The 41,906-nt window shown below is 57.9% G+C and carries 32 protein-coding genes and 3 pseudogenes; 25 read left to right on the top strand and 10 right to left on the bottom strand.

All coding sequences use genetic code 11. From position 1 onward, the window contains the following. The 3 genes and pseudogenes from BSF44_RS25185 to gabP form a co-directional block, all read right to left on the bottom strand. Positions 1 to 577, bottom strand: a pseudogene (locus tag BSF44_RS25185) (NAD(P)(+) transhydrogenase (Re/Si-specific) subunit alpha); the annotation flags it as partial. Positions 578 to 650: 73 nt separating this feature from the next. After that, positions 651 to 1,766, bottom strand: a complete 1,116-nt coding sequence (locus BSF44_RS25180; protein ID WP_095945814.1) for a GlxA family transcriptional regulator — start codon at positions 1,764 to 1,766, stop codon at positions 651 to 653. Positions 1,767 to 1,877: 111 nt separating this feature from the next. Then, positions 1,878 to 3,278 carry a GABA permease gene (gene gabP, locus BSF44_RS25175; RefSeq protein ID WP_095945813.1) on the bottom strand — a complete coding sequence of 467 codons (1,401 nt, stop codon included), beginning with the start codon at positions 3,276 to 3,278 and terminating at the stop codon, positions 1,878 to 1,880. A 499-nt stretch (positions 3,279 to 3,777) separates the two neighbouring features. Here gabP and BSF44_RS25170 point away from each other — a divergent pair, with 499 nt between their 5' ends. The 8 genes and pseudogenes from BSF44_RS25170 to BSF44_RS25135 all read left to right on the top strand — a co-directional run bounded on the left by BSF44_RS25170 (position 3,778) and on the right by BSF44_RS25135 (position 12,360). Further along, positions 3,778 to 5,055 carry a cystathionine gamma-synthase family protein gene (locus BSF44_RS25170; protein WP_095945812.1) on the top strand — a complete coding sequence of 426 codons (1,278 nt, stop codon included), beginning with the start codon at positions 3,778 to 3,780 and terminating at the stop codon, positions 5,053 to 5,055. A gap of 150 nt (positions 5,056 to 5,205) precedes the next feature. Beyond that, entirely contained in the window at positions 5,206 to 6,636 is a 1,431-nt protein-coding gene (locus tag BSF44_RS25165) for an amino acid permease (RefSeq protein ID WP_095945811.1), read from the top strand. 60 nt (positions 6,637 to 6,696) lie between these two features. Continuing rightward, complete coding sequence (locus tag BSF44_RS25160) at positions 6,697 to 7,587, top strand: LysR substrate-binding domain-containing protein (RefSeq protein ID WP_095945810.1); 891 nt, start codon at positions 6,697 to 6,699, stop codon at positions 7,585 to 7,587. Positions 7,588 to 7,603: 16 nt separating this feature from the next. Next, the gene (gene thrC / locus BSF44_RS25155) at positions 7,604 to 8,983 is read left to right on the top strand and encodes a threonine synthase (RefSeq protein WP_095945809.1); all 1,380 of its coding nucleotides are present in this window, start codon (positions 7,604 to 7,606) and stop codon (positions 8,981 to 8,983) included. Between the two features lie 22 nt (positions 8,984 to 9,005). After that, positions 9,006 to 9,443 carry an Lrp/AsnC family transcriptional regulator gene (locus BSF44_RS25150; RefSeq protein ID WP_008003746.1) on the top strand — a complete coding sequence of 146 codons (438 nt, stop codon included), beginning with the start codon at positions 9,006 to 9,008 and terminating at the stop codon, positions 9,441 to 9,443. A 201-nt stretch (positions 9,444 to 9,644) separates the two neighbouring features. After that, positions 9,645 to 9,722: pseudogene (locus tag BSF44_RS30850) on the top strand (outer membrane lipoprotein carrier protein LolA); the annotation flags it as partial. A gap of 170 nt (positions 9,723 to 9,892) precedes the next feature. Continuing rightward, positions 9,893 to 10,942, top strand: coding sequence for a homoserine dehydrogenase (locus tag BSF44_RS25140; protein WP_095945807.1), 1,050 nt, complete (start codon positions 9,893 to 9,895; stop codon positions 10,940 to 10,942). 5 nt (positions 10,943 to 10,947) lie between these two features. Then, complete coding sequence (locus BSF44_RS25135) at positions 10,948 to 12,360, top strand: aldehyde dehydrogenase family protein (RefSeq protein WP_095945806.1); 1,413 nt, start codon at positions 10,948 to 10,950, stop codon at positions 12,358 to 12,360. A gap of 147 nt (positions 12,361 to 12,507) precedes the next feature. Here the strand turns inward: BSF44_RS25135 and BSF44_RS25130 are convergent, their stop codons facing one another. Further along, on the bottom strand, positions 12,508 to 13,383 hold the full coding sequence (locus BSF44_RS25130) for a LysR family transcriptional regulator (protein WP_095945805.1): 876 nt from the start codon (positions 13,381 to 13,383) through the stop codon (positions 12,508 to 12,510). Positions 13,384 to 13,483: 100 nt separating this feature from the next. Between BSF44_RS25130 and BSF44_RS25125 the strand changes: the two genes are divergently transcribed. From BSF44_RS25125 to BSF44_RS31190, 4 genes and pseudogenes are all read left to right on the top strand, one after another. Next, positions 13,484 to 14,653, top strand: coding sequence for a mandelate racemase/muconate lactonizing enzyme family protein (locus BSF44_RS25125; RefSeq protein ID WP_095945804.1), 1,170 nt, complete (start codon positions 13,484 to 13,486; stop codon positions 14,651 to 14,653). A gap of 102 nt (positions 14,654 to 14,755) precedes the next feature. Then, positions 14,756 to 16,063 carry a C4-dicarboxylate transporter DctA gene (gene dctA, locus BSF44_RS25120; RefSeq protein ID WP_095945803.1) on the top strand — a complete coding sequence of 436 codons (1,308 nt, stop codon included), beginning with the start codon at positions 14,756 to 14,758 and terminating at the stop codon, positions 16,061 to 16,063. Positions 16,064 to 16,187: 124 nt separating this feature from the next. Further along, complete coding sequence (locus BSF44_RS25115; protein WP_095945802.1) at positions 16,188 to 17,060, top strand: oxaloacetate decarboxylase; 873 nt, start codon at positions 16,188 to 16,190, stop codon at positions 17,058 to 17,060. A gap of 125 nt (positions 17,061 to 17,185) precedes the next feature. Further along, positions 17,186 to 17,302, top strand: a pseudogene (locus BSF44_RS31190) (transposase); the annotation flags it as partial. A gap of 57 nt (positions 17,303 to 17,359) precedes the next feature. On the opposite strand, the gene BSF44_RS25110 reads toward BSF44_RS31190, so the two are convergent. The 3 genes from BSF44_RS25110 to BSF44_RS25100 form a co-directional block, all read right to left on the bottom strand. Next, the gene (locus tag BSF44_RS25110; protein ID WP_095945801.1) at positions 17,360 to 17,902 is read right to left on the bottom strand and encodes a histidine phosphatase family protein; all 543 of its coding nucleotides are present in this window, start codon (positions 17,900 to 17,902) and stop codon (positions 17,360 to 17,362) included. Between the two features lie 79 nt (positions 17,903 to 17,981). After that, positions 17,982 to 19,025, bottom strand: a complete 1,044-nt coding sequence (locus BSF44_RS25105) for an SDR family oxidoreductase (protein ID WP_095945800.1) — start codon at positions 19,023 to 19,025, stop codon at positions 17,982 to 17,984. A 3-nt stretch (positions 19,026 to 19,028) separates the two neighbouring features. Next, the gene (locus BSF44_RS25100; RefSeq protein ID WP_095945799.1) at positions 19,029 to 19,448 is read right to left on the bottom strand and encodes a nuclear transport factor 2 family protein; all 420 of its coding nucleotides are present in this window, start codon (positions 19,446 to 19,448) and stop codon (positions 19,029 to 19,031) included. A gap of 117 nt (positions 19,449 to 19,565) precedes the next feature. Here BSF44_RS25100 and BSF44_RS25095 point away from each other — a divergent pair, with 117 nt between their 5' ends. The 10 genes from BSF44_RS25095 (at position 19,566) to BSF44_RS25050 (ending at position 34,899) form a co-directional block, all read left to right on the top strand. Beyond that, on the top strand, positions 19,566 to 20,453 hold the full coding sequence (locus tag BSF44_RS25095; RefSeq protein ID WP_095945798.1) for a LysR family transcriptional regulator: 888 nt from the start codon (positions 19,566 to 19,568) through the stop codon (positions 20,451 to 20,453). Between the two features lie 629 nt (positions 20,454 to 21,082). Further along, positions 21,083 to 22,540: a serralysin family metalloprotease gene (locus BSF44_RS25090; protein ID WP_095945797.1), complete on the top strand. Its 1,458-nt coding sequence runs from the start codon at positions 21,083 to 21,085 to the stop codon at positions 22,538 to 22,540. Between the two features lie 86 nt (positions 22,541 to 22,626). After that, a complete protein-coding gene (locus BSF44_RS25085) occupies positions 22,627 to 23,031 on the top strand; it encodes an AprI/Inh family metalloprotease inhibitor (protein WP_095945796.1) in 405 nt (134 codons plus the stop codon). A gap of 111 nt (positions 23,032 to 23,142) precedes the next feature. Then, a complete protein-coding gene (locus BSF44_RS25080; protein WP_095945795.1) occupies positions 23,143 to 24,918 on the top strand; it encodes a type I secretion system permease/ATPase in 1,776 nt (591 codons plus the stop codon). 11 nt (positions 24,919 to 24,929) lie between these two features. Continuing rightward, a complete protein-coding gene (locus BSF44_RS25075; RefSeq protein ID WP_371918296.1) occupies positions 24,930 to 26,264 on the top strand; it encodes an HlyD family type I secretion periplasmic adaptor subunit in 1,335 nt (444 codons plus the stop codon). 2 nt (positions 26,265 to 26,266) lie between these two features. Next, complete coding sequence (locus BSF44_RS25070; RefSeq protein WP_095945793.1) at positions 26,267 to 27,634, top strand: TolC family outer membrane protein; 1,368 nt, start codon at positions 26,267 to 26,269, stop codon at positions 27,632 to 27,634. A gap of 42 nt (positions 27,635 to 27,676) precedes the next feature. Continuing rightward, positions 27,677 to 30,658 (top strand): autotransporter serine protease, encoded by a 2,982-nt coding sequence (locus BSF44_RS25065; protein ID WP_095945792.1) that lies wholly within the window; start codon positions 27,677 to 27,679, stop codon positions 30,656 to 30,658. Between the two features lie 23 nt (positions 30,659 to 30,681). After that, positions 30,682 to 32,379 carry a polyurethanase gene (locus BSF44_RS25060; protein ID WP_095945791.1) on the top strand — a complete coding sequence of 566 codons (1,698 nt, stop codon included), beginning with the start codon at positions 30,682 to 30,684 and terminating at the stop codon, positions 32,377 to 32,379. Positions 32,380 to 32,484: 105 nt separating this feature from the next. Beyond that, a complete protein-coding gene (locus BSF44_RS25055; protein WP_095945790.1) occupies positions 32,485 to 34,338 on the top strand; it encodes a polyurethanase in 1,854 nt (617 codons plus the stop codon). A 279-nt stretch (positions 34,339 to 34,617) separates the two neighbouring features. Next, positions 34,618 to 34,899 carry an excalibur calcium-binding domain-containing protein gene (locus tag BSF44_RS25050; protein WP_095945789.1) on the top strand — a complete coding sequence of 94 codons (282 nt, stop codon included), beginning with the start codon at positions 34,618 to 34,620 and terminating at the stop codon, positions 34,897 to 34,899. A 67-nt stretch (positions 34,900 to 34,966) separates the two neighbouring features. On the opposite strand, the gene BSF44_RS25045 is transcribed toward BSF44_RS25050, so the two are convergent. Further along, positions 34,967 to 35,308, bottom strand: a complete 342-nt coding sequence (locus BSF44_RS25045) for a hypothetical protein (protein WP_095945788.1) — start codon at positions 35,306 to 35,308, stop codon at positions 34,967 to 34,969. 106 nt (positions 35,309 to 35,414) lie between these two features. Here BSF44_RS25045 and BSF44_RS25040 point away from each other — a divergent pair, with 106 nt between their 5' ends. After that, entirely contained in the window at positions 35,415 to 35,720 is a 306-nt protein-coding gene (locus tag BSF44_RS25040) for a hypothetical protein (protein WP_095945787.1), read from the top strand. Here BSF44_RS25040 and BSF44_RS25035 read toward each other — a convergent pair. Continuing rightward, the gene (locus BSF44_RS25035; protein WP_095945786.1) at positions 35,707 to 35,913 is read right to left on the bottom strand and encodes a hypothetical protein; all 207 of its coding nucleotides are present in this window, start codon (positions 35,911 to 35,913) and stop codon (positions 35,707 to 35,709) included. The two genes, BSF44_RS25040 and BSF44_RS25035, sit on opposite strands and share 14 nt — an antisense overlap. A 744-nt stretch (positions 35,914 to 36,657) precedes the next feature. Next, positions 36,658 to 38,049, bottom strand: coding sequence for an aldehyde dehydrogenase family protein (locus BSF44_RS25030; protein ID WP_095945785.1), 1,392 nt, complete (start codon positions 38,047 to 38,049; stop codon positions 36,658 to 36,660). 100 nt (positions 38,050 to 38,149) lie between these two features. On the opposite strand from BSF44_RS25030, the gene BSF44_RS25025 reads away from it, so the two are divergent. Then, positions 38,150 to 39,028, top strand: coding sequence for a LysR family transcriptional regulator (locus BSF44_RS25025; RefSeq protein WP_008047600.1), 879 nt, complete (start codon positions 38,150 to 38,152; stop codon positions 39,026 to 39,028). A 77-nt stretch (positions 39,029 to 39,105) separates the two neighbouring features. After that, positions 39,106 to 41,310 carry an OsmC domain/YcaO domain-containing protein gene (locus BSF44_RS25020; protein WP_095945784.1) on the top strand — a complete coding sequence of 735 codons (2,205 nt, stop codon included), beginning with the start codon at positions 39,106 to 39,108 and terminating at the stop codon, positions 41,308 to 41,310. The last annotated feature ends 596 nt before the right edge of the window (positions 41,311 to 41,906 follow it).

Raw genomic sequence — 41,906 nt, 5'->3', positions numbered from 1 at the left:
ACGCTTCGATCACTGCACCCAGGCGTTTCGCCGTAGCGATCGCCTGCAAGCCGGCCACACCGGCACCAAGGATCAGCACGCGCGCCGCTTTCACGGTGCCCGCAGCGGTCATCAGCATCGGCATGAAACGCGGATAGTGGTGAGCGGCCAGCAACACGGCTTTATAGCCGGCGATGTTGGCTTGCGAGGACAGCACATCGAGGCTCTGAGCGCGGGAGGTGCGAGGCGCGGCTTCCAGGGCAAAGGCGGTAATGCCGCATTCGGCCATTTTGGCGATGGTTTCATTGCTGAACGGATTGAGCATGCCCACCACAACGGTGCCGCTCTTGATCAGCGCCAGCTCGCTGTCGCTGGGCGCGACCACCTTCAAAATCAGCTCTGCACCAAACGCATCGTTGGCGCTGCCAATGCTTGCGCCGGCCGCTTCATAGGCACTGTCGACAACGCTGGCATTAATGCCGGCGCCGCTTTGTACAGTGACCTTATGGCCCTGGCCGATCAGCTTCTTGATGGTTTCCGGGGTTGCAGCAACCCGTGTTTCACCGGTCTGGGTTTCGAGAGGAACACCAATGTGCACGTCAAATCTCCTGCGTGATCTTGTTGAGTAAACCCAGGCACTACGGATGAATGGGGGTGGCAAGGACGGCCGATCAGCACGATTGCGCCAAATCGGAACGATCAATCATTCGAACACTGGCAAAAGTCGATTCGTTTCGAGCCTGGTCGAGCGCTGTCAGCGGTCTGGTCGATGACTGCTGCGCAGTCGCGAGCGTTGCCGGTTTGCGACTCATTTCAGAGCCGGAACGCTCGTCGCTCGGTGGAACACCAAAGTACTCGCGGTAGCATTTGGAAAAGTGGGGTGTGGACACGAAACCGCAGACATACGCCAACTCAATGATCGACAGTGATGTTTGCTTGAGCAGTTGTCGCGCTCGAACAAGACGTAACCTCAAGTAGTAGCGTGACGGCGTACAGTGAAGGTATTTCTGAAATAGCCGCTCTAGTTGTCGACGTGACAGATCAACGTATTGTGCAAGGTTATCCAGGTCGAGCGGTTCCTCGAGGTTGGCCTCCATCAACGCAACGATCTCCTGCAGCTTGGGCTGGTGAGTTCCCAACACGTGCTTGAGCGGAACGCGCTGATGGTCCTGTTCGTTGCGTATGCGCTCGTAGACAAACATTTCCGAAATGGCAGCCGATAATTCACGACCATGGTCGCGACCGATCAGGTGCAACATCATGTCCATAGGGGCCGTTCCGCCGGAACTGGTGAAGCGGTTTCGGTCAAGGGTGAACAGACTCGAACTGACGCTGACTCGCGGAAAAGCTTCCTGCATGGCGGCCAGAAACTCCCAATGCACACTGCATTCATAACCGTCGAGCAGCCCGGCCTTGGCCAGTGCCCAACTGCCCGTGCACACGCCTCCCAGCCGCCTGGATTTACGCGCAAGGGCTTGCAGCCAGGTAATGTGCTCGCGGGTAATCACGTTCTGGATTCCAACGCCACCGCACACGATTACAGTGTCCGCCACCAACGGATTGTTCCACGAAGCATCCGGAGTGATCGGTACGCCATCACTGGCCCAGACCGCCTCTCCACCGGGGCTGAACGTATGCCAGCGATACAGTTCTTGTCCCGACAACTGATTGGCCATGCGCAGAGGCTCTACGGCTGACGCCAGGGAAATCAACGTGAATTTATCCAGCAGCAGAAAACCAACTGATTTTGTAGGGGTACCGTCGGAAACGGTGGAGTTCGATGACATCGGGGGTCATGCCCTCACAAAGAGCAATTACGGACTGAGACACAGGAGCTTGCAATACCCCCAGCCTTGGCGCGTGGGGGTATCAGGTTCGGCGCAACTACCGCCCTGTTTTTATCCCACCGACGTCGCCCTTGCATCCCGCGCAGGTTGACGCGATGTCACCAGACCGATAAAGGAAATTGCCAGCGCCAGGCCAATGGTCGAGCTCACTTCGCTACGGTGTTCCGGGGTGATCATCATCACCGCCAACGCTGCGCAAATGAACGCGATCACCAGCCAGGTGAGCCACGGGAACAGCCACATGCGAAAGGCCAGTTCGACATTCCGCCGACGTAGCATCCGGCGCATCCGCAGCTGCGACACCGCAATGGCCAGGTACACCAGCAAGGCAATCGCACCGGAGCTGGCCAGCAGGAAGTCAAACAGCCCGGCGGGCATGAAATAGCTCCACACGGTGATCGCTGCTCCCAGCACGGTGCTGGCGATGACGGCTGCCCGCGGCACGCCTTCAGAGGAGGTCGCCTTCAGCGCCTTCGGCGCATCGCCCCGACGGCCCAGCGAGTACAGCATGCGCGAGGCAATGTAGATCGAGGAGTTCATGCAACTGGCCACGGCGATCAGTACTACGACGTCCACCATGAACTTGGCGTGGGGAATGTTCATGATTTCCAGGGCCCGTTGATAGGAACCTACCGAGGCCAACAGAGGATCATTCCAGGGCACCACGGAGATGACCACGAAAATCGACAACAGGTAGAACACGCCGATGCGCCAGATCACCGAACGCGTGGCCTTGGCAATGTTCTGCGACGGGTTGTCGGATTCGGCGGCGGCGATGGTGACCGCTTCGGTACCAATGAAGCTGAACATGATGGTGATGAACGCGCCGACTACCGCCGACAGGCCGTTGGGGGCGAACCCGCCGTGTTCGGCCATCAGTCCGCTCAGTCCGCTGACCTCCCGATCGGGTATCCAGCCCATCAGCACGGCAAAACCCACGCCGATGAAACCGATGATCGCCACCACCTTGGCCATGGCGAACCAGAACTCGAATTCACCGTACTTGGAGACACTGAACAGATTGGTGATCACCAACGCAATGATCGACACCAGGGCGAACAGCCAGGCATCGATCTGGGGAAACCACTGGTTCAACACATGGCCGGCGGCCAGTGCTTCGATAGGAATCACCAGCACCCAGAACCACCAGTACAGCCAACCGATGGTAAAGCCCGCCCAACGTCCGATGGCCTGATCGGCATAGGTGGAGAACGAACCGGTGTCCGGGTTGGCCACCGCCATTTCACCGAGCATGCGCATGACCAGAACGACGAGCAGGCCGGAGAAGAGATAGGCCAGCAGGACGGCCGGCCCGGCAGCTGCAATGGCATGTCCTGAGCCAACGAACAAACCGGCGCCGATGATACCGGCGATTGACAGCATTGTGACGTGACGAGGCTTGAAGCCCTGCGCCAATTGGCCACTCGAATCCTTGGAGCTCGGGCTGATCATTTTTTTTACTCTTTGGCGATCGACATTCAAGCGTTCTGAGTGAGGGGTAGGCGATCATGGGGGCTTGCTGTTGCCCCTCCTGAAAGCGACAGTCCTCAACGCTACTGTTCTAGAAGCTCTGTCACCGCGATGTGGCCACCGCAGTGAAAAGTTGCGCCACCTTACCCGGCTTGTCCGACAATCCAGATACCTGATCGCGCCACCTCCGTGCCTGATATCGACACGGGAAACTTTGCACTCGCCGTTGAGGCCGGGGGGGCGGCAGGCGCGCGCGACCAGGGAAAAATTCACGTTATCGGAGTATTGAATGCCGATGTCGCTCCTGAAAGAGATCGTTTCGCTGCCGCGACTGACCTGAATCCGCGCCATCACAGCCATTAAAAAAAGCGCCCCTTTGGCACCGATAACATCGTTTCTCGGCGGCGCTGCATTTCACTATATTGGCCACCAGATCCGGTGAGTGACTCAACATTCGCCACCCTCAGTGCGAGTAGTCTTTATGAATAAAAAACCAGACAACGCAGGGTTTGTTAATGCAGGTGCGGGAACCCGTGCCGTGTGGGGCGGGGAGCAGGTCAGGCATCCCTACAACGCCACTCAAACCCCCATCGTGGTCAGTGCCGCCTATGGTTATGACGACATCGATGTCTGGTACGACGTTGCGTTGGGCAAGGCGCCCGGCTTTATTTACAGCCGCATGAGCAACCCGACAGTCGAGACCCTCGAGGCAAAGATTCGCGAGTTGGAACTGGCCGAATCGGCCGTGGCTTTCAGCAGCGGGATGGCGGCGATCAGCAGCGTGCTCTACACCTTCCTGGCCCATGGCGATCGGGTGGTCTCGACCAGGGACAGCTATGGCGGCACCAACAAGATTTTCGAAGAGTTTCTGCCTCGCACCGGTGTGAACGTGACGTTGTGCGAGACGTTCGATCACGAAGAAATCGAATGCGAAATCGCCAAGGGTTGCCAATTGGTGTATCTGGAAACGCCAACCAACCCGACGCTGAAAATACTCGATATCGAGCGTCTGGTGGCTGCAGCCAAGCGCGTCGGCGCCATTGTGGTGGCGGATAACACCTTCGCCACGCCATTGAATCAGAACCCGCTGGCGCTGGGTGTGGACGTGGTCATTCACAGTGCCACCAAGTTTCTCAGCGGCCACGGCGATGTGCTTGGCGGCCTGGTGTGCGGTAGTGAATCACTGATGGCCAAGGTGCGTCATTACCGGGAAATCAACGGTGCGACGCTCGACCCGTTCTCCGCCTACATGATCATTCGCGGCATGAAAACCCTGGTGCTGCGCATGCGTCAGCAGCAACGCAGTGCCCGCGCGCTGGCCGAGTACCTCTGCGTCGAACCCTTGGTGGAGTCGGTCAATTATCCCGGTTTACCCGGCCATCCGAATCATGCGGTGGCGTGCGCGCAAATGTCCGGCTTCGGTGCCATCGTCAGCTTTGTCGTGGCGGGCGGCATGGACACGGTCAAAGTGCTCTTGCCACGACTGCGATTCGCCCACTGCGCGGGCAATCTCGGTGCGGTGGAAACCATCTACGGTCCGGCCCGCACCACCAGCCATGTCGAGAACACGCTGGAGGAACGCCTGGCTCTGGGTATTTCAGAGGGGCTGGTGCGGATCTCTGTCGGCATCGAAGACACCGACGATCTGCTCGACGACCTGAAACAGGCGTTCGCATTTGTCAGGGAGACGGGCAACGCACCCGCACCATCAAACACGCAATTTTCAATCGATGAAAGTTGCGCCGAAGCTGCAAACTGAAGCGTTAGCGTTAAACCTCACTGCAAGGATGTGAGTGGGGCGTTCATGAAGTGGAATAATAATAAAACTTAGTGGCGATCTGTTTTTTCTCTGCCCAGTCAGTCATCGCAGACGTTAATTCGCGCCCTAATAACTTTCATGAGAACAACCATGTCCATAAAAGAAGAACAACTTCATTCGCGTTCCGGTTTTAAACAGGAAATGCAAACACGGCATATTGTCATGTTGGCATTAGGTGGCGTCATCGGTACCGGGCTGTTTCTCACGTCTGGATATACGGTTAACCAAGCCGGTCCTCTGGGAGCGGTGATCGCTTACATCATTGGCGCGCTCATGGTTTACATGGTCATGATGTGCCTGGGCGAACTGGCGGTACAGATGCCGGAAACCGGTTCGTTCAGTACCTATGCCACCCGCTTTCTGGGGCCTGGTACCGGGTATACCGTCGCCTGGCTGTATTGGCTGACCTGGACGGTGGCCATCGGTTCTGAATTCACCGCCGCCGGTATCTTGATGGTGCGTTGGTTCCCGGAAACACCGGTATGGATCTGGAGTGCGTTATTTGCCGGCCTGGTGTTTGTGACCAATGTGATTTCGGTGCGCTTGTTCGCTGAAACCGAGTTCTGGTTGTCTCTGGTTAAAGTGGTGACCGTCATCGTGTTTTTGATGATTGGCGGTGGCGCGATTCTCGGTTTGCTGCACATCGATCAGAGCCACAGTATCGGATTGAGCAACTTCACTCGCGAAGGACTTTTTCCTACCGGCGTCATGCCGATCGCCATGACGTTATTGGCGGTGTCTTTTGCGTTCTCCGGCACTGAGTTGATCGGTATTGCCGCGGGGGAAACCAAGGACCCGCAGCGCAACGTGCCGCGTGCCATCCGCACGACGGTGCTGCGCCTGGCGATCTTTTTCGTGGGGACCATTTTTGTCCTGGCAACACTATTGCCTCGAGAGCAGGCCGGCCTGGTAGAGAGTCCATTCGTGACTGTGTTTACCTACATCGGAATTCCCTATTCGGCAGACATCATGAATTTCGTGATCATCAGTGCCTTGCTGTCGGCCGCCAACTCCGGTCTGTATGCCGCGTCACGGATGATCTGGACGCTGAGTGACCAGGGTCACCTGCCCAAGCGATTCTCGGTACTGACGCGTATGGGCACGCCGCTCAACGCGATTATCATCAGCATGGCGGGCGGGGCTGCCTCGTTGCTCAGCAGTGTATTTGCCGCCGACACCATCTATCTGGCGCTGGTGTCGATCTCCGGATTGGCGGTGGTGGTGGTCTGGATGAGCATCGCCGCAAGCCAGATTGCTTTCCGCCGTCACTATGTGGCCAACGGCGGTGACATCCGCGACTTGAAATTCCGTGTCCGGGGTTATCCATGGGTGCCGTTGGGAGCGCTGGTCTGCTGCAGTCTGGCGTGTATCGGGATTGCGTTCGATCCGGAGCAGCGAGTGGCGTTGTACTTCGGTTTGCCCTTCATCGCCTGGTGCTATTTCGTGTATTACATTACCCGCAAAAGCCGCGAGCGACGCTTGTCGGTTGCCCCCTTGGCACAACCGTCCGATGCGTTCTAGTCAGCGTCGACGGGATGGGCAAGCGTGCTCGGTGGAGGGGGCGTCCAAGAGGTTCAAGTCATGAAGCAAAAGACGCTACCCCCATTGAACTGGCTACGGGCATTCGAGGTGTCTGCCCGCTGCTTGAACTTCACCCATGCCGCCGAAGAACTGTTTTTGACCCAGGGCGCCGTCAGTCAACAGATCCGCCAACTGGAAAGCCACCTTGGAGTGGCACTGTTCAAGCGCTTGCCCCGTGGCTTGGGACTGACCGAGGAAGGCCAGGCTTATCTGCCGGTGGTGCAGGATGCGATCACGCGACTGGCCGTGGGGACCAACGAGATTTTTGGTCAGCACAAACGTCGACCGATCAAGGTGCGTGGCAGCCTGGCGTTCTTCGTGCACTGGCTGGCACCCAAGCTGGCGGGGTTCAGCCAGGCGCATCCGCATGTCGATATTCGCTACATCAGCAATATCTGGGTCAAGGAGCTGGACGGTGAAGATGACATGGAGATTCGCTGGGGCCACGGTCAATGGCCCGGCCTGGTGTCGCAGCGCCTGACCTGGGACACGTTGTTCCCGGTCTGCTCGCCGGACCTGATGGCAAGGTCGCCGCTGACGGTCCCGGCGGACGTGTCGCACCATCCGCTGTTGCATGTCCTGGGTTACGAAGAGGGTTGGGGTTACTGGTTGAACATGGTCGGAGCGGACAGCGTCGACTCCTCGACCGGCATGCAGTTCGACACATTGATTTCCACTTTGCGCATGGCCGAGTTAGGGCAGGGGATCGCCTTGGCGCGGTCCTCGATGGTGGAGGAGATGCTTCAGGATGGACGATTGGTCGAACCCTTTACTCAGCGTATCGAAGCCAGCGAGTCTTTTTACCTTGTGCGCGGTTCCGGGGCCGAGCAGCACCCCGACGCGGTGATGTTTTCCACCTGGCTGGTCGAGCAGGCACATCGTTTCAAATGAATGGCCGGAGCCAACCATGCGTTATGTGAGTACCCGAAATTCGGCCGTGCAGGTCGACTTCGAACAGGTCGTATTGTCTGGCATTGCCCAGGACGGAGGGCTGTTCGTACCGCTGGAACTGCCGCTGTTTGAAGCGCAGGACATCGCCAACTGGTCGACCTTGCCCTATGACGAACTGGCCTACAGGGTGATCAGTCCGTTCGTGGGGGAGGCGATCTGCGAAACAGACCTCAAGCGCCTGCTCAAAGAGGCGGGCAGCCAATTCCGCCATCGATCCCTTGCACCTTTGCATCAGGTCGATCGTAACGAGTGGGTGCTGGAGCTGTTCCACGGACCGACTCGCTCCTCGAAAGATTTCGCCGCGCAGTTGCAGGCGCGGCTGGTGCCGTATTTTCTGCGCAAGCGCGGGCGTCGCGGGGTGGTGATCGGTGCCACCAACGGCGATACCGGGCTGGCGGCCATCGAGGCGTTCAAGCACTGCGAGGACACCTCTGTGGTGGTGTTTTACCCAGAGAAGGGCGTACCCCTGGACCAACTCCAGCATCTGCAAGCAGCGGCGCACCCAAGGGTTCATCAGTTTGCAGTGAATGGCAGCTTCGACGAGTGCCAGACCATCGTCACCCGGCTGTTCCGACAATGGCCGAATACGCAGCACGAGGCGATCAGTTTCAACTCCAGTAACTGGGTCAGTGTGTTGGCGCAACTGGTGTTCTACTTCCACGCCGTGTTGCAATTGGGAGGCGGCCAGCGACCGATTGGTTTCAGCGTACCGGCGGCGAGTTTTGCCGAGGTGTATGCCGGCTACATCGCGCAAAAAATGGGCCTGCCGATCACCCAGATGATTGTTGCGACCAACCAGAACGACGCGTTGCATCAGTTGTTCCAGAAGAACCACTACAGCAGGTCACGCGCCAACAAGACGCTTTCGCCTGCCATGGACCTGTCGATCTTTTCCAATCTGGAACGCTTCCTTTGGGAGCTCTACGGGCATGACGACCAGGCGGTGTGTGCGCTGATGGAGGGGTTCGAGTCCAGCGGCGAGATGGTCATCGCCAACGAGTTCTGGTTGCAGGCGCGGATGATCATCGACTCCTATGCGGTCAGTGATGAGCAGACGCTGACGGAAATCACTTCGCTGTATCGCGACACGGGATACGCCATCGATCCGCACACGGCCACTGGCGTGCTGGCCGCCAGGTTGTATCGGCGAAGCCTGGTGGCGCCCATGGTGACCCTGGGGGAAATCTCACCGGTCAAGTCGGCGGCACTGCTTGGCGAGTTGGGCATCAGTGTGGCGGGGCTGCACCCTGAGGTCGCGATGCAAGGACAGGCGCAGGTTTACCGGATTCAACCGGACGACCTCGATACCATCCATGAGCTGCTCGGCGCGCTGTGAAGGCGCGACAACAGGAGGCCAAGTGAAGCGAATTCTGGACCCTCTCGATGAACACATCATCGCTGAACTACAGCTCAATGCCAGGGCTGCACACGCCGAGCTGGCGGCCAAGGTCAATCTGTCACGCAATGCGGTGCGCCAACGTATAGAAAGACTCGAGCGCGACGGGGTCATACAGGGATATACGGTACGCACGGGGGAGGGGCGACAAGCCACGTCGAACATCAACGCGGTGATTTTCGTCTACCGCTACGACCGGATGCGGGGTGCGGAAGTGCTGCAAGCGTTGCGGGCCATTCCGGAAGTCATCCAGTGCGATGTCATGAGCGGCGAGTTCGACCTGATGCTGCGGGTGGGCGCTGCGAGCCCGCAGCGGGTACACAAGGTCTGGACTGAAATTGCCGCGTTGCCCGGAGTGGAAAATACCGTGACCTCCTTTGTGCTGTCGTCTGTCGTGTAGCCATTTTTCGTACCGCTAAAAGCCAACGTGTGTTGGCTTTTTTGCGTGCGCCCGATGGCTTCCAGGGCGCACAAGCCGGCGGACTCTGGCGTACCTGTAGGCAACGACGCAAGGCGTTGTAGCTTTCATCGAGTAACACTGACAGATGTTAAACAGGCCCTATCTATAGGCCCAAAACCTGTAGGAGCGAGCTTGCTCGCGATGGTCGTCAACGATAACGCTGAAAGCCTGACACCCCGCGGCGTTCTCCGGTTTTTCGCGAGCAAGCTCGCTCCTACAGGGGGGATGTGGTGGTCAAGATTGGTCCGCCTCCTACCCGATTCTGAAGCTTTGCCCAGACACTGGTCAAAACGCCCACAAAATAGAGCAAATTGGCCTATTTCACTGCCTTGGGCCCAGCCCTAACCTAGTGCCCAACAACCCATCCCCCGGATCAAGGGCATAACAAAATGACTGAATACAAATTGGCGCTGGTTGGCTTTGGTGGTGTTAACCGGGCATTGGCTCAGCTGATTGCCGATCGTAACGAACAGTGGAAAACAGAACTGGGTTTCACCCTGAAAATCGTCGGTGTGACTGACTTGTTTCTTGGCTCGGTGATTGGCCGCGAAGGGCTGGATGCCAATGCGCTCGCCCAATTGCCGGCAGTCAAAGGTGCATTGGCGCAACTGTCGGGTGGCGACGTCACAGCCCTCAATGAAGCGGTGATCAAGGATTCCGGTGCGGACATTATTGTTGAAGCCACCTTCACCAACCCGGTGGACGGAGAACCGGCGACGACGTTCTGTCGTTGGGCGCTGGAGGGCGGCCAGCATGTCGTCACCACCAACAAGGGCCCGATCGCCTTGCACGGCGCCGAGCTCAAGGCACTGGCTCGACGCAAGCATGTCGCCTTTGAATACGAAGGCTCGGTCATGAGCGGCACGCCGGTTATCCGCCTGGCCCGGCAGGCGCTGGCAGGCAGCTCCATTGTCGGTTTTGAAGGCATTTTAAACGGCACGTCCAACTTCGTGCTCACCAGCATGGAAGGCGGCCTGGGGTTTGCCGAGGCCGTTGCCAAGGCTCAGGCGCTGGGTTATGCCGAAGCCGACCCGACAGCGGATGTCGAGGGGCATGACGTACGCCTCAAGGTGGTGATCCTGGCGAATGAACTGCTGGACGCGAAGCTGACGGTCAGCGACGTCACGTGCAGCGGCATTTCGTCCCTCAGCCTTGGCGATATCGAAAAAGCCCGGCAGGACGGTGCTCGCTGGAAGCTGATCGGGTCGGCGATGCGCCACGCCGACGGCTCGATCAGTGCCGGTGTCGAACCGCGGCTGTTGAACAACGACCATCCACTGGCCAGTGTTGGCGGCGCAACCAACGCGGTGTCGTTTACTTCCGAACTGCTCGGTGCAGTAACAGTTTCAGGGCCGGGAGCAGGGCGCACGGAAACAGCGTTTGCGCTGCTCTCGGACATCATCAGCATCCATCAATCCATTGCCCGCAACCAGGAGTAAACCCTGTGAAATTATCGCGCCTGGTTCTGGATATCGTGGAGCCGCCCATTGAAGTCTTTAACGCCTATGACGGTTCCGTCATCGGCAGTGTAACGAATGTCTGTGCCTCGCAAGTTCCGCAGTTGTTGGAGACAGGACGCAGTGGTGCACGAGCGTGCGCCGCGTTGGCACGTCATCGTCGGGCTCGCATTCTTGAGCAAGCCGCAATCGACATCGAACGTGATGCCGGCGTGTTTGCCAGGCTGATCGTCGACGAGGCCGGGAAGACCCTCAAACAGGCACAAAAGGAGGTCAAACGCTGCGTCAACACCCTCAAGCTGTCGGCCGAGGAGGCCAGGCGCAATGCCGGGGAGGTGGTGCCTTTCGACGCTTATGAAGGTTCCGAATCGCGTCAGGGCTGGTTTTCCCGTGAGCCTCTGGGTCTGATCGTTGCGATCACGCCGTACAACGATCCGTTGAACCTGGTGGCGCATAAACTCGGCCCGGCCATTGCCGGCGGTAACGCGGTGATTCTCAAACCCTCCGAGCTTGCGCCATTGTCGGCCATTAAACTGGTGTCTTATCTGGTCGCGGCAGGCTTGCCTGAATCAGTGGTCACCGTCGCCACCGGAGGCGCGGAACTGGGCAAGGCGTTGGTCGCCGCCCGTGAGGTGCGGATGATTTCCTTCACCGGCGGTTTCGTCACCGCAGAGCAGATCGCCCGCACGGCCGGGTTGAAGAAACTGACCATGGACCTGGGCGGCAATGCGCCGGTCATCGTCATGGGCGACTGTGACCTTGAGGCGGCTGTCGAGAGTTGCGTGTCCGGAGCCTTTTGGGCCGCGGGGCAGAACTGCGTAGGCACTCAGCGCTTGCTGATTCAGGCGTCGATTTATGAAGCGTTCCGGGAGCGTTTTGTCAGTCAGGCCCGTGCGCTTGTGGTCGGCGATCCATTGCTGGCCGACACCGATATCGGCCCCATGATTACTGCGCAAGCCGCGCAGAATGCCGAGCAAGTGGTGAACGAGGCCTTGCAAGAGGGCGCCACGTTGCTCTGCGGCCATCGGCGTGCAGGATCGTGCTACGCCGCCACCGTGTTGGAAAACGTCGATCACGCCAGTCGACTCTGGCGCAATGAGGTCTTCGCTCCGGTGGTGGTACTGCAGCTTTTCGAAACCTTCGATGAAGCCATCGCGTTGGCCAATGAACCTGAATACAGCCTGCATGCCGGGATCTTCACCAATGATCTGGCAACCGCGATGAGCGCCGCACGGAGGATCGAAGCCGGGGGTGTGATGATCAACGACTCCTCCGACTACCGCTTCGATGCGATGCCGTTTGGCGGTTCCAAGTACGGTAGCCTGGGCCGGGAAGGGGTGCGTTTTGCCTATGAGGAAATGACCCAACCCAAGGTGGTGTGCCTTAACACGTTGGGTTAGTCGATTCGCGGCCACGAGCGAAATCAGGTTACTAGCTTCAAACAATGGCGATTCAGTGATCAAACACTTCACGAATCGTGACGTATTGGAATTTCTTCGGCCCCAGAACGCCTTTGGTAAATGAAAACTGGAGGCAGCCAAATGGATCTAGTCGCCCAGCTTGGCCCAGAATTCTTCGGCAGAGGGGCTGATTGGGGCCGTGGGACGCGTGAGATGAATCTCCAAGGGAATATCCCAGCTTTCGTCGAGCGCCCTGACAAGCCGACCGTCAGCCATTTCTTGTTCTGTCAGGCTTTTGGGTAACCACGCAACTCCCTTGCTTTCCAAGGCCATGGACATCAGCACTGCTGCAAGGTGGCTACTAAAAAGAGGCTTGAGGTTAAGGTAGTCTTCCTTGCCGTGGAGTCGGTGAGCGACGATGCGGCCTAGACCCGATTCGTGGGTGTATGCCAAGTAGGGCAGTGTTTCTGGTGAGGTACCAAAATTGGCAGAGGCACTCGCCAATGGCACGAGTACATCCTCTCCAACTTTCTTCCCAATGAACTGATCAGGGGCTAGCAAGGGGGGGACGTCAGGATGGCGATGGCAAAGCAGGAACTGAACCTGGCCGTGAATCAGCATCTGCTCACAAACAGCCATGCTATCTGAGTGCAGTCGTACAGCATCTATCGGGGCGCCATTTTCCGTATTTCTCAGCCATCTCGGGAAGAAGGTGAATGACAGGGAGTGGGTGGCTGCGAATTGCAGCGTTTTGGCGGCCATCCCAGCCACCTCCTGTGCCTCTGTGCGCATCCTGTACAAGCGTCGTGCAGCCTCCTGAGCACTGGGCAAAATCTGCCTTCCAGCCTCGGTCAGAGTTGCTCCCTGAGGCGTTCGCACAAACAACTCCACGCCCATCCAATTCTCCAGTGAACGGACTCTGCGGCTGAAGGCCGGCTGAGTGACGTGGCGCGCTTCAGCGGCACGAACAAAGCTGCCGTATTCCGCAAGCGCTGAAAAATCTTCAAGCCAGACGAGTTCCAAGGGCAATGCCTCCTGTGCATAGGGCGCGGCATTAATAGCATTGGGCGGGTGTCATCGCAAAGCATAACGTGGGGGCCACCAACAACAAGAGGAACCCGTCATGCGTATCGTAGACATCCGTGAAAAAACCGTCTCTATCGCTTCTCCAATCGCCAATGCCTACATCGATTTTTCGAAAATGACCTGCTCGGTTGTCGCTGTCGTCACGGATGTAATTCGCGACGGTAAACCTGTCATCGGCTACGGCTTCAACTCCAACGGTCGCTATGGTCAGGGCGCACTGATGCGTGATCGCTTCTTGGCGCGTATCACGGAAGCTGACCCAGATACTCTCGTCGATCATGAGAACAACAACCTGGATCCGTTCGCCATCTGGAAAACCTTGATGACCAACGAAAAGCCAGGTGGCCACGGCGAGCGCTCAGTCGCAGTCGGTACCATTGATATGGCTGTGTGGGATGCCGTTGCGAAGATTGAAGGCAAGCCCCTGTATCGCCTGCTGGCCGACCGTTACCGTGGCGGCGTGGCAGATGACAAGGTTTGGGTCTACGCCGCGGGGGGCTATTACTACCCTGGCAAAGACCAGACCAAGCTCAAAGCAGAAATGCAGAGCTATCTGGATCGTGGCTACGACGTCGTCAAGATGAAGATCGGTGCGGTTCCTCTGGACGAAGATATCCGTCGCATCGAAGCGGTACTTGAAGTGGTCGGTGATGGTCGTCGACTGGCTGTCGATGCCAATGGCCGCTTCGATCTGAAGACAGGTATTGCGTACGCTGAAGCCATCAAAAAGTACAACCTCTTCTGGTACGAAGAAGTTGGCGATCCGCTGGACTATGAACTGCAGGCTGAGCTTGCAAACCACTATGAACTGCCCATGGCTACTGGTGAAAACCTGTTCTCCCATCAGGATGCTCGTAACCTGCTACGCCACGGTGGTATGCGCCCTGATCGCGATTACCTTCAGTTCGACTGCGCCCTGTCATACGGACTCGTCGAGTACATGCGTACCCTGAAAGTGATGGAAGAAATGGGTTGGTCTTCCCGCCGCGTAGTTCCGCATGGTGGCCACCAGATGTCCCTGAATATCGCAGCGGGCCTGCACCTGGGCGGTAACGAATCGTACCCGGACGTGTTCCAGCCTTTCGGCGGTTTCGCTGACGGGATTCGTGTGGAAAACGGCTATGTCGGTCTGCCGGATATTCCAGGTGTCGGCTTCGAAGCCAAGTCAGCCTTGTACGCAGTGATGCGTGAGCTGGGCGAAGGCTGATAGCCCTCGAACTGCGGTCTTTTTCAAGAGGCCGCAGTTATCAGGCGTCACCCACTGACGTTACGCCACATGCCCATCACAAAAATAAAATGAGGTGCTTCCGTGGAAATCTCCAAGACTCGCTGGTACAGCCAGCTGTATGTGCAGGTGCTGATCGGTATCGTAATCGGTGCAGCGATTGGTCACTTCGAACCGCAATTCGGAGCCAAGCTTCAACCTTTTGCAGACGGCTTTATCAGACTCATCAAAATGCTGTTGGCCCCTATTATTTTTGGCACCGTGGTTGTCGGTATCGCCAAGATGGGCAGCATCAAAGAGGTAGGGAGAATTGGCGTTAAATCGCTGCTCTACTTCGAGATTCTTTCAACCATCGCCCTGGTCATCGGCCTTGTTGTGGTTAACGTCGTAAAGCCAGGCGTTGGGATGAACATCAATGTTGACGCACTGGATGGCAGTGCCATCGCCAAGTACAGCCAAGCTGCCAGTGAGCAGGGTGGCACCGTCGATTTTTTCATGAACATCATCCCTCAAACTTTTGTCGGCGCGTTTTCGAATGGCGTCATGCTCCAGGTCATCCTGCTTTCGGTCTTGATGGGGGTTGCCCTGGTTCAAATGGGGGAAACCAGCAAACCGCTGATCAATACGATCGACCTGTTCCTGCAAGGGCTGTTCAAAATCGTGGCAATGGTCATGCGGCTGGCTCCACTTGGTGCCGGTGCCGGTATGGCATTCACTATCGGCAAGTACGGGATCGGTACGCTACTGTCGCTCGGCCAGTTGCTGATTGCGCTCTACGTCACCACCCTGATCTTCATTGTGGTGGTGCTTGGAACGGTTGCCCGATGGTCAGGAATGCCTTTATTACAGTTTCTCCGGTACTTCAAGGACGAGATTCTCATCACGCTCGGAACCTGCTCGACTGAGGCTGTGCTTCCGCGAATGATGGTGAAACTTGAAAAGCTGGGCTGCAAGAAGTCGGTGGTTGGCATGGTGCTGCCAACTGGATACACCTTCAATGCGGATGGCACCTGCATTTACCTCACCATGGCGGCGATTTTTATCGCACAGGCAACCAATACGCCGCTGACGTTTATGGATCAGATGATTCTGTTGGGTGTTTTCCTGCTGACGTCGAAAGGCTCGGCTGGTGTGGCGGGTGCCGGGTTCATAACCCTTGCGGCAACACTTACAACCATCCACTCCATTCCGTTGGTAGGCCTTGTCCTGCTCTTGGGCATCGACAGGTTCCTCAATGAAGCGCGAGCAGTTACCAACCTGATTGGCAACGGTATCGGCACCATCGCCATTGCCAAGTGGGACAACTCGTTCGATGTAGAAGCCTGTGAGCGTGAAATCGCCGCGATGAAAAACGCAAAGGCGGAGCGTAGAGCGTTAGCAATGCAAAAGTAATCAACATCGCTTACCCGGTCATTCCTCTTCGGATAGGGCGCAATGACCGGTAGCTATTCGATGCCTCGTTCACATAGAACCATTCAAGCGAAGTTCTCAGTTGAATTGCGATGGAGCCGAAAAAATGATTGAGCGATCCCATCACGAACTACGTAAGGCGTTCGGTGATTTGCTTCATGGAACAGTCTGTAAATTTGCCGCATCCGTGTTCGATCCGATCTCCGTTCGAATGGCTTCTGACCTTGGTTTTGAGGTCGCTATCCAGGGTGGATCCGTCGCCTCGCTTCAAGTGCTTGGTGCCCCTGACATCTCGCTGCTCACTCTCGATGAATATGCAGAGCAAGTTTCCAGGGTTGGTCGCGCCAGCCAAATCCCAATCATTGGGGACGCTGACCATGGATTCGGAAATGCGCTCAATGTGATGCGAACAGTCACCGAGCTGCAGAAGGCCGGTGTTGCCGCGCTTACGCTAGAAGACACCCACCTACCGGCCAAGTACGACGAGCAATCGAACGTGCTCATCAGTATGGAGGAGGCCGCGAGCAAGATTTACGCTGCACGATTTGCCCGGTCAGATGATGCACTTAGCATCATCGCCAGGACGAATGTGGCCGTTACCACTTTGGAAGATTCCGTTGCACGCACCAAGGCCTATCAAAAAGCTGGAGCCGACGCGATTTGCCTCGTCGGAGTAAAGGATTTCCAACACTTGGAGGCGCACACCTCGCATCTTTCAGTGCCAATCATGCTGATTAATTATGGAAACCCTGCACTGAGCGATGTTGAGAAGCTGAGCGCAGCCAATGTGCGGATCGTGGTCAATGGGCATGCCCCATTTTTGGCTGCGATCAAAGCAAGTTACGAGGCATTGCGCGAGCAGAGCGGATTCAAAGGCGCAGAGCTATCCCTTCCAGAGCTGCTTTCAAAGTACACACTCTCGGACAATTACCGAGAGTGGGCAAAGACCTACTTGAAGTCAGAACACGATTCGAATTGAGCTTGAAACTGGTGAAATAAAGCGTCATGAAAAAGACAGTCCTGGCCTTCAGCCGCGTCTCACCCAGCCTGCTTGTAGTGGTCAACTAATCCCGGACACGACGTTAAGTTTTTCTTCGGCCCGAGCCGGTACCGGTGCTCGTCATCGACAAAGGCCTGCCGACAGCGGGTCTGCTAGCCCACGTCTTGATGACCAGGTTCGCCGACCATCTGCCGTTGCATCGCCAAGACGGTTTACCCGGATGACGATGAACGCATTGCTGCATTTAACAGGCATCTCCGCCGACCCGTTGGCGCCTCTTACACACTGCTGTACCGAAACACGGTCGCACTCCAATACTGGTTGCCGGTACCTTTTTGGCGAACCCATCCTTCGGCTACCAGTTGATTGGCGATCATTCGATTCATGAAGCCATGACCGAGCAGCAGAACCGGTCCATCGCTGGCAAGGACGTGCAATCGTTTGGCTGCCACACTGGCGCGCATCCTCGCGGTGCCGGCGGATTCGACGTTGCGTGAGTAACCGCACAGCCATAAGACTCGAAGGATAAATGCCCAGGTAAACGGCGATAGCCGCGGCCGTTTCCAATGACCACAAGGCAGTTGCGCTTCGCAGAAAAGTGCGTCTACTAGCGCAGGCTTCAGGCCGAGTGCCTGGACGGAGGTCAGCGCACGAGGCGCGCTGCTTGAAACAATCACCGTGGCGGTTGCGGCGAGTTGCATGCTGGCAGGCGGGACCGGGTGGTGGGTAATTTCGGATCGGTTGTATTGCTCGATCCAGTCTTTCATCTCGAGCGCTGAGATTTTGTCGGTTGCGGCCAGTTTTGGCTGGCCGTGACGCATCAGGATTATTTCCCTGTTCACAAATTTACGTCCTTGTTCTGGCGTGTGGTAAATGACCAGGAAGTGCGGTCTCGGGAACTCAAGGTACGCCTCGCGTGCCAGCACTGTGCTTTTCAAACCAGCCGTGATCGCGGTACCACGCCACGGTGTCAGTAATTGTCAGCTCCAGCGCCCGGAAACTCAGGCCAAGCTCCTGCTCGCTCTTTCGGTGGTTGAAGCAGGTGCGCTCCTCCTCTCGTATCAACAGGCGCAACGTAGCCATGCTTAGCAGAATGGGCTTGCCGGTCAGGCGCGCATAGATCTCCTGCACAGCCGCCAAAGTGTATAGAAAGGGCAGCGGTAGTTGTCGAACGGGCGTCTTGACGCCAGCGATACGTCCTAGAACAGGGACCAGCTGACCCATCGTCATATGCCGGCCCGCCGCGAGATAGCGCTCACCTCGTCGGCCGTGTTTGGCGGCAGCAATCAGCGCCCATGCCACATCACGGGCATCGACAACGGAGAAGCTGCCAGGGATCAGCCCGGGCAACTTGCCGTTCACGACATCGTTGACCAATTGTCCCGAGGAGGTTGGGCCAATGTCGGCAGGACCCCACATCCAGCCGGGCAGGACCATGCAGGCATGCATCTCGGGATGTGCTTCCAGGAACGACAGGACGACACGGTCGGCGAGGATCTTGCTGCGGTAGTAGTCATCCGCGTCGGCATCGGCCCGCAGGCATGTCTCATCGATGGACGCGCCAGGTGCGCCGTCGAGCACGGCAATGGAAGACGTATGGATGAACCGTCGTATACCGGCGCGGTAGGCCTGGTTAAGCAGGTGCCGCGTACCAGACACATTGATCTTTTCGAGTTCTTTCCAGTGGCTGCCACCCTTGTAGTTGTCGCGAAAGAACGCCGCGGTGTGAAACACCGTATCGCAACCTTGCAGCGATGCCGCGAAAGCGTCGACATCGGCCATGTCCCCCACGACCAGCTCCACCCCCGGCAGATCGTTGAACTGCTGTTCACCTTTGGCTCTTGAGCGGACCAGGCCTTTGACCGTGTAGCCACGAGCGACCAATTCACGCACCAGGTTGTTGCCCAGCAAGCCGGTTGCTCCAGTAACAAATGCGCTACGCATGGCTCAATCCTCACCCTGTTCGGCTAACGGCATCAACACCGCACTGTCGAAGTAGACCTCTTCACGGATGGCCAGTCCGTCTTTGAAGGTGAAGTGTGCGGCGTAGTGCACGGCAATATGGCGTCCATGGGGTGCAATCACCCGGCCTGGCAGCACCAGGGGTGCGGCGAAGGTGCCGGTCAGTAAGGCCGTCAGCGCCAAAAGATCGTCAGCGACCATGAATGGGGTGAAGGCCACCTGGGCATCGGGGAACGCGTAGAACAGCGCAGTCTCTCTTTTGCGCATGGCGTCGCGACCGGTTTGAATCCCCATGCCGTCGAGGTAGATGAAGTCTTCGCTAACCAACGCAAGCATCGCCTCCACATCACGGCAATTGAAGGCGCTTGAGGCGCGTTGCGCATAGTCGTTGGGGCCAGTCGTCATTACAGTCCATTCCATTCGTTTCGAGGGCCTGTAGATATACCTTTGAGGCCTCTGCCGAAAAACAGCGACTACTGCATAATGGATTTGCACATATGCAGACCAGGGAGGAAAGGACGCATGGCATTGCAAGCAAATTGGGACGATCTTCGTCTGCTGTTGGCAGTCTCGCGGCGTGGCAGCTTCCTTCAAGCTGGCCAGTTGCTGGGTATTGCGGCGTCTACCGTGTCCCGCCGCCTGACCCAACTTGAGGTCGCACTGGGCGAGCCGCTCGTCGAGCGGGGCGTTGAAGGATGCTGGTTGACCTCGCGGGGTCAATCCCTCGTGGAAGTTGCCCAGGCGGCGGAAGCGGGCTTGAGGCGTCAAACCGCTGCTGGCCTATCCGAGCTACACACAGAGCTGTCTGGCAGTGTCCTGGTCAGTGCAGGTGAGGGGTTCTCGTCTTGTGTGCTGGAAGCCGCGAGTCGTTTCACTTCTGTACACCCGCGTTGCTCGGTGGAGCTGATGGTCACCGCCGACTTTCACAAGATCGTCCGCGGCGTGGCAGACATAGCTGTACGTACAGCTCATCTGGGTGAGCCGTCGCTGATTTATCGACCCATAGGCCGGCTCGCCTACGGCGTCTTCGCTGATGCAGGTTATCTGAAGCGGTTTCCAGGGGTGACCCCGGCCACTGCACTCAATATTGCCTTGCTTCCCCCGCTGGACATGTTGCCGCAAATGCGTGCGGCAAAGGCCGGTGGTCTGGACCGCGCGCAGATCAGCGTGAACTCGTTCGCCGTGCAGCTCGAATCGGTGAGGCGAGGCATGGGGGTGGCCGTACTGCCCCGTATAGTGGCGAAGGATCTGATCGGGTTGTTCCCGGATCTCCACCTTCCGGATATGGAGGTCTATCTGGTGACCCGGCCTCAGGCATTAAAACAGGCCCACATCAAAGGTTTTTTTGCCATCCTGGAGCAGGTGTTGCTCGAAGCCCTGTCCATGGAAAATGTCGAAGGGTACCTCTGATATAGGTTGTCCGTGAGTATCGGAACAATAACGATCTCTACTGTGTACGGGTCTCCGTGCAATAGACTGGGTTTTGCGATGAGCGTGGAGCGCTTATCAAATACCCACTCAAAGGGTGAGCACATGAGCCGTACCGGTCATATCTGCCTGATGGGAGCCGTTGCACAGTCATTCGTGCGCATTGGGTGTAATGCAGTGTAAGGCAGTGCGCAAAACCCGCCACATCCAGGGTGAAATGAAGGGTTCGCAAGGTGTTGGATAGAACACCACCGAGATAACTCACTAAACGTTTAATCCAATGAAAAGAGTGTGCGGGCACATCTAGAATAAATGTGAGAAGTGCGAAGTAGTCTACAAAATAAATTTACCATTATTTAATAATTAAATTGTCGATTGTCAGACAATTATTCCGCTCCGCCTATTTTTTAGATAACAGAGCCTACATCACGCCTATTGTTTTCGGGCATTTGCTTGGGTAACACAATTTGACGTCAAAAAAGTAGTAGACGTTTGATTTCGAATTGTGTCAGTTTTCTTTCGCCTTCAATGGGCGAGTGATAAGGCAATCTCGCCAGAGATTGTCGCTATCTGACAAAAACTGTTCCATAGCTAAACAAGGAAGTGTGTTTATGTCGAAAGTAAAAGTCCACGCTATTGATTCCGCCGAACAGGCATTCCAGCCATTGCAAGCATTGGCTGTAGCCAGTTCGGCTTTCAACCAGATCAATAGCTTCAGCCATCAATATGATCGAGGTGGCAACCTCACGGTCAATGGCAAACCCTCGTTCTCCGTCGACCAAGCCGCCACCCAATTGCTGCGCGACGGTGCTGCCTACCAGGACAAGGACGGCAGCGGCAAAATCGAACTCACCTATACGTTCCTGACCTCGGCCTCGTCGAGCACCCTGTACAAGCACGGGATTACCGGGTTCAGTCAGTTCAGCGCGCAACAGAAAGCCCAGGCTGTGCTCGCCATGCAATCCTGGGCGGACGTGGCCAATGTCACCTTCACTGACAAGACTGCCGGCGGCGATGGTCACATGACCTTCGGTAACTACAGCGGCGGCCAGGATGGCGCAGCGGCGTTTGCTTACCTGCCTGGCACGGGCGCCGGTTATGACGGAACTTCCTGGTACCTGATCAACAGCAGCTACACGCCCAACAAGACCCCGGACCTGAATAACTATGGCCGGCAAACCCTGACCCACGAAATCGGTCACTCCCTGGGCCTGGCCCACCCTGGCGACTACAACGCCGGCGAAGGCGCGCCGACCTACAACGACGCGTCCTACGGGCAAGACACCCGCGGCTACAGCGTCATGAGCTACTGGAGTGAAAGTAATACCAGTCAGAACTTCAGCAAGGGTGGCGTCGAAGCCTATTCGTCCGGCCCGCTGATGGACGATATCGCAGCCATTCAGAAGCTCTACGGCGCCAACACCACGCTCCGTACCGGCGACACCACCTACGGCTTCAATTCCAACGCCGGACGCGATTTCCTCAGCGCGTCTTCATCGTCGGATAAAGTGGTGTTCTCGGTGTGGGACGCGGGCGGCAAGGATACTCTGGATTTCTCCGGTTTCACCCAGAACCAGAAGATCAACCTCAATGAAGCCTCGTTCTCCGACGTTGGTGGCATGGTGGGTAACGTCTCCATTGCCAAGGGCGTCACTGTCGAGAACGCTATCGGCGGTTCGGGCAGCGACCTGCTGATCGGCAACAACCTGTCCAACGAGCTGAAGGGCGGTGCCGGCAACGACATTCTTTACGGCGCTGGTGGTGCGGACAAGTTGTGGGGCGGCGTCGGCTCGGACACTTTCGTGTTCGCGGCCAGCAGCGACTCGAAACCCGGTGCGGTCGACCAGATCCTCGATTTTGTCAGCGGCCTGGACAAAATCGACCTGACCGGCATCACCAACGGCGCAGGCCTGCATTTTGTCAGTGCATTCACCGGTGCGGCAGGCGATGCGGTGTTGAGCAATTCGGGCGGTAACAGCCTGTTGTCGGTGGACTTCTCCGGGCATGGCGTGGCTGACTTCCTGGTCAGCACCGTGGGCCAGGCGGCGTACTCTGACATCGCGGCGTGATGTGACGTGAGAAAGGAGGACGGCGCTTCATGCGCCGCCCTCTGTCCTCGCTGCGAACAAAGCTACGATGGGGAGTAAAACGTCCTATGACGCAACGCGTCTTTACCTGCAAAAAAAGCGTATGGCTATCGACGACGCTGATGATGTTTTTTGGAGATGTCAGCATGGCAAACAGCCTGAAATTAGCGGACCCGTCGGAACTCGCCGGAAAATGGCAAGTCCGGGAAGGCTCGTCCGCGTTGTTGCAGGACCGACAGTCAAATGGTTGCCTGATTGAATTGAAACTGGACCATACGCTGGGCGGGCAACTCGATTGTATGGTGCGCTGGCTGGGGCAGGCTCCCTCCGGCTGGTTTCCCGAGCCGGACGGGATTGCGTTGACCAACCATGAAGGTTCGAAAACAGCATTTTTCAGTCGACAGAAGAGTGAGTTTTATAAGCTGACATTGCCTGTTGGATTCAATGTGTCGCTGCAGCGAGCACCAGAGTAAAAGCATCAGGTCAAGTTGGCGGCCCAATGCCTCTATCTAAAAAGCGGGTCTGTTCGTTTAACGAATGGCGTAATGGGTTGTGCCTGTGAGTAATCAACTCAAGGAAGATTAATGAAGATGGCGAAGACCACTCCTGCTGCACCGCTAGTTCGAGCGCTTGGTGATTACAAGGGTATTTTGATTAGCGTCGCCAGTTTCACCGCACTGATCAATGTTCTGATGTTAGTGCCCTCTATTTACATGCTTCAGGTCTATGATCGGGTCTTGTCTTCGCAAAATGAAACGACATTGGCCATGTTGTCGCTGATGGTTGTCGGGTTCTTTGCCTTTATCGGTTTGCTGGAAGTTATTCGCAGCTTTATCGTCATCCGTATTGGCAGTCAGTTGGAGCGGCGCTTCAACCTGCGGGTCTATCAGGCGGCTTTCGAACGTAATCTTTTCAAGGGCGAGGGTAACGCAGGGCAGGCATTGGGCGACCTGACGCACATCCGTCAGTTTGTCACCGGCCCGGCGTTGTTTGCCTTCTTCGATGCGCCTTGGTTTCCGGTCTACCTGTTCGTGATCTATCTGTTCAACGTCTGGCTCGGGGTCTTTGCCACGGCGGGTGCGGTGCTGCTGATCGGGCTGGCCTGGCTCAATGAGGCGATGACCAAAAATCCCTTGGGCGAAGCGGCGGGTTTTTCCCAGAAGTCCAGCCAACTGGCCACCAGTCACCTGCATAACGCCGAAACCATCCAGGCCATGGGCATGCTGGGGGCTTTGCGCAACCGCTGGTTCCAGGTGCATTCAGCTTTCCTCGGCCTGCAGAACCAGGCCAGTGACACGGGTGCCGTTATCAGCTCCTTGAGCAAAACCCTGCGCCTGTGTCTGCAATCCCTGGTACTGGGCCTTGGCGCCTTGCTGGTGATCAAGGGCGACATGACTGCCGGGATGATGATTGCAGGTTCCATCCTGATGGGCCGCGTCCTGAGCCCCATCGATCAGTTGATCGCCGTATGGAAACAGTGGAGTGGCGCCAAACTCGCTTACCGCCGTCTCGATGCCTTGTTGCAAGCGTTTCCACCGAGTGACGAAGCCATGGCGCTGCCGGCGCCGAAGGGCCAGATCAGTTTCGAGCAAGTCAGCGCAAGTCCTCCGGGGCAACGTGCGGCGACCCTGCATATGGTCAATTTCAGCCTCGCTGCGGGGGAGGTGCTGGGGGTGCTCGGCGCTTCGGGTTCCGGCAAGTCGACATTGGCCCGGGTGCTGGTCGGTGTCTGGCCGACCCTCGGCGGTACGGTGCGGCTCGACGGTGCGGATATCCATCGCTGGAACCGCGACGACCTCGGTCCCTACATCGGGTATCTGCCACAGGACATCGAATTGTTCAGCGGCAGCATCGCGCAAAACATCGCGCGGTTCCGCGAAGCCGATGCACATAAAGTCGTTGAAGCCGCGCAGCAGGCCGGCGTCCATGAACTGATCCTGCGTTTGCCCCAGGGCTACGACACCGTACTCGGCGAGGACGGCAGCGGTTTGTCCGGTGGGCAGAAACAACGCGTGGCGCTGGCCCGTGCGCTGTATGGCCAACCGAGCCTGGTGGTGCTGGATGAACCGAACTCCAACCTCGACACCGTGGGCGAAGCGGCCCTGGCCGGTGCGATCGCACAAATGAAGGCCCAGGGCACCAGCGTGATTCTGGTCACCCATCGCTCCTGCGCGCTGGCCCAGGCCGACAAGCTGCTGGTGCTCAATGACGGTCGCTTGCAGGCATTCGGCCCGAGCCAGGAGGTACTCAAGGCACTTTCCGGCGTCCAGGAACAGCAACGTGAAAAAGCTGCACAGACGCCGGGCGGGCTCAGCATGAGCCGGCAGTATCAGCCCACGACAAGGAACTCGGGTGTATGAGCCGCGCACACATGAACAGTCAAAATGAAGCCACGATGGAACACGATTACCTCGCGGAACGTCCTGAGCGCGACGCACGTTACTTTGCCCGGCTGGGCTGGATTCTGGCGATCGTCGGCGCTGGCAGTTTCTTCGCCTGGGCCAGTCTGGCGCCGCTCGATCAGGGCATTGCGGTGCAAGGCACGGTGGTGGTGTCGGGCAAGCGCAAGGCGGTGCAATCGATGAGCAGCGGCGTCGTTAGTCAGATTCTGGTGCGCGAAGGTCAGGTGGTGAAACAGGGCCAGCCGCTGTTCCAGCTCGACCGGACCCAGGTCGCCGCCGACGTGCAATCCCTGCAAGCGCAGTACCGCATGGCCTGGGCCAGCCTGGCGCGTTGGCAGAGCGAGCGGGACAACCTGAAACAAGTGAGTTTCCCCACCGAGCTGAGCAACGATCCCGATCCGCGCCTGGCGTTGGTGCTGGAAGGCCAGCGCCAGTTGTTCAGCAGCCGCCGCGATGCTTTCTCCCGCGAACAAGCGGCCCTGCGTGCCAGCATCGACGGCGCTGGCGCGCAATTGGCCGGCATGCGCCGCGCCCGTACCGACCTGAGCGCCCAGGCCAACTCGCTGCAACAACAGCTGAGCAATCTTCAACCCCTGGCGGACAACGGCTACATCCCGCGCAACCGGCTGATGGAGTACCAGCGGCAGCTGTCGCAAGTTCAACAGCAATTGGCAGAAAACACCGGTGAAAGCGGTCGTGTGGAGCAGGGAATCCTCGAATCGCGCCTGAAGTTGCAACAACACATCGAGGAGTATCAGAAGGAAGTCCGCACCCAACTGGCCGATGCGCAGCTCAAAAGCGTGACCCTGGAGGAGCAACTGACCTCCGCCGGATTCGACCTGCAACACAGCGAGATCCTCGCCACGGCCGATGGTGTCGCGGTCAATCTTGGGGTTCACACGGTCGGCGCGGTGGTGCGCCAGGGCGAAATTCTGCTGGAGATCGTGCCCCAGGGCACGCGCCTGGAAGTGGAAGGGCACTTGCCGATCAACCTGGTCGACAAGGTTGGCACGCACTTGCCGGTGGACATCCTGTTCACAGCGTTCAACCAGAGCCGCACCCCGCGAGTACCAGGCGAAGTCAGCCTGATCTCCGCGGACCAGATGCTCGACGAGAAAACCGGCGCACCGTATTACGTGCTGCGCAGCAGCGTCAGCGATCAGGCCATGGAAAAGCTCAACGGTCTGGTGATCAAACCCGGCATGCCGGCGGAAATGTTTGTGCGCACCGGTGAACGTTCACTCCTCAACTATTTGTTCAAACCGCTGCTCGACCGGGCAGGCTCCGCGTTGACCGAGGAATAAGGATGTTCGGTTGTATGAATAAGCTTTCCATGCTTGGGGCGACACTCCTGCTGCTGGCGGGCAACCCGGCAGTAGCGGCCACGGGGCCGTTCGAGATTTACGAACAGGCGTTGCGCAACGACCCGGTATTCCTCGGCGCGATCAAGGAGCGCGACGCCGGCCTGGAAAACCGCGCCATCGGCCGCGCCGGGCTGTTGCCGAGGCTGGGTTATAACTACAACAAGGGCCGCAACTCTTCCAAGGCCACCTACTTGAACGAGCACCGGCAAAACCAGACCGACGACCGCCACTACAGCAGTTACGGTTCAAGCCTGACCTTGCAACAACCGTTGCTCGACTACGAGGCCTACGCCGCTTATCGCAAGGGCGTGGCGCAGGCGTTGTTCGCCGATGAAAACTTTCGCGGCAAAAGCCAGGAGTTGCTGGTTCGGGTGCTGGAGAACTACACCAAGGCCTTGTTCGCCCAGGACCAGATCGACATTGCCCTGGCCAGGAAAAAAGCCTTCGAGCAACAGTTCCAGCAGAACGAGCAGATGTTTCGCCAGGGCGAAGGCACGCGTACCGACATACTCGAAGCCGAGTCGCGCTATGAACTGGCAACTGCCGAGGAAATCGAGGCGCGTAACGAACAGGATGCGTCCTTGCGCGAACTGGGTGCGCTCGTCGGCGTGCCCACTATCGACATCGCCGATCTGGCGCCGCTGGAGCAGAACTTTCAGACCTTCACCCTGCAACCGGCCAATTACGACACCTGGCACGAGATGGCGGTGGCCAATAACCCGAACCTGGCCTCCCAGCGTCAGGCGCTGGAGGTGGCGCGCCACGAAGTCGAACGCAACCGCGCCGGGCACCTGCCCAAGGTCAGCGCCTACGCCACGGTGCGCCAGAACGAATCCGAAAGCGGCAACACCTACAACCAGCGTTACGACACCAACACCATCGGCATCGAAGTCAATGTGCCGTTGTATGCCGGCGGCGGGGTCTCGGCTTCGACCCGGCAGGCCAGCCGTGCGATGGAGCAGGCCGAGTACGAATTGGACGGCAAGACCCGGGAAACCCTGATCGAGCTACGTCGGCAGTTCAGCGCCTGCCTGTCGGGGGTGAGCAAGCTGCGGGCCTATCAAAAAGCCCTGACTTCCGCTGAAGCGCTGGTGGTGTCGACCAAGCAAAGCATCCTGGGCGGTGAGCGGGTCAACCTCGATGCGCTGAACGCCGAACAACAACTGTTCACTACCCGCCGAGACCTGGCCCAGACCCGCTACGACTACCTGATGGCCTGGACCAGGTTGCATTACTACGCGGGCACCTTGAGCGAGCAGGATTTGGCTCGGGTGGACGAGGCGTTTGGCCAGGGGCCGAGGACTCGGTAACACCGCAGAACCTACACAAAAACAAAAAAGTGAGTGTTCAACATGGACGTACGCATCAAACCGGCCCCGGTCGGCATGCTGTTGCTATTGATTGGCGCGGGCTCGGAACCGGCCGCCGCGGCCTGGCTGGATACCGGCACCCTCGGCGATCCCGCCAGTTGGCGCAGCGCCGAGTTTCAACGCGACTGGGGTCTGGGCAGGATGCAAGCCGATCAAGCCTACGCAGCGGGTATCACCGGTAAAAACGTGAAGATCGGCGCCCTTGATTCCGGCTTCGATTCCACCCATCCCGAATTCGCCACTGACCGATATCACGCGGTCATGGCCAGCGGTACTTATGTTGATGGCTCAGCGTTCAACGTCGACGGTTCGTTCAACGCCAACAACGACTCCCATGGCACCCACGTGGTCGGCACCATGGGCGCCTCCCGCGACGGTTTCGGCATGCACGGCGTGGCGTACAACGCACAAATCCATGTCGGCAACACCAACAGGAACGACAGTTTCCTGTTCGGCCCCAACCCCGATTCGCGCTACTTCAGCGCGGTGTACAACGCCCTGGCGGATGCTGGCGTGCGGGCGATCAACAACAGTTGGGGCAGTCAGCCGCCTGACGTCAGCTACCGTACACTGGCCGATCTGCACAACGCCTACGCCCAACACTGGAATAAAGGCACCTGGCTCGATGCCGCTGCCGATGTGTCCCGCCGTGGCGTGATCAACGTGTTCAGCGCTGGTAACAGTGGCTACCCGAACGCCAGCGTGCGTTCGGCGCTGCCGTACTTTCAGCCGGATCTCGAGGGCCATTGGCTGGCGGTGTCGGGGCTGGACCAAAGCAATCGGCAGAAGTACAACCAGTGCGGCATCGCCAAATACTGGTGTATCACCACACCGGGGGCGAAGATCGACAGCACCATTCCCGGCGGCGGTTACGCGATCAAGTCCGGCACCTCGATGGCTGCGCCGCATGCCACTGGCGCGCTGGCACTGGTGATGGAACGCTACCCGTATATGAACAATCAGCAGGCACTCGAAGTGTTGCTGACTAGCGCCACCCAGCTCGATGGCTCGGTCACTGATGCGCCGGGCGGGCAGATAGGCTGGGGTGTGGCCAACCTGGGCAGGGCGATGCGCGGGCCAGGGCAATTGCTCGCGACGTTTGACGCTAACCTGGAGGCAGGGCAGAGCGATGTCTGGAGCAACGACATCTCTGACAAGGCGCTGATTCAGCGGCAAAGCGAAGACCTCGCCGAACACAACGCCTGGCAGCAAACCCTGCAAGACAAGGGTTGGCAGCATGGCGTTGCGGCGGGTGCCGGTCAGCAGGAGCAGTCCGACTACGCGGTCGGCATGGCCCGTGATGCAGCGGCAGCCAACCGGCTTTATCAGGGCAGCCTGATCAAATCCGGCGCCGGTCGCCTGATTCTCACCGGTGACAACACCTATCGTGGCGCGACCACGGTCAATGGCGGTCTGCTGACAGTCAACGGTTCGCTGACGTCGGCCGTTACCGTCAATGACCGCGGCACCCTCGGCGGTTCCGGGCGGATCGGCGCGCTGACCGCGAACGGCGGCGGTACCGTGGCGCCGGGCAACTCCATCGGCATCTTGAATGTGGCCGGTGACGTGACCTTCGAACCCGGTTCGACCTATGCGGTCGAGCTATCGCCAACCCGCAGCGATCAGATCATTGCGGGCGGTAAAGCAGTGATTGAAGGCGCCACCGTCAGCTTGGCGCTGGAAAACAGCCCGACGCTGCTGACCACCAGCGAGGCGAAATCCCTGCTCGGCATCCAGTACAACATCCTGCAGGCGGCTGACGGCATCGAAGGGCGCTTCGGTGAGGTGGTGCCCAATTATGTGTTCCTCGGCGGTACCCTCGACTATTCGGCGAACGGTATTCAACTGGCGGTGGAACGCAGTGCCGCGTCGTTCGCCAGTGTCGGCCTTACGCCGAACCAGCGTGCCGTCGGCGCGGCTGCCGAGCATTTGGGCGCGGGCAATCCGCTGTACGAAACCTTGCTTCTGTCGCCAACCGCAGCCGTCGCGCAACAAGCCTTCCAGCAATTGTCCGGCGAGATTCACCCGGCGATCGGCACGCTGCTGATCAACGACAGCCGTTACCTGCGCGATGCGGTGGGCGAGCGTCTGCGTGAGCGCGATCTGTTCGATACCGGCGCACCGACCGATGATCGCAGCAACGCCTGGCTCAAGGTGCTCGGCGCCTGGGGCAAGAGTGACGGTGGGCATGACAATGCCGATTCCACCAGCTCCATCGGCGGTTTGCTGGCCGGTGTCGACGGCTTGATCGCTGAAGATACCCGGCTCGGTTTTGTGACCGGCTATAGCGACAGCTCGCTGAGTATGGGCGATGGCACGCACTCGTCGGCCTCGGTCGACAGCTATCACCTGGGTGCATATCTGGGGCATGAAATCGATGCCCTGCGTCTGAGCGTCGGTGGCGCTTATAGCTGGCATCGCATCGACGTCAAACGCGACCTGCAATTGGGCGCGGTCAGCGGCCAGCAGAAATCCAAACGCGATGGGACCACCGCGCAGCTGTTCACCGAAGCGGCGTATCGCCTCGATCTGCAACCGTTGGCGCTGGAGCCGTTCGCCAATCTGGCCTACGTGCACTTGCACAGCGACAGCTTCACCGAGAAGGGCGATGCCGCCGCGCTGAAGGGCGGCGAGGACAATCGCGACGTGCTGCTGTCGACGCTCGGCGTGCGGGCCGGCAAGGCCTTTGCGTTGACCGGGGACAAACAACTGGAACTGGCGGCAACGCTTGGCTGGCAGCACAACCTGAGCAATACAAGTTCTGAAAGCCACCTGGCTTTCGCCAATGGCAACAGCGGTTTCACCGTGCAGAGCGTGTCGCTGGATCGTAATGCTGCGTTGGTCGGCGCTCGGGCCGGTCTGGCGCTGGGCCGCGATACCCGGTTGAGCCTGGACTACAACGGACTGCTTGGCTCAAAGGAAAAGGACCATGGTGTGGGCCTGACCCTGGCCTGGCAGTTCTGACTTGAAGGAAGAGAGCGCACAACATGGGACTGTTTGATTACAAAAATGCCGGCAGCGAGGCGGGCAGGGTGTTGTACAGCGATGCCATTGCCCTGACATTGTATGCCTACGCACCTACCGGCCAGTCATTACCGGCCAATGGCTGGGCACCGATCGGCGCCAATGCCCTGGGGTATCAAGGCAAGGTCGGGGCGCAGGGCACGTATTTTGGCGAGAAGGACGGTTTCACCAGCGCCGAAGCCGAAGTGCTCGGCAAGTACGACGCCGCCGGAAAACTGATCGGTATCGGCATTGCTTTTCGTGGCACCGGTGGGCTCGGCTTCAACGACACGTTCGGCGATATGAAAAACAACCTGTTGGCGGCGGTTGGCCCAGTGGATTACGCGACCCACTACGCAAAAAACGCCTTCGATACGCTGCTCGGTAAAGTGGCTGCGTTTGCCATCGCCCATGGCCTCGGTGCCGAGGACGTGCTGGTCAGCGGTCACAGCCTCGGTGGCTTGGGGGTCAACAGCGTCGCCGAGTTGAGCGGGAACAATTGGGGTGGCTTCTACAAGGATGCCAGTTACGTAGCATTCGCTTCGCCAACCCAGAGCTCCACTGGCAATAACGTGCTGAACATCGGTTACGAGAACGATCCGGTGTTTCGGGTACTCGACGGCACCACCTTCAGCAGCGGCTCGCTGGGCAAACATGACGCTCACCAAGCGTCGGCCACCAACAACATCGTCAACTTCAACGATCACTACGCGTCCACTGCGCAAAACCTGGTGCCATTCAGCATTCTCAATCCGTTGAACTGGTCGGCCCATGGCTCGCTGGGCTACGCCGACGGATTGAACCGGGTGATCGACTCGCGCTTCTACGAGTTGACCGACAAGGATTCGACCCTGATCGTTTCCAACCTGTCGCAGTCGTCACGGGGTTCGACCTGGGTCGAGGATCTCGGACGCAGTGGCGAACCACACACCGGCAGCACGTTCATCATCGGTACCGACAGCGGTGACCTGCTCAAGGGCGGCCTCGGCAATGACTTCATCGAAGGCCGTGACGGCAACGACCGTTTCCGTGATGACGGCGGCTTCAACATTCTGTCGGGGGGCAAGGGCGTCAACACCTTCGAGCTGCAGAAACCGTTGCAGAACTTCAGCATCGCCAATGACGGCGACGGCACGCTGTTCGTGCGCGACGCGTATGGCGGCATCAGCATGACCCGGGACATCGGCGCGCTGGTGGGCAAGGAGTCCGGGTCGTGGTGGGGGAGCAAGGAAGTCACCTACAGCGTGACTGCCAATGGTCTGCTCAATGACAGCGAATTGACCCACTACAGCCATTCGCTCAACGGTGACGCTTTGGGCAACACGCTGGTGGCCAGTGTCGTGGGCGACTGGTTGTTCGGTAACGGGGGGGATGATTTGCTGCGCAGCGACATGGGCCATGTGACCTTCGTCGGCGGCGCCGGCAACGATGTGCTGCATTCCGGTGGCGGCAGCAACATGTTCCTGTTCAGCGGTGCCTTCGGGTTCGATGCGATCAATGGCTACCAGAGCAGCGACAAACTGGTGTTCATGGGCGTGGAAGGCGCGGGGCAGGGCTACGACTACCGGCAGCATGCGTCACAGGCCGGTCAAGACACGCTGCTTAAGGTCGGCGACTTTTCCGTGAGCCTGGTAGGCGTCGGGCTGGATACCCTTTCGGCTTCCGGGTTCGTGTTTGCGTAACGGGTTCAAACAACTGCACTGGATGCTCCGGGGCGTCTCGTGATCGAGGCGTCCCGGTCGTGAGCTATCTCTGACAATTCCAACAAAGAGAGAGAGGCAATACCCATGGGTGTATACGACTACAAAAACCTCGGCACAGCAGACGCCAAAGCGTTGTTTACCGACGCGATGGCAATCACGCTGTATTCCTATCACAACCTCGACAACGGCTTTGCCACCGGTTACCAGCACAACGGATTCGGCGCAGGTTTGCCGGCAACCCTGGTCACGGCGCTGATTGGCGGCACCGATTCCCAAGGCGTGATTCCCGGCATTCCCTGGAACCCCGATTCCGAAAAAGCCGCACTGGATGCGGTGCAGAAGGCCGGCTGGACACCCATCACCGCCACGCAGCTGGGCTATGACGGCAAGACGGATGCGCGCGGAACCTTCTTTGGTGAAAAGGCCGGGTACACCAGCGCTCAGGTGGAGATCCTCGGCAAGTACGATGCGCAGGGTCATCTCACGGAAATCGGCATCGCCTTTCGCGGCACCAGCGGCCCTCGGGAAAGCCAGATCAGCGACTCCATCGGCGATGTGATCAATGACCTGCTGGCGGCATTGGGTCCCCAGGATTATGCGAAAAACTACGCAGGCGAGGCCTTCGCAAAACTGTTCGGCGACGTTGCTGCGTTCGCCAGCGCCAATGGCCTGTCAGGCGAGGACGTACTGGTCAGCGGGCACAGCCTCGGCGGGCTGGCAGTCAACAGCCTGGCGGACTTGAGCAACGATAAATGGGGCGGTTTCTTCAAGGACTCGAACTACGTCGCTTATGCCTCACCGACCCAAAGCGCCACCGATAAAGTGCTGAATATCGGCTATGAAAACGATCCGGTGTTCCGTGCGCTCGACGGTTCATCGTTCAACCTGGCGTCGGTCGGCGTACACGATGCCCATCAAGACTCGGCGACCAACAACATCGTCAGCTTCAACGACCACTACGCGTCGACGGCGTGGAACCTGCTGCCATTTTCCATCCTCAACATCCCGACCTGGATTTCACACCTGCCCACCGCTTACGGCGACGGCATGACCCGGGTGCTGGAGTCGAAGTTCTACGACCTCACCAGTAAAGACTCGACGATCATCGTTGCCAATCTTTCGGACCCGGCACGCGCCAACACCTGGGTCCAGGACCTGAACCGCAATGCTGAAACCCACAAAGGCAGTACCTTCATCATTGGCAGTGACGGCAGCGACCTGATTCAGGGTGGCAAGGGCAATGACTATCTGGACGGCGGCGACGGCAACGACACCTTTCGAGACAGCGGTGGCTACAACATCCTGCTGGGCGGCAAGGGTAATAACGTGTTCGATTTGCAGCAGTCGGTGAAGAATTTCGATTTTGCCAATGACGGCGCCGGCAACCTGTACATCCGCGACGCCAATGGCGGCATCAGCATCACCCGCGACATCGGTAGCATCGTGACCGAAGAGCCGGGTTTCCTGTGGGGACTGTTCAAGGATGACGTGACCCACAGCGTGACCGCCAATGGCCTCGCGATCGGCAATCAACTGACACAGTACGCCTCAACGGTGAAGGGCGGTGCAGGGGCCGATACGCTAAAGGCACAGGCTGTTGGTGATTGGTTGTTTGGCCTGGACGGCAACGATCATCTGATCGGTGGCAAGGGCAACGACGTGTTTGTCGGCGGGGCAGGCAACGACCTGCTGGAGTCAGGGGGCGGGATCGATACGTTCCTGTTCAGCGGCGCGTTCGGCCAGGACCGGGTGGTTGGGTATCAGGCGAATGACAAACTGGTGTTTCTCGGGGTTCAGGACGTGACGCCGAACGACGACTTCCGGTCCCATGCCTCGGTGGTGGGGCAGGATACCGTGCTGACGTTTGGCAATGACTCGGTGACGCTGGTAGGCGTGGGGCTGGACAGTCTGTCCAGCGGCGGGATCGTTATCGCCTGAGTGTGATACGGCTTCTGCAGGGCCTCATCGCGAGCAAGCCTGCTCCCACAGGATATGCGTCAACCTTGTGGGAGCAGGCTTGCCCGCGATGAACGATATGGAAAACTGCCCACACCGAGTGGGCAGAGGAGAGGGACATTGCGATCCCGGCCTTTCTTCTTCCTTCCGTCCCGCGTAGCAGTTTGCAGCTTCTCTGGCAGGCTGTATGTGAATTATTGGGTTACGCTGAAAGCAGGCAACGTGTGAACACAAACGGTCTCTCATCATGGATGGATCAAGATGAAACTGATTTTGGTTGTGCTTGTTGTTGGTCTGTTGGCTTGGAAGTTTTCCCCTCAATTACAGTCCTGGGCTGAAGCTCGGCTATCGAGTCCCCAAATCACCGCCACGCTCGTGACTGCGCCAAAGCCTGTTTCGGCCCCAGTCAAATGCGATGGGCGCAAATATTGCTCGCAGATGACCTCGTGCGCAGAGGCCACAAACTTTTTGCAAAATTGCCCAGGAATGGAAATGGATGGCGACAACGACGGGATACCTTGTGAGAAGCAGTGGTGTCGGTGATTACTCGCTGCTCATCGGCAGGCTGCATGTGTCTCTGGTACAGGTCAGCATCAGCGGTTGCGATGATCTATGCCTGAATTCCCATGTCACCCTGTGCAGCTTGTAAGGCTCGCTCTTCGGTCAGCGGCATGAAAACTGGCTGTGTTCCACTGGCCTGGAAATAAAGAAAGTAGTGCCCGGAATCGTCTAACAATATCCGGTGCAGTTCTGATGACCGAAAGTTGTTACCGATATAAATACTTTCCTTGATGATCTCGAATGACTTGATCCCATGCTCGCGCATTGTAGTTTCAAAGGCTTCGTAAAGACTTTCTCTGCGGCGTCGATTGTTTCGAGCATTTAGCTTGAAAAAAACCACCATCAGCACGGCATAGCTGATGATGAGTATCACAAGGGTGCTAGTGCGCATGAGTGGAGCCCCATGTCCTCTCAATCGTTGTACATCTCAGTGTAGGCGCGTTCCTGGTGTTGATCGCCGAGTGGCAAGTGTCGCGACCTGCTACGAGGATATAGACATGGGCAATCTGTGTGTTATGACCGGCACGCTTCTCATGCCCGGTGCGATCTGCGCCATTGCAGGCTGGGCGTTCGACGGCGAGAAACTTTGCTATGCCGCGTACAGCGAGACGGATGGCCTTTGCAAAACGCCAACCTGGCTCGAAAGGCCGTACGTCATTGGTAGCGGTTCGGATCACGCGATGACCGCGATGGATATGGGCGCCACCGCGGCTGAGTCAGTCGAGATGGCGAAGCGGGGGAATATTTCAACTGGCGGCGTGGTTCGGAAGCTCTTCGTGGCGGATCATCCTACAACCAGGTAACTCGGACGTTTTTGAATTTCATGAGCTCGAGCGATTCCTGCAGCGACTTTGTCCCGAAGATTATTGGGCCGTCTTTACCGCCCACTCCCAGCACTTCCAGCAGCAACTCATGGGCATCTATTCGCTCAGGCGCCTGGCCGATTTTGGTTTTTGGTGTGTTGATGTGTTCATAGCTTAATGTGTACTTATGCATTGTTCGTCCCTGTAAGATCAAATCGGTGGTAACGAGTGGGCCTCAACGATACGGGCAATCCGCCATTATTTTAAGTTACAGAGATAACAATGACAACAAGACAACCCGACTGGGAGGCGTTCCAACGAGGGGCGGTTGGTCATTGGGCGTTGCGATGGCGATAATCATGGCTTCACCGTGATCGGATGCGACAGATGAGTGAGTGATTTTTCGGGTTGGTCTAAGCTTTTGACTACGATGCGCAAACGCACGCCGGGGGGATTCTGGAAGCCGAGGATTATGGATCGAGCGGGTCGCGTGAATGCCTGTTGACATCAATGAGTGGAAGAGCGAAATTAATTTAATCCTGTCATTTCTATGTATTTAGGAATGAGCCGAACAAAGCCTCGCCAGAGAAATCTGCCGGGGCTTCGCCGCATTCGGCTTAGGAGAAAACCATGTCTAGAGCTCAACGACGACACGATACGCGCCGCATAAAGGCTCGCTTCTATTTAAAGCAAAAGGCGTATGAATGCTGGTCAACCAGCGAGAAAAACGCAGGTCTTTTTGCAAACCATGGGAAGGTATGTTCCTGCTGGATGTGTGGCAATCCCAGAAAGCTGGGATTGCTCACCATGCAGGAACTGCGAGCTGACCTTCCCATTCAAGAATGAAAACAGAACCCGGCCACCGAGCCGGGTTCTTTACTTCTGAGCTCCAGAGAAACAGTCGGCAAGTTGAGCCAGTTCGGAGCACTACGCTCCCTTAACGCCGATCCAGCCAAACCGTCTGTGCATTACAGAATTCGCGTACCCCGAAGTGCGAGAGCTCCCGGCCAAAGCCGCTCTTCTTCACGCCACCAAAACTGACACGCGGATCGCTGGCGCTATAGCCGTTGATGAACACGCCGCCGGTTTCAAGTTCGCCTGCCATCTGCCGGGCAAGTTCGGCATTGCGCGTGTAGAGGGTGGCGGTGAGGCCGAACTCGCTGTCATTGGCCAGTTCCAGCGCATGGGCGGCGTCTCGGGCTGTGATGATTGAGGCCACAGGGCCAAACAATTCCTGCTTGAATGAAGTCATCTGATCGGTCACGTCGCCGAGTACGGTGGGCTCATAGTAGTTGCCAGGGCCTTCCGTCTTGTTTCCACCCAGCAGCAAGGTCGCGCCTTCTTCCAGTGTGGCTCGCACCTGTTGATCCAGTTCGTCGCGCAGATCGAAGCGAGCCATCGGGCCGATATAGGTGGTGGTAGCCCGCGGATCACCGACGACCAGTTGTTGGGTGGCTTCGACGAACTTGCGGGTAAACTCCTCGACAACGCCTTGCTCGATAATCAGGCGTTTGGCAGCGGCGCAGACTTGCCCGGTGTTTTGATAACGTCCGATCACGGCGGCTTTCACAGCCTCATCGAGGTCCGCGTCGTCGAGCACGATAAAGGGGTCGGAGCCACCCAGCTCCAATACACATTTCTTCAGTGCGGCTCCGGCCTGAGCACCGATGGCCATGCCCGCACGCACGCTACCGGTGAGGGTGACGGCCGCGATGCGTGGATCGGCGATCGCCCTGGATACACCTTCCGGGGTGACGTTGATGACCTCGAAAACTCCTTCAGGGAAGTCCGCTTGCTTGAAGGCCTCCAGCAGCAGGTAGGCGCTGCCCATGACGTTGGGCGCGTGCTTGAGCACGAAGGTATTACCGGCGAGCAATGTCGGGACCGCGCCGCGCAGGACTTGCCAGATGGGGAAGTTCCACGGCATCACGGCGAGGATCGGGCCGAGGGGGCGATATTCAATGTGTGCCTTGCCGCCTTCCACCTGGGTTGGCTCCGGGTTCAGCATGGCAGGGCCGTGTTCGGCGTACCACTCGCAGAGCTGCGCGCATTTTTCAATTTCGCCGCGGGCCTGAGCAATCGGCTTGCCCATTTCCAGGGTGATCATGTTCGCCATGGCCTCTGCATTGTTGCGCAAGGCCTGGCCGAGGTTGATCAAAAGCTGCGCGCGCAGTTCAACCGGTTTGCTGCGCCAGGCGCGAAACCCGGCAGCGGCCCGCGTCAGCGCGGCCTGTAATACCGAATCGGATTCGAAAGGGTAATGGCCGATCTGCTCGCCCGTGGTCGGGTTGATCGAAATGGCATGGGTAAGGCTGGGTACGTGGGTCATGGCACCGTCCTGCGAGGTAGGAATGTGCTCAGGGTATGGGGCTGTATGTTTTCTGGAAACTGAATAATACTGAGCGTAACGTTCACGTTTGGAGAATGACTTGGATCTGGTTCAGCTCGAAATTTTCAAGGCTGTCGCCGAGCACGGCAGCATCAGCGTGGCTGCCCAGCATATCCACCGGGTGCCATCGAATCTCACCACCAGAATCAAGCAGCTTGAGTTGGATCTGGGTGTGGACCTGTTTATCCGCGAGAAGAGTCGCCTGCGCCTGTCGCCGGCCGGATGGAGTTTTCTGGATTACGCTCGTCGTATTCTCGACCTGGTTCAGGAGGCGCGCGCGACAGTGGCGGGTGAAGAACCGCAGGGGGCCTTCGCCCTGGGCTCGCTGGAAAGTACTGCGGCGGTACGTATTCCAGAGCTATTGGCCGCCTATAACCAGAAGCACGCCAAGGTCGAACTGGACCTGTCCACCGGCCCCTCCGGGACCATGATCGATGGCGTGCTGTCGGGGCGACTGGCCGCTGCATTTGTCGATGGTCCGGTGCTGCATCCGGCGCTGGAGGGCGTGCCGGCTTTCGAAGAGGAAATGGTCCTGATCGCACCGCTCAACCATGAGCCGATTCATCGGGCCAAGGATGTGAATGGCGAAAACATCTATGCCTTCCGCTCCAACTGCTCTTATCGCCACCACTTCGAAAGCTGGTTCGCCAATGGCGCGGCGGTGCCCGGCAAGATTTTCGAAATGGAGTCCTATCACGGCATGCTGGCCTGCGTCAGCGCCGGTGCCGGTCTGGCGCTGATGCCCCGCAGCATGCTCGAAAGCATGCCTGGTTGCACGACGGTCAGCGTCTGGCCGTTGTCGGAGTCGTTCCGCTATTTACGCACCTGGCTGGTGTGGCGCAGGGGGACGGTGTCGCAGAGCCTGACTATGTTTGTGCGCTTGCTTGAGGAGCGCGGGGTGGTGTTGGTCGAAAAATAGTGGAAAGTTAACGGTCTGTGCTGAAAAACCGGATAATGGCGGCCAAATTGTATAGCTCGTTATTCTGGTAAGCACGCATGGAAATCAAGGTCAACTTTCTCGACAACCTTCGACTTGAGGCCAAGTTCGACGACTTCACGGTGATTGCCGATCAACCCATTCGCTACAAGGGCGATGGCTCGGCACCGGGGCCGTTCGATTACTTCCTGGCTTCGTCGGCATTGTGCGCGGCGTACTTCGTGAAGTTGTATTGCGAAACCCGCAATATCCCCACCGAAAATATCCGCCTGTCGCAGAACAACATTGTTGATCCGGAAAACCGCTACAACCAGATTTTCAAGATTCAGGTCGAATTGCCGGCGGACATCTCCGCCAAGGATCGTCAGGGGATCTTGCGCTCCATCGACCGTTGCACGGTAAAGAAGGTGGTGCAAACCGGGCCTGAGTTCGTGATTGAAGAGGTCGAAAACCTCGACGCCGATGCCCAGGCGTTGCTGATGCCGCACTCGACTGGCGAAGCGGGCACCTGCATTGTGGGCAAGGACCTGCCGCTGGAACAAACCATCGCCAACATGTCGGGCATTCTGGCCGACCTGGGCATGAAGATTGAAATCGCTTCGTGGCGCAATATCGTGCCCAATGTGTGGTCGCTGCACATCCGCGATGCGCACTCGCCGATGTGTTTTACCAACGGCAAGGGCGCGACCAAGGAGGGTGCGCTGGCATCGGCTCTGGGCGAGTTTATCGAGCGGCTCAACTGCAACTTCTTCTACAACGATCAGTTCTGGGGCGAGGACATCGCCAACGCTGCGTTTGTGCATTACCCGGACGAGCGCTGGTTCAAGCCGGGCCCGAAGGACGAACTGCCGAGTGAAATCCTCGACGAGTACTGCCTGAAGGTTTACGACCGGGATGGCGAGTTGCGTGGCTCGCATCTGTACGACACTAACTCTGGCAACACCCAACGGGGCATTTGCTCACTGCCGTTTGTGCGCCAGTCGGACAATGAGGTGGTGTACTTCCCGTCCAACCTGATCGAAAACCTGTTCCTGAGCAATGGCATGAGCGCTGGCAACACGCTGGCCGAAGCCCAGGTGCAGTGCCTGTCGGAGATCTTCGAGCGCGCGGTCAAGCGCGAAATCCTCGAAGGCGAAATGGCCCTGCCGGATGTGCCGCAGCAAGTGCTGGCGAAATACCCGGGCATTCTGGCGGGTATCCAGGCCCTGGAAGAGCAGGGCTTCCCGGTGCTGGTCAAGGATGCATCGCTGGGCGGGGAGTTCCCGGTGATGTGCGTGACCTTGATGAACCCGCGTACCGGTGGCGTGTTTGCCTCGTTCGGCGCGCACCCAAGCCTGGAAGTGGCGCTGGAGCGCAGCCTGACGGAACTGCTGCAAGGCCGCAGTTTCGAAGGCCTGAACGATCTGCCTCAGCCGACCTTCGAAGGTCAGGCGGTGACTGAACCGAACAATTTCGTCGAGCACTTTATCGATTCCAGCGGTGTGGTCTCGTGGCGCTTCTTCAGTGCCAAGCCGGATTTCGAATTCGTTGAGTGGGATTTCTCCGGTCACGGAGAAAACTCCAATGCCGAAGAGGCCGCGACCTTGTTCGGCATTCTCGAAGACATGGGCAAAGAAGTGTACATGGCGGTCTATGAGCACATCGGCGCCAAGGCCTGCCGCATTCTGGTGCCGGATTACTCGGAAATTTATCCGGTAGAAGATTTGATCTGGGATAACACCAACAAAGCGCTGCAGTTCCGCGCCGATATCCTGAACCTGCACAGCCTGAGCAAGGTCGGCCTGAGAACGCTGGCCAAGGGTCTGGAAAACAGCGAGCTGGATGATTACACCGACATCACCACCTTGATCGGCATCGAGTTCGACGACAACACGCCCTGGGGCAAGTTGACGATCCTGGAGCTGAGGTTGCTGATTTATCTCGCCTTGCAGAAGTTTGACCAGGCCAAGGATCTGGTGGAAGCCTTCTTGCAATACAACGACAACACCGTCGAACGTGGCTTGTTTTATCAAGCCGTGAACGTCGTGCTGGAAATGCAGCTGGACGATGATCTGGAACTGAGCGACTACGAGGTCAACTTCCGCCGGATGTTCGGCAACGAGCGGATGGACGCGGCGATAGGGTCCGTGGATGGCAGCGTACGTTTCTATGGTCTGACGCCGACGAGCATGAAACTGGAAGGTCTCGACAGACACCTTCGCCTGATCGACAGCTATAAAAAGCTGCACACGGCGCGGGCGAGGGTGGTGGCCTTGTCTAGCTGATAGCGATAACAAAAAAGCACCTTGGGTGCTTTTTTGTTTTTTGGCTATGACATGGGCTGTGGCTGCCTATGAGGAAGCTCTTCTATATAGAGGGGCGTTCTGGTCCTTCTATACAGGCGTCCATTGGGGCGCTTTGCTGTTTTTTGCAGCTTGTTGATAGAAAGCCTGAATCAGTGCTTGACGGCAGATTACAAGTGTCTATAATTCGCCCCACTTCCGGCGCAGTCGAAACGGAAAACTCCTTGGTAAACAATGAGTTACGCAGTTTTCGGCAGCAGGTTGCTTCAGTTCATCGAAGCCGAAAGGGAGTTGAAAAAGAGGTGTTGACAGCAGCGTGTAACGCTGTAGAATTCGCCTCCCGCTGATGAGAGATCTGAAGCGCAAGTGGTTGAAGTTGTTAAAGATTTCCAAGCGAAACTTTGAAAGCTTCAAAAAATAATCACTTGACAGCAAATGAGGCTGCTGTAGAATGCGCGCCTCGGTTGAGACGAAAGATCTTAACCAACCGCTCTTTAACAACTGAATCAAGCAATTCGTGTGGGTGCTTGTGGAGTCAGACTGCTAGTCAACAGATTATCAGCATCACAAGTTACTCC

It is taken from the genome of Pseudomonas sp. ACN8 (assembly GCF_002303925.1).
Classification (GTDB): Bacteria; Pseudomonadota; Gammaproteobacteria; order Pseudomonadales; family Pseudomonadaceae; genus Aquipseudomonas.
Note: the sequence above shows the minus strand (reverse complement) of the source record. Positions and strands in the feature narration are given on the sequence as shown.

What these genes read in the sequence shown, in the direction of transcription:
- BSF44_RS25180 (WP_095945814.1), bottom strand. Translation starts at nt 1,766, where the DNA reads ATGTCATCGAACTCCACCGTTTCCGACGGTACCCCTACAAAATCAGTT.
- gabP (WP_095945813.1), bottom strand. Translation starts at nt 3,278, where the DNA reads ATGATCAGCCCGAGCTCCAAGGATTCGAGTGGCCAATTGGCGCAGGGC.
- BSF44_RS25170 (WP_095945812.1), top strand. Translation starts at nt 3,778, where the DNA reads ATGAATAAAAAACCAGACAACGCAGGGTTTGTTAATGCAGGTGCGGGA.
- BSF44_RS25165 (WP_095945811.1), top strand. Translation starts at nt 5,206, where the DNA reads ATGTCCATAAAAGAAGAACAACTTCATTCGCGTTCCGGTTTTAAACAG.
- BSF44_RS25160 (WP_095945810.1), top strand. Translation starts at nt 6,697, where the DNA reads ATGAAGCAAAAGACGCTACCCCCATTGAACTGGCTACGGGCATTCGAG.
- thrC (WP_095945809.1), top strand. Translation starts at nt 7,604, where the DNA reads ATGCGTTATGTGAGTACCCGAAATTCGGCCGTGCAGGTCGACTTCGAA.
- BSF44_RS25140 (WP_095945807.1), top strand. Translation starts at nt 9,893, where the DNA reads ATGACTGAATACAAATTGGCGCTGGTTGGCTTTGGTGGTGTTAACCGG.
- BSF44_RS25125 (WP_095945804.1), top strand. Translation starts at nt 13,484, where the DNA reads ATGCGTATCGTAGACATCCGTGAAAAAACCGTCTCTATCGCTTCTCCA.
- BSF44_RS25115 (WP_095945802.1), top strand. Translation starts at nt 16,188, where the DNA reads ATGATTGAGCGATCCCATCACGAACTACGTAAGGCGTTCGGTGATTTG.
- BSF44_RS25110 (WP_095945801.1), bottom strand. Translation starts at nt 17,902, where the DNA reads ATGCGTCACGGCCAGCCAAAACTGGCCGCAACCGACAAAATCTCAGCG.
- BSF44_RS25105 (WP_095945800.1), bottom strand. Translation starts at nt 19,025, where the DNA reads ATGCGTAGCGCATTTGTTACTGGAGCAACCGGCTTGCTGGGCAACAAC.
- BSF44_RS25100 (WP_095945799.1), bottom strand. Translation starts at nt 19,448, where the DNA reads ATGACGACTGGCCCCAACGACTATGCGCAACGCGCCTCAAGCGCCTTC.
- BSF44_RS25095 (WP_095945798.1), top strand. Translation starts at nt 19,566, where the DNA reads ATGGCATTGCAAGCAAATTGGGACGATCTTCGTCTGCTGTTGGCAGTC.
- BSF44_RS25090 (WP_095945797.1), top strand. Translation starts at nt 21,083, where the DNA reads ATGTCGAAAGTAAAAGTCCACGCTATTGATTCCGCCGAACAGGCATTC.
- BSF44_RS25085 (WP_095945796.1), top strand. Translation starts at nt 22,627, where the DNA reads ATGACGCAACGCGTCTTTACCTGCAAAAAAAGCGTATGGCTATCGACG.
- BSF44_RS25080 (WP_095945795.1), top strand. Translation starts at nt 23,143, where the DNA reads ATGAAGATGGCGAAGACCACTCCTGCTGCACCGCTAGTTCGAGCGCTT.
- BSF44_RS25075 (WP_371918296.1), top strand. Translation starts at nt 24,930, where the DNA reads ATGAACAGTCAAAATGAAGCCACGATGGAACACGATTACCTCGCGGAA.
- BSF44_RS25070 (WP_095945793.1), top strand. Translation starts at nt 26,267, where the DNA reads ATGTTCGGTTGTATGAATAAGCTTTCCATGCTTGGGGCGACACTCCTG.
- BSF44_RS25065 (WP_095945792.1), top strand. Translation starts at nt 27,677, where the DNA reads ATGGACGTACGCATCAAACCGGCCCCGGTCGGCATGCTGTTGCTATTG.
- BSF44_RS25060 (WP_095945791.1), top strand. Translation starts at nt 30,682, where the DNA reads ATGGGACTGTTTGATTACAAAAATGCCGGCAGCGAGGCGGGCAGGGTG.
- BSF44_RS25055 (WP_095945790.1), top strand. Translation starts at nt 32,485, where the DNA reads ATGGGTGTATACGACTACAAAAACCTCGGCACAGCAGACGCCAAAGCG.
- BSF44_RS25050 (WP_095945789.1), top strand. Translation starts at nt 34,618, where the DNA reads ATGAAACTGATTTTGGTTGTGCTTGTTGTTGGTCTGTTGGCTTGGAAG.
- BSF44_RS25045 (WP_095945788.1), bottom strand. Translation starts at nt 35,308, where the DNA reads ATGCGCACTAGCACCCTTGTGATACTCATCATCAGCTATGCCGTGCTG.
- BSF44_RS25040 (WP_095945787.1), top strand. Translation starts at nt 35,415, where the DNA reads ATGGGCAATCTGTGTGTTATGACCGGCACGCTTCTCATGCCCGGTGCG.
- BSF44_RS25035 (WP_095945786.1), bottom strand. Translation starts at nt 35,913, where the DNA reads ATGCATAAGTACACATTAAGCTATGAACACATCAACACACCAAAAACC.
- BSF44_RS25030 (WP_095945785.1), bottom strand. Translation starts at nt 38,049, where the DNA reads ATGACCCACGTACCCAGCCTTACCCATGCCATTTCGATCAACCCGACC.
- BSF44_RS25020 (WP_095945784.1), top strand. Translation starts at nt 39,106, where the DNA reads ATGGAAATCAAGGTCAACTTTCTCGACAACCTTCGACTTGAGGCCAAG.